Source organism: Flagellimonas sp. L-11 (genome assembly GCF_056857735.1).
In genome coordinates this window covers 1-53008 of record NZ_JBSXNR010000025.1, presented here as the reverse complement: position 1 = coordinate 53008, position 53008 = coordinate 1, and the positions used below count along the sequence as shown (strand labels likewise).

At 37.4% G+C, this 53008-nt stretch carries 57 protein-coding genes; 29 read left to right on the top strand and 28 right to left on the bottom strand.

Features of this window, described 5'->3' with window-relative positions:
* Nucleotides 1–113: 113 nt before the first annotated feature.
* The 25 genes from AC13CC_RS02075 to AC13CC_RS01955 form a co-directional block, all read right to left on the bottom strand.
* Nucleotides 114–854: a M90 family metallopeptidase gene (locus AC13CC_RS02075; protein WP_482876235.1), complete on the bottom strand. Its 741-nt coding sequence runs from the start codon at nucleotides 852–854 to the stop codon at nucleotides 114–116.
* Nucleotides 855–866: 12 nt separating this feature from the next.
* Nucleotides 867–1079, bottom strand: coding sequence for a heavy-metal-associated domain-containing protein (locus AC13CC_RS02070; RefSeq protein WP_008616468.1), 213 nt, complete (start codon nucleotides 1077–1079; stop codon nucleotides 867–869).
* Between the two features lie 20 nt (nucleotides 1080–1099).
* Nucleotides 1100–3358, bottom strand: coding sequence for a heavy metal translocating P-type ATPase (locus AC13CC_RS02065; protein ID WP_127137391.1), 2259 nt, complete (start codon nucleotides 3356–3358; stop codon nucleotides 1100–1102).
* 158 nt (nucleotides 3359–3516) lie between these two features.
* Complete coding sequence (gene merTP / locus AC13CC_RS02060; RefSeq protein WP_127137392.1) at nucleotides 3517–4131, bottom strand: mercuric transport protein MerTP; 615 nt, start codon at nucleotides 4129–4131, stop codon at nucleotides 3517–3519.
* 2 nt (nucleotides 4132–4133) lie between these two features.
* Nucleotides 4134–4403, bottom strand: a complete 270-nt coding sequence (locus AC13CC_RS02055) for a thioredoxin family protein (protein ID WP_127137393.1) — start codon at nucleotides 4401–4403, stop codon at nucleotides 4134–4136.
* Nucleotides 4404–4472: 69 nt separating this feature from the next.
* Nucleotides 4473–4859 (bottom strand): metal-sensing transcriptional repressor, encoded by a 387-nt coding sequence (locus tag AC13CC_RS02050; RefSeq protein WP_127137394.1) that lies wholly within the window; start codon nucleotides 4857–4859, stop codon nucleotides 4473–4475.
* Nucleotides 4860–4868: 9 nt separating this feature from the next.
* Nucleotides 4869–6575 carry a mercury(II) reductase gene (gene merA, locus AC13CC_RS02045; protein ID WP_205780334.1) on the bottom strand — a complete coding sequence of 569 codons (1707 nt, stop codon included), beginning with the start codon at nucleotides 6573–6575 and terminating at the stop codon, nucleotides 4869–4871.
* Nucleotides 6576–6604: 29 nt separating this feature from the next.
* The gene (locus tag AC13CC_RS02040; protein ID WP_099543538.1) at nucleotides 6605–6946 is read right to left on the bottom strand and encodes a heavy-metal-associated domain-containing protein; all 342 of its coding nucleotides are present in this window, start codon (nucleotides 6944–6946) and stop codon (nucleotides 6605–6607) included.
* A 17-nt stretch (nucleotides 6947–6963) separates the two neighbouring features.
* Nucleotides 6964–7578 carry a mercuric transport protein MerTP gene (merTP, locus tag AC13CC_RS02035; protein ID WP_127137395.1) on the bottom strand — a complete coding sequence of 205 codons (615 nt, stop codon included), beginning with the start codon at nucleotides 7576–7578 and terminating at the stop codon, nucleotides 6964–6966.
* Nucleotides 7575–7949, bottom strand: coding sequence for an ArsR/SmtB family transcription factor (locus AC13CC_RS02030; protein WP_008992796.1), 375 nt, complete (start codon nucleotides 7947–7949; stop codon nucleotides 7575–7577). Before AC13CC_RS02030 ends, merTP (AC13CC_RS02035) begins: the two co-directional genes overlap by 4 nt.
* 142 nt (nucleotides 7950–8091) lie before the next feature.
* Nucleotides 8092–8739 carry a class I SAM-dependent methyltransferase gene (locus AC13CC_RS02025; RefSeq protein ID WP_008992797.1) on the bottom strand — a complete coding sequence of 216 codons (648 nt, stop codon included), beginning with the start codon at nucleotides 8737–8739 and terminating at the stop codon, nucleotides 8092–8094.
* An 82-nt stretch (nucleotides 8740–8821) separates the two neighbouring features.
* On the bottom strand, nucleotides 8822–9388 hold the full coding sequence (locus AC13CC_RS02020) for a helix-turn-helix domain-containing protein (protein WP_127137396.1): 567 nt from the start codon (nucleotides 9386–9388) through the stop codon (nucleotides 8822–8824).
* 243 nt (nucleotides 9389–9631) lie between these two features.
* A complete protein-coding gene (locus AC13CC_RS02015) occupies nucleotides 9632–11434 on the bottom strand; it encodes an efflux RND transporter periplasmic adaptor subunit (protein ID WP_220114875.1) in 1803 nt (600 codons plus the stop codon).
* Nucleotides 11435–11439: 5 nt separating this feature from the next.
* Nucleotides 11440–12150: a PepSY domain-containing protein gene (locus AC13CC_RS02010; RefSeq protein ID WP_127137398.1), complete on the bottom strand. Its 711-nt coding sequence runs from the start codon at nucleotides 12148–12150 to the stop codon at nucleotides 11440–11442.
* Between the two features lies 1 nt (nucleotide 12151).
* Nucleotides 12152–12736, bottom strand: a complete 585-nt coding sequence (locus AC13CC_RS02005) for a DUF2911 domain-containing protein (RefSeq protein ID WP_127137399.1) — start codon at nucleotides 12734–12736, stop codon at nucleotides 12152–12154.
* A gap of 6 nt (nucleotides 12737–12742) precedes the next feature.
* The gene (locus tag AC13CC_RS02000; RefSeq protein ID WP_127137400.1) at nucleotides 12743–13225 is read right to left on the bottom strand and encodes a YybH family protein; all 483 of its coding nucleotides are present in this window, start codon (nucleotides 13223–13225) and stop codon (nucleotides 12743–12745) included.
* A gap of 20 nt (nucleotides 13226–13245) precedes the next feature.
* Complete coding sequence (locus AC13CC_RS01995; protein ID WP_220114876.1) at nucleotides 13246–13803, bottom strand: potassium channel family protein; 558 nt, start codon at nucleotides 13801–13803, stop codon at nucleotides 13246–13248.
* Nucleotides 13804–14356: 553 nt separating this feature from the next.
* Entirely contained in the window at nucleotides 14357–14911 is a 555-nt protein-coding gene (locus AC13CC_RS01990; RefSeq protein WP_127137402.1) for a DUF3347 domain-containing protein, read from the bottom strand.
* Nucleotides 14912–14936: 25 nt separating this feature from the next.
* Nucleotides 14937–15389: a heme-binding domain-containing protein gene (locus tag AC13CC_RS01985; protein ID WP_127137403.1), complete on the bottom strand. Its 453-nt coding sequence runs from the start codon at nucleotides 15387–15389 to the stop codon at nucleotides 14937–14939.
* Entirely contained in the window at nucleotides 15390–16025 is a 636-nt protein-coding gene (locus AC13CC_RS01980) for a DUF3347 domain-containing protein (protein WP_127137404.1), read from the bottom strand.
* A 51-nt stretch (nucleotides 16026–16076) separates the two neighbouring features.
* Nucleotides 16077–16463: a DUF302 domain-containing protein gene (locus AC13CC_RS01975; RefSeq protein WP_127137405.1), complete on the bottom strand. Its 387-nt coding sequence runs from the start codon at nucleotides 16461–16463 to the stop codon at nucleotides 16077–16079.
* Nucleotides 16464–16484: 21 nt separating this feature from the next.
* Nucleotides 16485–18782 carry a multicopper oxidase domain-containing protein gene (locus tag AC13CC_RS01970; RefSeq protein WP_127137406.1) on the bottom strand — a complete coding sequence of 766 codons (2298 nt, stop codon included), beginning with the start codon at nucleotides 18780–18782 and terminating at the stop codon, nucleotides 16485–16487.
* Between the two features lie 2 nt (nucleotides 18783–18784).
* Nucleotides 18785–20002 (bottom strand): TolC family protein, encoded by a 1218-nt coding sequence (locus AC13CC_RS01965; protein ID WP_127137407.1) that lies wholly within the window; start codon nucleotides 20000–20002, stop codon nucleotides 18785–18787.
* Nucleotides 19999–23739, bottom strand: a complete 3741-nt coding sequence (locus AC13CC_RS01960) for an efflux RND transporter permease subunit (RefSeq protein WP_482876232.1) — start codon at nucleotides 23737–23739, stop codon at nucleotides 19999–20001. Before AC13CC_RS01960 ends, AC13CC_RS01965 begins: the two co-directional genes overlap by 4 nt.
* A 135-nt stretch (nucleotides 23740–23874) precedes the next feature.
* Entirely contained in the window at nucleotides 23875–24291 is a 417-nt protein-coding gene (locus AC13CC_RS01955; RefSeq protein WP_008616438.1) for an HYC_CC_PP family protein, read from the bottom strand.
* Between the two features lie 280 nt (nucleotides 24292–24571).
* On the opposite strand from AC13CC_RS01955, the gene AC13CC_RS01950 reads away from it, so the two are divergent.
* The 29 genes from AC13CC_RS01950 to AC13CC_RS01810 all read left to right on the top strand — a co-directional run bounded on the left by AC13CC_RS01950 (nucleotide 24572) and on the right by AC13CC_RS01810 (nucleotide 49645).
* Nucleotides 24572–24994: an HYC_CC_PP family protein gene (locus AC13CC_RS01950; protein ID WP_482876231.1), complete on the top strand. Its 423-nt coding sequence runs from the start codon at nucleotides 24572–24574 to the stop codon at nucleotides 24992–24994.
* A 169-nt stretch (nucleotides 24995–25163) separates the two neighbouring features.
* Entirely contained in the window at nucleotides 25164–25745 is a 582-nt protein-coding gene (locus AC13CC_RS01945; protein ID WP_293164626.1) for a helix-turn-helix domain-containing protein, read from the top strand.
* A 69-nt stretch (nucleotides 25746–25814) separates the two neighbouring features.
* Nucleotides 25815–26414 carry a WG repeat-containing protein gene (locus AC13CC_RS01940; RefSeq protein WP_008991348.1) on the top strand — a complete coding sequence of 200 codons (600 nt, stop codon included), beginning with the start codon at nucleotides 25815–25817 and terminating at the stop codon, nucleotides 26412–26414.
* A 165-nt stretch (nucleotides 26415–26579) separates the two neighbouring features.
* Nucleotides 26580–27059: a hypothetical protein gene (locus AC13CC_RS01935; protein WP_008616430.1), complete on the top strand. Its 480-nt coding sequence runs from the start codon at nucleotides 26580–26582 to the stop codon at nucleotides 27057–27059.
* Between the two features lie 24 nt (nucleotides 27060–27083).
* On the top strand, nucleotides 27084–27353 hold the full coding sequence (locus tag AC13CC_RS01930) for a hypothetical protein (RefSeq protein ID WP_008616429.1): 270 nt from the start codon (nucleotides 27084–27086) through the stop codon (nucleotides 27351–27353).
* A gap of 7 nt (nucleotides 27354–27360) precedes the next feature.
* Complete coding sequence (locus AC13CC_RS01925; RefSeq protein WP_008616428.1) at nucleotides 27361–27579, top strand: heavy-metal-associated domain-containing protein; 219 nt, start codon at nucleotides 27361–27363, stop codon at nucleotides 27577–27579.
* 22 nt (nucleotides 27580–27601) lie between these two features.
* Nucleotides 27602–27820, top strand: a complete 219-nt coding sequence (locus tag AC13CC_RS01920) for an SHOCT domain-containing protein (protein ID WP_127137409.1) — start codon at nucleotides 27602–27604, stop codon at nucleotides 27818–27820.
* Nucleotides 27821–27837: 17 nt separating this feature from the next.
* Nucleotides 27838–28116 (top strand): DUF5676 family membrane protein, encoded by a 279-nt coding sequence (locus AC13CC_RS01915; protein WP_008616426.1) that lies wholly within the window; start codon nucleotides 27838–27840, stop codon nucleotides 28114–28116.
* Nucleotides 28117–28230: 114 nt separating this feature from the next.
* Complete coding sequence (locus tag AC13CC_RS01910; RefSeq protein ID WP_228122685.1) at nucleotides 28231–28845, top strand: lycopene cyclase domain-containing protein; 615 nt, start codon at nucleotides 28231–28233, stop codon at nucleotides 28843–28845.
* A gap of 12 nt (nucleotides 28846–28857) precedes the next feature.
* The gene (locus tag AC13CC_RS01905; RefSeq protein WP_127137410.1) at nucleotides 28858–29319 is read left to right on the top strand and encodes a universal stress protein; all 462 of its coding nucleotides are present in this window, start codon (nucleotides 28858–28860) and stop codon (nucleotides 29317–29319) included.
* Nucleotides 29316–30671, top strand: a complete 1356-nt coding sequence (locus tag AC13CC_RS01900; protein WP_127137411.1) for an NAD(P)/FAD-dependent oxidoreductase — start codon at nucleotides 29316–29318, stop codon at nucleotides 30669–30671. The genes AC13CC_RS01905 and AC13CC_RS01900 overlap by 4 nt, the downstream gene beginning before the upstream one ends.
* A gap of 7 nt (nucleotides 30672–30678) precedes the next feature.
* Nucleotides 30679–32034 carry an APC family permease gene (locus AC13CC_RS01895; protein ID WP_127137412.1) on the top strand — a complete coding sequence of 452 codons (1356 nt, stop codon included), beginning with the start codon at nucleotides 30679–30681 and terminating at the stop codon, nucleotides 32032–32034.
* A gap of 19 nt (nucleotides 32035–32053) precedes the next feature.
* Nucleotides 32054–33067: a type II glyceraldehyde-3-phosphate dehydrogenase gene (locus tag AC13CC_RS01890; protein ID WP_127137413.1), complete on the top strand. Its 1014-nt coding sequence runs from the start codon at nucleotides 32054–32056 to the stop codon at nucleotides 33065–33067.
* Nucleotides 33068–33078: 11 nt separating this feature from the next.
* Nucleotides 33079–34140 carry a class I fructose-bisphosphate aldolase gene (locus AC13CC_RS01885; protein WP_127137414.1) on the top strand — a complete coding sequence of 354 codons (1062 nt, stop codon included), beginning with the start codon at nucleotides 33079–33081 and terminating at the stop codon, nucleotides 34138–34140.
* An 8-nt stretch (nucleotides 34141–34148) separates the two neighbouring features.
* Nucleotides 34149–35489 (top strand): dicarboxylate/amino acid:cation symporter, encoded by a 1341-nt coding sequence (locus AC13CC_RS01880; RefSeq protein ID WP_220114877.1) that lies wholly within the window; start codon nucleotides 34149–34151, stop codon nucleotides 35487–35489.
* Nucleotides 35490–35491: 2 nt separating this feature from the next.
* Nucleotides 35492–36463: an ATP-dependent 6-phosphofructokinase gene (locus tag AC13CC_RS01875; protein ID WP_482876229.1), complete on the top strand. Its 972-nt coding sequence runs from the start codon at nucleotides 35492–35494 to the stop codon at nucleotides 36461–36463.
* Nucleotides 36464–36466: 3 nt separating this feature from the next.
* Complete coding sequence (locus AC13CC_RS01870; protein ID WP_127137417.1) at nucleotides 36467–37735, top strand: MgtC/SapB family protein; 1269 nt, start codon at nucleotides 36467–36469, stop codon at nucleotides 37733–37735.
* A 10-nt stretch (nucleotides 37736–37745) separates the two neighbouring features.
* Complete coding sequence (locus tag AC13CC_RS01865) at nucleotides 37746–38735, top strand: 2-hydroxyacid dehydrogenase (RefSeq protein ID WP_009778886.1); 990 nt, start codon at nucleotides 37746–37748, stop codon at nucleotides 38733–38735.
* A gap of 42 nt (nucleotides 38736–38777) precedes the next feature.
* Entirely contained in the window at nucleotides 38778–39551 is a 774-nt protein-coding gene (locus AC13CC_RS01860) for an SDR family oxidoreductase (protein WP_009778885.1), read from the top strand.
* Nucleotides 39552–39573: 22 nt separating this feature from the next.
* Nucleotides 39574–40410, top strand: coding sequence for a universal stress protein (locus AC13CC_RS01855; protein ID WP_117159490.1), 837 nt, complete (start codon nucleotides 39574–39576; stop codon nucleotides 40408–40410).
* Nucleotides 40407–41249 (top strand): ATP cone domain-containing protein, encoded by an 843-nt coding sequence (locus AC13CC_RS01850; protein ID WP_127137418.1) that lies wholly within the window; start codon nucleotides 40407–40409, stop codon nucleotides 41247–41249. Before AC13CC_RS01855 ends, AC13CC_RS01850 begins: the two co-directional genes overlap by 4 nt.
* A gap of 38 nt (nucleotides 41250–41287) precedes the next feature.
* The gene (locus AC13CC_RS01845; protein ID WP_009778882.1) at nucleotides 41288–41542 is read left to right on the top strand and encodes a hypothetical protein; all 255 of its coding nucleotides are present in this window, start codon (nucleotides 41288–41290) and stop codon (nucleotides 41540–41542) included.
* Nucleotides 41543–41556: 14 nt separating this feature from the next.
* Nucleotides 41557–42933 (top strand): MBL fold metallo-hydrolase RNA specificity domain-containing protein, encoded by a 1377-nt coding sequence (locus tag AC13CC_RS01840; RefSeq protein ID WP_127137419.1) that lies wholly within the window; start codon nucleotides 41557–41559, stop codon nucleotides 42931–42933.
* A 28-nt stretch (nucleotides 42934–42961) separates the two neighbouring features.
* Nucleotides 42962–44464, top strand: coding sequence for a thymidine phosphorylase family protein (locus tag AC13CC_RS01835; protein ID WP_008616398.1), 1503 nt, complete (start codon nucleotides 42962–42964; stop codon nucleotides 44462–44464).
* 10 nt (nucleotides 44465–44474) lie between these two features.
* Nucleotides 44475–45368, top strand: coding sequence for a ribose-phosphate pyrophosphokinase (locus AC13CC_RS01830; protein WP_008616396.1), 894 nt, complete (start codon nucleotides 44475–44477; stop codon nucleotides 45366–45368).
* Nucleotides 45365–46009 carry a hypothetical protein gene (locus AC13CC_RS01825; protein WP_482876228.1) on the top strand — a complete coding sequence of 215 codons (645 nt, stop codon included), beginning with the start codon at nucleotides 45365–45367 and terminating at the stop codon, nucleotides 46007–46009. Before AC13CC_RS01830 ends, AC13CC_RS01825 begins: the two co-directional genes overlap by 4 nt.
* Before the next feature lie 6 nt (nucleotides 46010–46015).
* Nucleotides 46016–46309 carry a hypothetical protein gene (locus AC13CC_RS01820; RefSeq protein ID WP_009778877.1) on the top strand — a complete coding sequence of 98 codons (294 nt, stop codon included), beginning with the start codon at nucleotides 46016–46018 and terminating at the stop codon, nucleotides 46307–46309.
* Nucleotides 46310–46327: 18 nt separating this feature from the next.
* On the top strand, nucleotides 46328–48430 hold the full coding sequence (locus tag AC13CC_RS01815; protein ID WP_127137421.1) for a copper-translocating P-type ATPase: 2103 nt from the start codon (nucleotides 46328–46330) through the stop codon (nucleotides 48428–48430).
* On the top strand, nucleotides 48431–49645 hold the full coding sequence (locus tag AC13CC_RS01810) for an MFS transporter (protein WP_127137422.1): 1215 nt from the start codon (nucleotides 48431–48433) through the stop codon (nucleotides 49643–49645). It abuts the gene before it with no gap.
* Nucleotides 49646–49671: 26 nt separating this feature from the next.
* Here AC13CC_RS01810 and AC13CC_RS01805 read toward each other — a convergent pair whose 3' ends face one another.
* From AC13CC_RS01805 to AC13CC_RS01795, 3 genes are all read right to left on the bottom strand, one after another.
* The gene (locus AC13CC_RS01805) at nucleotides 49672–50958 is read right to left on the bottom strand and encodes a site-specific integrase (protein ID WP_293164696.1); all 1287 of its coding nucleotides are present in this window, start codon (nucleotides 50956–50958) and stop codon (nucleotides 49672–49674) included.
* A gap of 220 nt (nucleotides 50959–51178) precedes the next feature.
* Nucleotides 51179–52582 (bottom strand): group II intron reverse transcriptase/maturase, encoded by a 1404-nt coding sequence (gene ltrA, locus AC13CC_RS01800; protein ID WP_482876227.1) that lies wholly within the window; start codon nucleotides 52580–52582, stop codon nucleotides 51179–51181.
* A 234-nt stretch (nucleotides 52583–52816) separates the two neighbouring features.
* The gene (locus AC13CC_RS01795; protein WP_482876226.1) at nucleotides 52817–52963 is read right to left on the bottom strand and encodes a hypothetical protein; all 147 of its coding nucleotides are present in this window, start codon (nucleotides 52961–52963) and stop codon (nucleotides 52817–52819) included.
* Nucleotides 52964–53008 lie beyond the last annotated feature (45 nt).

Here is a 53008-nt window from a genome sequence, read left to right as displayed (position 1 = left end):
TCCCGATTTGAACTGCTTCAGGAAATCGTCGTTGAACAATTCTTCTTTCTTCATAATGTGCAAATATTTAAAATTAGACAAAAAATTAGCGGGGGCATGCCCCCGCTAATTTTCTATTTACACACTTTATGAGATAGTCCTCTTTTTAGTAAATCCGCTCGTTCAAAAAAATACTCTGAAGCAACCGCAAAGAATTCAGCTTGATTTGTTCCACCATATTTACGAATATCTGAATGGTTATCGTTAATCGCTTCCATTTCTTTATGGATTAAGTTTAACCAAGGTATGGCATATTGATGTTCCATTAGCCGCTCTGGCACACCGTCTGTTCTATCGTCCAACTTATCTATAAGGTGCACAAATTCGTGTATGCCAGTATTGCTTTTATCGGTTGTATTTTTAAAGCCGTGGTACAATGCTTTCTTGGAAAGTATCATCTGTTTCTCGAACCTTCCATTTCCAACTATTCCACCAATATTCCGTGAGTTATCCTTACTGCTAAATTGCATATCCTCATTAAAATTATCAGGATATAAAAGGATGCCACTTAAATTTGTGTAGTGCCATTCCTTGAAGCCAAAAACTGGAATGACGGCACTTGCTGCAATTAAAACCTTATCCAACTCTTCCAGTTCAAACTGCACAGCATCGATATAGACCTCACTTAAAAATAGCATCATTTTTTGCTGAAAAATTAGCTGTGCGTCTTTTGATAGATTTCTATAAAACAGCACATTATCCGTCAATAATTTATGCCAATGTTCTGGAAATGGCTTTACACTATGACGTTTTGCTTTTCTATAAAAATGAACAGCAAAAAGAACAATCACAACCGAAATAAAAATATAAGCCATATTAAAAACGTATTAATCTACAGGTTCGGCCTTAAATCCCACTTTTTGCAAAGTCGCCTTTACATCTTCTTCGGTTACACCATCGCTTTCAATGGTTAGGATTTTATCAGGATTAGAGGTATCTACTTCCCAACTTTCTACACCTTCTTGTTTGTTTAAAAAAGGGGTGACTTTTGATACGCACCCACCACAATTGATATTTGTTTTAAATTTTAAAGTTTTCATAGTATTGAATTTATTTATTATTAAAGTTTTACTCGTTTAAGTCTTAAGCTATTTGCAACTACGGATACACTACTGAATGCCATTGCTGCACCTGCAATCATCGGATCCAACAAAAACCCATTTACAGGATAAAGAACTCCCGCTGCAATTGGAATGCCAATAATGTTGTAAATAAATGCCCAGAATAAGTTCTGACGTATGCCCAACACGGTTCTTTTTGATAGTTCCAATGCTTTTGGGATAGATTGTAAATCTGATGTTATCAAGGTCATTTTTGCTACATCCATTGCGATATCCGAACCTTTGCCCATAGCAATACTCACATTGGCTTGCGCCAGGGCGTGCGAATCGTTGATACCATCGCCCACCATTGCTACTATCTTTCCGTCCGCCTGTAATTTTTCGACAAAAGCCGCTTTGTCCGAAGGCATCACTTCTCCTTGGTAATTTGTTATTCCTACTTGTTTTGCGACAGCAGATGCGGTTTTATTGTTATCTCCAGTAAGCATATAGACCTCAATGCCTCGTTCTTGAAGTGTTGCTATGGCCATTTTTGAAGTTTCCTTAATCTTGTCTGCAATGGCGAGTATCGCCAGCACTTGTTTTTCATTGCCAAAGAAAATGACGGTTTTCGCTTGCTCTTCGAGACTTTCTGCTGTTTGCATCAAGGAAGCATCGATTTGAATATTTTTCTCAAGCATTAGTTTATGGTTTCCAACATAGTATGGTGAACCATTTTCTGTTTGAGCTTTCACACCTTTTCCTGTAATACTTTCAAAAGAAGCAATTTCAGCTTTTTCAATATTTTCATCTTTTAAGTGATTGACTACAGCTTCCGCCAAAGGGTGTTCTGATTGTGCTTCAATAGCTAGAAGAACTTTTTTGTATTCGTTGATATCTTCGAGTTTATCCTTCCAAAATATATCAGTTACTAAAGGTTTTCCTTCTGTAATTGTACCTGTTTTATCAAGAATGACAGCATTCACTTTATGACCGAGTTCTAAACTTTCGGCATCCTTTATAAGGATATTATTTTCTGCGCCTTTACCAATTCCCACCATAATGGCGGTAGGTGTTGCCAATCCCAAAGCACAAGGACAGGCGATTACCAATACTGCTACAGAGGTCAATAAGGCTTGTGAAAAGGCATTATCGCCTCCTAAAGACATCCAGACAATGAAGGTTACAATGGAAATACCCAATACCACAGGAACGAAAATACCGGCAATCTTATCGACCAGTTTTTGAACGGGTGCCTTACTCCCTTGCGCTTGCTGAACCATTTTAATGATTTGGGAAAGCAGGGTTTCTCCACCTACTTTTTCAGCGGTAAATTGAAAACTTCCTTTTTGATTAACGGTACCAGCGAATACCTTTTCCCCTTGGGATTTCTGAACTGGAACGGGTTCTCCAGTAATCATACTTTCATCTACATATGAGCTTCCCTTGGAAACTTCGCCATCCACGGGAATCTTTTCTCCGGGACGCACCAAAATGGTCTGACCAACCTGTACGGATGAAATAGGGATTTCCCTCTCTTCCCCATTCTCAATAATTTTAAGGGTTTTAGGCTGAAGCCCCATTAGTTTTTTAATGGCTGAAGATGTATTTGATTTTGCCTTTTCTTCCAATAGTTTCCCCAAGGAAATAAAGGTGATAATCACGGTAGCCGCTTCGTAATATACGTGAGGCTCGATGCCACGACTTAACCAAAATTCAGGAAAAAAGGTATTGAATACACTAAAGAGGAAGGCGATTCCGGTACTCAACGCCACCAAGGTATCCATATTTGCTTTACCGTGTTTGGCCTGCTTGAAGGCATTGATGAAAAAACTGCGCCCAAACCAAAAAAGAATTGGAAAGGCCAATACCAATGAAATCCATTTGCCTGGTTCCCATTGCATATAGAACATTCCCAACACAAAAATGGGTAGCGTAAGTATCGCCGACCAGATGGTTCGGTTTTTTATGTCCTGATAATGCTTTTGCTGAAGTTCTTGCTGTACTTCCGAAGGGTCTTCGGCATCAATTATAATATCGTAACCGACCTCACGAAGCGCGTTTTGAAGTTGATTTGGACTCAACTCCTTGTCATATTCCACAAGAACGGAACTATTGGCAAAATTAACACTTGCATCAAACACACCTTCTGTGTGTTTTAATACAGATTCAACACTCGCTGCACAAGAGGCACAGGTCATTCCCGTAACTGGAAATGATTCTTTCACACCCTGTTTATGATTCTTCTTTTTGGTTTCAAATATGTTGATTGTCTCCATAAATCCGTTCTTATTTGTATGTTACAAATTTCAGGATTAAAAGACTGTAATGTGTTACGTTATATGCTGAATGATTTGTAGAATTTACTCTTCACGAATTATTACATACTACCCAATTGGAATAATTTATGTCTCTTATAATCATAATGGGGACGTGTCTATCGGTCTTTAGTATTTGTAATCAAATACCCTTTTGATTGGATGACCTTTTTTATCTCATCGATATTCGTTTTAGTGGTATCAAATTCAATAATTGAAGTCCCTTCTTCAAAAGACGTAGATACATTTGTAACCCCGTCAATTTTATTTACAGAATGGTTGATATTTTCTTCACAACCAGAGCATACCATCCCTTCAATATTCAACTTTACAGTTTGAATATCGGTATTGTTTGTTGCAACAATTCCTACTTTCTCCGTTGAATGAAATACTTGTGGATAATAAGAAACCAATGTCATTACAACAACAAACACTGTAACCAACCACAAATAGAATTTCGACTTAAAAAATGATGGCTTAGCCATATCACAGTTACCACAATCGTCCACCTTCTTTTTTTTATAAACCTGATAAAAGGCCAGTCCCAATGACAAAAATGCTATAACCAACAGATAAGGTTTCAAGGCAATAAGCCAAGAAAAATACACCGAGCTTCCACCAATACCAGCTACACTTGTAAGTAGCAAAGGACCCCAGCAGCATAGTTTAAGGGAAACTGCTGAAAATACAGCAGTCCCCATAGATGCCTTTTTGTTCAATTTATTAATTGCCATACCTAACAGTTTCCTATTCCAGCATTTACCAAATCATCTTTTGTGATTTCGATGTTGGTGCAGCAATTCAGAAGTTTTCCGTTAACAGCAATGGCAGGAACTCTTGTAACCCCATATTCCTTCATTTTTGAAACACAGATTTTACTTTCGCATTGCTCGGACAGATTATGAAGTGTGATTTCGCAGTCCTTTCCTGCTGTCTCCTTTACTAATTGTACCACAGGCTCGCATACCGGGCAACCTGCTGTAAAAATCTCAATTTGTCGTTTCATCTTATGTTATGTTTAAATTAATAATGGAACAAAGATGAGAACGTTAGGTAGGGGGTCACCAAACTTTTTTTAACCTTTTTTTTCGTTGTAGTTTTTTAATCGAGTTTCAATGGCTTGAATTTCTTTTAACTTGTTAGTTAAATCGGATAATTCTAAGTTTGGGAATTCACTTTTTAAATATTCAATTTTATCTTCATTGCCACAATTGCCTGGGCAAGAGTCCACGGCCTTTACAATTCCAATAGCAAGTGCTTTTCGATAGACTTCATCCAGCAGTAAGTAATGTGCTTTTTGAATCCCCTTATCAATGGATTTGAACTGTATGTTTATTTGTTCGGGGTCCTTTCCTTCATCAAGCATTTTAACAATGCCGTTTAATTGACCACTCAAAGTTTTTAATCTGGATTTAATATCCAAGATTAAATCAGTAGGTAATTTGTACTGTTCTCCTTTCATAACTCAAACTTAACTCGCGCAGCAACTTAATTTGGAAACATCTTTCCCAAAGGTAATCGCTGCCAGTTTAACAGATTCTCCTAAAGTTAAATATGGATAAAAGCTTTCTGCTAAATCTTTTACAGTGATTCCAAATTTAATAGCCATACTCAATTGTTGTATCAGTTCACCACCTTCAGGTGCAACTACTCTTGCGCCTATTAATTTATCGGTTTCAGTGTTGCGTATCAGTTTTATGAACCCTCTGGTATCTTGAGCTGCCAAGGCTCTTGGAACGTGAATTAAATCAAGTTTACTGACTTCAAAAGGAATTTCCTTTTTTTCTGCTTCAATTTCATCTATACCTGCTCCTGCGATTTGAGGGTCTGTAAATACTACCCAAGGTAATGATGAATAATCAATACTTGTTTTTGTTGATGAAAACGCATTGTGCACTGCTGTACTACCTTCGGTTGCTGCTGTATAAACAAATGCCGGTGTAATGGTGACATCTCCTGCTGCATAAATATTGGAAATATTGGTTTCCATTTTTTCATTTACAATAATATGGCCGCTTACTGTTAACTTTAGGCCGATATTCTCAAGCCCTAATTTAGAGGTGTTAGGCTTCGTCCCTGTAGCCACCACAATATGTCCTTTTTCAACAATTTGAGTTGTGGAACCATCAGGACAATTACAATGAATAATTGTATCGTTACCTTTCTTTTCAAATTTAAACGCTCTAAAGTTTGGAAGGATTTCAATCCCTTCACTTTTCATTTGTTCTACCAAAACATCTGTAATATCTTTTGTTTGACTGCGTAATGGCCTGTCGGTAAATTCAATGATACGTACTTTTACACCCAATCTGTTGTAAGCCATCGCAATTTCCAAACCAATATAACCAGCTCCCATAATGGTCAAACTTTCAGGTTTTTCCTCTAAATCGAACAAGGTCACATTGGTTAAATAACCAACCTCATTCAGTCCTTCAATATTTGGAATATTGGTAGTTGCTCCTGTTGCCATTAGAATGTTGGTTGCTGTGTAGGTGTCTTTTCCATCCACAAGGATTGTTTTATTATCAACAAGTTCAGCCCAACCTGTACGCATTATCAGGTTTTCAAAATCACTTACCACATCCATATATTTTTGTTGCTGAAGTGAAGCAACCAATGCTTTTTTATCTTTTATGGTTTGTGTAAAATCAATGTCTGCTCCTTTAGGTTTTATACCCTTAAAATTGGAATGCGTAGCGAGACGTACCGTTTCGGCAGCCCGAATAAGGTTTTTAGACGGTACACAACCCACATTTACGCAAGTGCCACCAAAATCTAATCCTGCATTTACCATAAGTGTTGTGAGCCCTAAACCTTCAGCTTTAATGGCTGCTGAAAATGCAGCTGAACCACCACCAATAATTATTAAATCGAATTGATTTTGGCCTTTGGAATTTACAGCGGAAACCTCTTCCTCGTCGACATTATTTACAACCGAATAATCACCAACGCTGTTTATAGCATCTATTACATTTGCCTTACTCATCTTATCAGCATCAAAATTAAATTCGCCTTTTCCGGTTTCGTGGTTAACTGTGGAACTTAAAACTCCTTCAGTTGCGTTCATATCCTTTTCGATATGTGTTGCACAACCTTCACAGGTCATACCCTCAATTTCCAATGTAATGGTTTCTCTATTTTGAGGCATTTTGATTTTCATTTTAGCTGTATTTTTCATTGAAATCGGTACTGTTTACTTATTAAAAATTAGACCTTCCCTTTAATTACTTCGGCCTTAAACCCTTTCTTTTCTATGATAAGTTTTAGGGCTTTGATACTTGTTTTTGAACCATCAAACTCAATAACAGCAATATCTCCAGGGTATTCAACCGAATGTTCCAAAACACCATCTACTTCCTTTAATGCATTATAAATAGCATTGGAACAACCAGCACAAGTAATGCCTGTAATTTTAAATTTCACCGTGGTTGCATTGTGTTTCTTTGAAGCTACTTCCACAACTTGATTTGTAACCTCCTTGCTTTGTGATTTGGCCTGAAAAGAAAACAGCATTAAAGCCAAAATAGGCACTATTGATAGTTTTTTCATAATGGGTAATTTTGCGTTTATTTATCTTTTATAACTTTGTATCCTGTTGAATTAATTGCCTTTTCAATAGCTACTTTAGAGGTTTTAGACTTATCAAACTCTACGATGGCATTTCCCTTTTCATACGAAGGGGTTACATTTATAATACCGTCCAATTCATTTACAGCGTGTTTTATGCTTTCTTCACAGCCAGCACAAGTCATTCCTTGAACATTAAAGTTTACAGTTTGAATATTTGATTGGTTTACAATGACCACTTCTTTTTTATTATCCGGATAAAAAATGGATGAATAATATGGAAATGCCAGCATTATAATTGCAAATGCTGTTACTATTCCCAAAAAGGTTTTTGACTGTATAAATTTTGATTTTCCTTCCTTACCGGCAGGCAGGTCGTCCGTATCGCATTCACAATCGATTTCTTTTTGAGGTTTTAGTTTTTGATACCAAGCAAAGCCGAGCACTAAAATTGTTAGCCCGATTAGATAAGGTCTAAAAGGCTCAAGCCAAGAAAATGTTGAGGCAATTCCACTTGTTCCCGCGATTAAAGCCAAAACGGGTGTAATACAACATAAAGAGGCTGTAATTGCAGTTAACAAACCTGCACCAATTAATTTGTTTTCACTTTTCATATCGTTTCTAAAACTTTGTTTTTATCGAGTATTTCAAAAAACGGATTTAATAATGTTGAATATTCAGGGGTTAGTGAGTAAAAAATCGTTTGAGCATCTCTTTCGGTTTCCAATAAATTTCTGTCCTTCATTTTTCTCAAATGTTGAGAGATAGCAGAAATATTCATTTCGAGAATATCACTTAAGTCGCAAACGCAAAGTCGTTTCTCCTCAAAGAGTAGGTAAAGAATTTTTAGCCGAACATTATTTCCGACTAAAGAAAGTCCATTTGCCAAATAGTCAAACGATTCATTTAATTCTGAAACTGTCTTTTTACAACGGTTTATCTGTTCAATATCTGCCTGTTGTCTAATGCAAGAATTATTTTTCATAAGGCAAAGTTACAATTATTTCTTATTTAAGCAAATACTTAAATACAAAAAAGAATGATATGTAAATTTTGATCATTATGTTCCTTTTGTTTTGATTTGTGTTTTGCAAAAACTAAAACTACCGAAATGTACATCTGTTCTTTTAGCTTGTAGGTGAAGGTATTGCTGGCTTTACAGTTAATTGTCTTTTAAAACTACAAAACAGAAAATTCTGTATGGTGTTGAATGGTGTTGTGTGGTCCTCTGATACACAGCGAATTTTGTCAAATCCTTTTTTTAATTCCGATGTTAATTCCTCTTCATTGTATTGTTTTATTTCAAGTCCGCTACATTTTTTTGGTCCGTTTTGTGAAAAGGTTCCTATTATTAAATAACCTCTTACAAATATTGTCGCTATGTTAGTATATTTTTTAATCTGGTCATCTGTTGTAAGAAAATGAAAAGTTGCTCTGTCGTGCCAAACATCGAAAGATGTATCTGGTTCAAATTCGGTAATGTCGCTTACAATCCAATTTACTTTACTTGCCTTTTCTCCCAGTCTTTTTTTAGCTTTCGCAATTGCTTTTTCTGAAATATCAAGTACAGTAATGTTATTATACCCTTCCTTAAGTAAATAGTCAACAAGTTTACTGTCGCCACCACCAATGTCTATAATTTTTGCCTTTTTATTTAGTTTGAACGAACGTATAAACTTCAGTGAAGTTTTTGGTATTTCTTGCGTCCAACTTACCTGGTCTGGATTTTTAGTTTCGTGAACTGTTTCCCAATGTTTCTTTCTGTCTAATTTCATTTTGATATCTAAATTCGGTTCATTGGTAAATCAATATATCATCTATTGATTTAAATATCCCTTTAATAGTGGTAAACACACCTTAAATCTCATCCAAGGATTTTCGGTTTTTGTCTACAGATTTCTTGAACTGCGTAGGTGTCATTCCAGTTACTTTTTTGAATTGATTGCTTAAGTACGCAACGCTACTATAATGTAATTGAAAAGCTATCTCACTCAAGGTTAATTCATCATAGACAATAAGTTCTTTTACACGTTCAATTTTTTGGTTGATGATGTATTGCTCGAACGTGATGCTTTCTACCGACGAGAATAGGGAACTTAAATATTTATAATCCAAGTTAAGTTCGCCAGTAACAATATCTGCCCATTTTAATTCGGTCTTTTCATTGGAATAATGTATTTTCTCAATTACCAAATTTTTCATTTGCTCGATAAGCAGACTTTTACGGTCGTCAATCAAACTAAATCCTGCATTTTGTAGCTTTTTTTGCAAAGATTTTTTTTCGAATTCATTGAGCATCGAAACCAATTCTACTTCTCCTAACTTGACAGCTTTGTAATCAATGTTCAATCCTACCAAAATTTGGGAAACTGCCGATATACATCTCGGACAGACCATATTTTTTATGTGGATGGTATTATTCATAGGTTGAACAAATGCCTAATAAAATCTAAATTTAGATATATGATTAGTATTACAGCAGCAATAAATAATCCTATCATCGCTGAAATTCCGATAACCTTATCTTTTTTTGTAATCGGATTTTTCTGTTTATATGTATTTTTCTTGTTTTTTCTTCTATTTCTTCTACTTTCACTCATCATCTTTCTCCTCTTTAAAATATTAAAGGCTGAAGAATCCGCTTTTACCAATTAACTCTAACCCTGATTATTTTAACGTATCTCTAACCTCACCACAGGTTAACATTGCTTCGCCATAATATGGGTTACGGACTTCTTCCTCTAAACTTATCCAGTACGCTCCCTTATTATTGTCTGCCATTGGACAAAACTGGATATAAACATTTTCATTGACCCCAAAGAGCTGTACACTACTTATCATATGCGCAGACAAATGCTTAAAATGCCCTCTTTGTTTTGAAATATCCGTATTACTTGAAATAGCATTTGCCGAAGTATTTAATTCCTTCTGAATGGTCATCCAATGGTTATGTGCTTTTTCATCAGACAACAACTTCATATCTACATTTTTCAGGGATTGTATTATTTGCATTCCTGCTTGTTGTGCATTTTTGGCATCATCATTAACCAAAGCATCTTTCAAAAGAATATAATCCTCAAACACCTGTTTTAACTGGCCTTGAAATTTGTTTGAAACAGCTATCCTTTCTTTCATTTCTGAATGGTCAGTATTCCCCTTACTATCATCAGAATTGTTTCCTTGCATACCTAAATGCCCTTCGTGACCGGTCATTGTTTTGCCACCAGCAGTGTTCATCATAGATTTTTTGCCTTGTAATTGTGCAGCAGCATCTACTGTAAACGTGCCATTAGTTACCACTTCATCACCATTTTGAAGACCTTCAATTATGGTATAGGTGTCTCCATTGGCATTACCGAGTAAGACCTCTCTCATTTCAAAAACAGCTTCGTTAGGATTAGTTTTAATATAAACTACAGAACGTTCACCAGTCCACATCACAGCTGTAGCAGGAACTGTTATTTTACTTGAAGTGCTTTCTTGAGCACCTTCAATTTTACCTTCGACAAACATACCTGGTTTAAATAGGTCGTTCTTATTATTAAGTACTGCTCTAACTACGACGGTACGTGTAGAAGAATTTAATAAAGGGTCAATAAATGAAACTTTTGCATCAAATACTTCATTGCGATACGCATTGGTAGTCACTTTAATGGTTTGACCAACTTTCAAGGAAGCAATCTGATTCTCATAGGCATCAAATTCTGCCCAAACCGTATTGAGGTTGGCTATTTTATATAAGGGCTGTCCTTGTTTTACATAGTCACCTTCTTCTACCATTTTATGGGTCACTGTTCCTGAAACTGTAGCAAAAACCGGAAAATATTCTTGCACTTTTCCAGCAGCTTCTATGGCATTAATTTGCTTTTCTGAAAGTTTCCATAATTTAAGCTTGTTTTTTACAGCCTTATACAATTCTGGTTGCGATTCTTTTATAGATGAGGCTGTAAGTAACTCTTGCTGAGCTGCAACTAAATCTGGTGAATATATGGTGGCCAAGCGTTGACCTGCACCAACACGTTCTCCAGTAGAATTAACATATAATTGTTCTATTCTACCACCAAAATAGGTTACTTGTACAGCATTGGATTCTTCATTGGCTTTTATCTTTCCAGATAACTTTAGAAAATTATTCCCGATTTCACCCTCACCAACAATGGATGTTTGAATGTTGGCCAATGCCATTGCATTATCTGTCATTTTAAACTGATCTGCCATAAGACCATCTGCTCCTGCTTCAGCAGGTATTAAATCCATTCCACAAATTGGGCAGTCACCAGGTTCTGGTTGCATAATCTGTGGATGCATAGAGCAAGTCCACATTTGATTAGAAGCAATTTCTTCTGAATGATTGTGATTCTCCGTAACCTCATTTGTTGCACTATCAGCAGAATCTCCACCAAAAATTAGAAAGCCACCCAATAGGCCAACAATCAACGCAACACCTATGTAAATGATGTTTTTATTCATAATATTTATTTTTTATTTTTTTTACTAATTTTTCTAATGGTCGGTGATGACGTATACCAGAGCAAAAATCCACTCAAAACAGTAATTAAGCCCAAAAGTGAAAATGCTCTTAAAACAATGGTGTTAAAGTTGTCCCTGCCTTCATAATCCATTGTATGTGTCATCCATAAAAAGTCAAACCAGCGCCACGCCCTGTGCCTCACCGTTTGGAATTTTGCATCTGTTATTGAAACGTAGGCTTTCAACGCTTCATCCGTATCATAAGAGATAACATAGGCTGGCAACAATTTTTCACGATATTCGTGATGGTCACCCACTTCACTTATCCGTTGGATATTGGCCACTTTTAAATTCTCCATCATCTGGTTTTTAGCAATGTACAAGGCTTCATCTTGAGAAATAGTCTTTTTCGCTTCGCCAGTTCTCGCATTATACAATTGCTGATTGTTAATCCAATAGTACGGTTCGTTATTGATATCCCTGATTTCTATATCACGAATGCCTTCATTACCTTTAATAAGTGAAGGACTAATAAGGTTGTCAAAGGTTTTTGGCGCATATTCCATATTACGGAATTGGTCGCCGTGAATGTCATCAATGTTTGTCCAACTGAAGTACATCCCGCTAATCGTCCATATCAAGAACTGAATACCTAAGAAAATACCTAAATAGCGATGAACTCTTCTTATTTTTAATGCTGTATGTCTATTTACCATATTACTGATTTACCTTAAAGTTGAATTTTATAGAGACCTTCTCCCAACTCAATGAAATTGCACCTTCATTGTCATTAATCTTGTTCACTTGATATTCCAAGTGTTCGGTAACTTCATCTGAAATGATGGGTTTAACTTTGAAGCGCAAGACATCATCCTTCTCCTCATACTCGTCCTTGCCATGTTGGTCCCAATTTGAATTAAAAATTATGGTCCATTCTTCTTTTGATGGAATAGTAAAAAACCCATATTTACCGGCAGGTAACATTTTACCATCAATAATTAAATCCTTATTAGTTTCTATCCAGGTAGCCATATGTGCACCCGCTTGCCACAACTGGTCATAAGCCAACAACCCACCAAAAATGATTCTATTTCTTACGCCTGGCGACGAATAATCGATATGAATATGGGCATCGCCTATCATTGCCATCGTTGATGTATGTGGGCTCAAAGGTTTCTTTTTATCTGGTTCTGCAGAAGTTTCTGTGGCTTTTTCCTCAACAACTACCTTTTTCACATCTTGTTTGCAAGAGACGATTAGCAAAACGATTAGTAATACAGAAAGGTGGATATTTTTTTTCATAAGATTTTACTTTGTATTTCTTGACGAAGAATGTGTTTTAATAATCTTCCATTTACCATCCATCTTTTTTAAGATTGACGTTGCCACTCCTTTTTTCTTTATCGTTCTACTTTCGCCTTTTTCATCTGGATTGAGCACGATAGTGTAGATGTAGGTTTCAGTAGTAAATGCATAAGGCAAATCTACTTCCGCATCAATTTCATAATCTGAAAATTCAAATTTCTTAAAATGCCCTAATTCTGGTCCTAAATGATGTTCTATGTAGTTTGCATAGGTACCCTCTATACCACCTGATTCAAATACTTCGGAATCCTTGGCAAATAACTCGAACGTACCTTCTGTCGTTAGGTTTTGCAGGGCATCTTTGTATGATTTCATTACTTTTAGAACAGCTTCTTTCTCTGTTCCTGAATCTGCGTTTTGGCTAAACAGTTGGCCTGTGGCAAACATAATTAGCATTAGGATTGTTGTTAGTTTTAGTGTTTTCATAATTTTGGTTTTATAATGTTTTATTTATTGACGTGTATTCTATTTATGTTGGCTATACCAAATACGAGTACCAAAAAGCTTAAAAAAACTTCCATCATCACTAAAAGTTTTCCCGAAATAGTTAATGGTACTACATCACCAAACCCAACCGATGAAAAAGTAATTAAGCTGAAATATATAAACTCGAAAAATTGAGGTATAAATGATCTGTTGAGTGATGTAGTTGATTTAAAATTTTCCGAACTTAAAATATATAATGCTTGGTAGTCTGCTGAAAACGAAAGAACAATCAAAATAATTAACACAGCAAATAATGTTAGAACGTGTGTAAGTTGATGACTTTCGCCTATTATTTTACTTAGCTGTATAAAAGTGAGCCTGACAATAAAAACCGTTTTCACCAAAGCCATACCAACAATTATAAGCGCAAGAAACTGGTTATCAGAATCTAAATCTGCCCATAAAGTATAACTTAATGATAGTGCAGTGATTACACTTGCAGTAAACAATACCTTTTTAAATAGTTGTTTGTAAAACCCTGTACTTTCAGATATTTCTATTATGTTTTCTTCAGCCATTTTTATTTATTTGCTTAACTAAATAATTGAAGTGCCAATGCACCACTAACTATTATAATAAGTATTGTATAGACTATATAATTAATCCATTTATTAGCAACCGATTTTTCAGTTGTTTGTTTGCAACCATCTTTGCAACAATCTTTCATCGTTTTTTTAAATTAAATTTTTATTTCTTCTTTAAATAGCACTTGACAATGAGAGTTAGACTCTATCCATCAATCAAAAAATTGGCCTCCCTCCCATAATCAAGCACTTTTTTATTAGCCTCTCTTTTTCATTTTCCATTTTTACCTGACTAAGGAAGAGAAGTGCTGTTAATCAATTATTAGGGAGAATTTAGTTCCCTTCCTTCTTCAGGCTGCTATTAATTATATCAAATCTTGCTTTTTAAAATTTGTTGTGCCTGACAAGGGAAGGAGTTAACACTAACCATCAACATTTTTTTCCTTCCCGTGACAGGACTTAATGACTATTAATATTTCCTTAAGACTGGAACCGTTCTGTTAACTAATAAACCAGAAAGATTCCAAAACTTAAGGAAGGGGATTATCTAATTAATAGTCTTTTTTACTTTACCACATTTAAGCATCTTACTGCCATAATATGGGTTTCTCACTTGGTCACTGCTACTCAACCAAGAGCTACCACCATCATACATTGGGCAAAACTGCTCGTACAGCGTGTTTTTTGTACCTGTAATTGCTATCAAATCTGACATATCCTTACTTAAGGTTTTAAAATGCTCTCTTTGATGGCCCATATCACTTTTTGCAATATGTTCGGCGTGCTCTGTGGCATCTTCAATTATGTCAGCTAATTCTTTTTGTTCTTCTGCCGTATACTTTGAAGCATCAAAGGCTTTTAGTGAAGCGGCCAATTTAGAGCCTTCTTGGGCTGCCTTTTTGGTATCATCTGCAACCAAGGCATCCTTTAGGTTGAAGTAATCATTTAATATTGCTTCAGCCTTTGTATCACTATTCATATTCATCATTTTACTATGGTCCATTTTACTATGGTCCATTTTCATTTTTTCCTTTTCCTGTGCATTGGTAAAAGAAACTGCTAACAATAGCATTGTTGCGATACTCATTTTTAAATTTTTCATTTTTATTGTTTTTAATTGTTATTGTTTATATACTATCTTTTAATTGTTCTATCCAACGGATTAGTTCCTGTTTTTCAGCTTCAGAAAAGCTTGCGTCTTTATGAATCAAAGTGTAAGAATATAAAGGCATTTCGTCACTTTCAATCTGTTTGATGATTGACCTTAACTTGCTCTTTTTTCTTCTGTTTGATAACGAATCCCATTCATTAAAATTCAATTCAGCCTTGCCTTCTTTTATATGGTCTTCCAGAAACCAAGCAACAGGCTGAACTTGGTTATACCAAGGGTATTGCGTATTATTGCTGTGACAATCATAGCAGGATACCTGTAACTTTTTTTGAATATTCTCTGGCACATTATTGACCAACATAAAATCGGTGGAAGGAACAGAATCACTTTGGTTGCGCGTTGTGGGCATAAATTGAATCCCCACAAACGCTACCAATAACACAATCGCTATGATTTTTACTACTTTCATTTAGTTAATTTCTCGCTGTACTTTACCGCATTTCAACATTTTGTCACCGAAATAAGGGTTTCTAATTTCTTCGTTCATACTAAGCCAAGCACCACCCTTATTGTTATCATACATTGGGCAAAATTGCTCGTATATTTTCATCTCTGTTCCAGTAATGGCAACCATATCTGTTACATCCTTACTTAAAATTTTAAAGTGCTCTCGTTGGTGTGCTATATCACTTTCTGCAATATGTTCTGCGTGTTCTACAGCATCCTCAACAATGTCCTTTAAATCAGATTGCTGGGCATCGGTATATTTTGAAATGTCAAGCTTGCCTAAGGATGTTGCGAGGATTGCACCCAACTCTTTGGCTTTAGCATTATCATCTGCAACCAACGCATTTTTAAGATTAAAGTAGTCCTTTAATACAGCTTGTGAATTACCATCGCCACTCATTGCCATTTCCTTCTTATCTCCATCGTGGTGTTCATCACTATTATCGTGATTCATTTTTGAATGGTCTTCATCAGCACTCATTTCAGAATGGTTCCCATCTGCATTATTTTGTTCATTTTTGTTGTCTTTGCAAGACATTGCTGTTAAGGTTATAAATGCTATTGCAACTATACCTAATGTTGATTTTAATTTGCTCATTTTGTTTTAATTTATGTTTGTGTTTATTTGTATTACTTTTTGAAATGTATTTTATAGTTTTTCAATTACGTTTTCTAGCATTGCAGTTATTTCATTGGCAACCTCATTCAACTTCTCATTCTCCACTGCCTGCATCGATGCCATTGGGTTTACTGCTGCTACTTCAATGGTGCCTGCTTCAATTTCCTGAACTATGACATTGCAAGGCAACATCGTTCCAATTTTATCTTCTGCTTGCAAAGCTTTGTGAGCATAGGGAGGATTGCAAGCCCCTAGAATCCTATACTTTTTGAAGTTTATATCCAGTTTGTTTTTTAAGGTCTCTTTGACGTCAATTTCTGTGAGTATGCCAAAACCTTCGTCTTTCAATCCTTGTGTCACTTTCTCTATGACCTCTTCGAAGGTTCCATTGATTGTTTTATTAAAATAATAGTTCATCTTTTTTTAATTTTTAGTTGTTTAAAATCTTGCTAATAGTCCACCACCCAATCCATATCGGTTATTGTAGTTAGCTTGGATTGAAAAATTGCGCGAAAGAATGTATGCAACCCCTACCAACCATTGTGTTTCGCTTTCAAATGATTTATTATTCTCTAAATCATTGACCCATCCAAAATCTGCTCTGTATTCGTATTCGCCTTCCAAAAAAATTCTTGGAAAAATCAATAATTCTCTGTCCAAACGTATTCTTGGGCGTAGCTGATGGTCCATACTCACATCTACATTAAATCTATAAGGCGTAAAATACTTTACACCAACCAATCCTACGGTATTAAATGTATCGTAAGAATCTGGTGTTGACGTTTCGGTATTTACTCCTGCATAAACACGTACCCAATCGTTCAGATACCTATTATAACTTATTTCGGCTTCAAGGTTTTGGTCGTAATCGAACTCTGCCCTTAATCCAAATTCGTTACGGATATTGCTCGATGTTAATAAGAGTTCATTAAAGTTTGAACCTATACGAGCCAATCCCCACGAATAATAATGGTCTGTCTCATCAACTAGTTTTTGAACCGGATAATCTGCCATTCTTTTGTCCCTTGGTGTGTCATAACTAAATACGCGTGCCATACCACCCATCATATGATACAGTATGTGACAGTGGAAGAACCAATCGCCATACTCTTCGTTATAAAATTCGATAACAACTTTTTGCATAGGCGGCACATTAACAGTATGTTTCAACGGGGAACGTTCTCCATTTTCGTTAATCACCCTAAAGTAATGCCCGTGAAGGTGCATTGGGTGGTGCATCATTGTCAGGTTATTGAGGGTAATTCTTGTTACCTCGCCACCCTTGATTTTTATTTTATCCGTTTCCGATAAGGGTACACCGTTCATACTCCAGACGTAACGCTGCATATTTCCAGTTAGGTTCAATAAAATGTCATTTACCGGTAAATCTGCTTTATATGTGGTGTTTTCTTTTGCCTTTAAAAAATCATAGTTGAAATAGGTCTTTCGGGTGTTGTAATCAAACGAAGAAGTGTCTTTTTGCATCATTTGGTCATTATGGTTCATATGGTCATCCATATTCATTTTATCATTCATTGCGCCATCCTTCGTAGAACTATTATCGTTCATATTCATTTGCCCATCTTTCATATCCATCTTCATCCCGTACTTCTGCATCAAAACTTCGGGTGTGTTTTTCTTTTTGTTGCCTACCATAGAGGGAGCTCCCATTTTCATATCCATTTTAGCCATTTGCTTCATCATTTCCACTTTATCTGGTCTGTCAATTCTTTCTGCGGGATAAAGTGTTCCTTGTCCTATACGTAAAGAGGTGTCCCCAGAACCATCCTGTGCCGTGGCAGTAATTTCTACTGTACCTTCTGGAATGGTGACAATTACATCATAGGTTTCAGCAATACCAAAAAGGAAGCGACTTTTTGATATAGGTTCCACATCTATACCATCACTTGAAACAACCATTGGGTTACCTCCTCCGAAATCCATCCAATAATAAGTAGATGCCGATGCATTGATAAAACGAAGCCTTACTTTTTCACCTGGTAGAAATTCTGGATAGTCTGCTTGTTTTTTACCATTTGTTAAAAATGCAGGGTAGTAGATATCTGCAATATCTGCGCCTTCCATACGGTCTCGCCAAAATTTGAACTGTGCTCCCAGAGCACCTTCTTTAATTACCCTACTCAACGGTACTGCTGTACCCTTTTTAACTTGATACCACTCGTTACCCCTCTTTAAGTTACGTAGTACATTCATTGGTTTTTCATTGGTCCAATCAGACAATACCACTACCAAATCTTTATCATAATCCAATGTTTTTTCTTTAGGCTGAATGATTATGGAGCCATACACACCCTTTTGCTCTTGTAACATTGTGTGTGAATGATACCAATAGGTTCCAGACTGATTGATTGGAATTCTGTATTGGAATGTCTCCCCTGGTTCAATAGGTGGTGTTGTTAAATATGGAACACCGTCATAGAAATTTGGAAGTATTAATCCGTGCCAATGCACTGATGTTTCCTCATCCATTTTATTAGTCACATTGATTATGGCAAGGTCTCCCTCGGTAAATTCCAAGACTGGACCAGGAATTTGGCCGTTTATGGTCATTGCATTGGCCGTTACGCCTCCAAGGGTCATCTCCTTTTGTTCTAGGGTAAGGTTATACTCTTTGACGGGTCGTCCTTCTTCTTTCCTGTCATCACCATTTGTGCCTACCTGGGCAAAAGTGAATGAGGTAAATAATAATAAGGTGATTGTTTTTAGTGTCTTCATAATTAATTACTTAAGTAGTTTATTATTGCTGACTGGATATAATAACTTTTGACCGATTCAATAAGGTTTATTTGAAACTTCAATTGTAATTCTTGTACGTCTAACACGTCATTAAAATTGATAGTACCTGTCTCATAATTTTTTATCAATATTTCTTCGGCATCATTTGCCTGTTTTAAATTATCGGTTTGTACATTAAATTTAATCCTCGTAGCATTTCTGTTATGTTGGGCTTGTGCCAAAAGCGTTTCAAGTTTGTTCAACCTGTCTTCCTTTTGAGATTTAATTTCCAATTGTCTTAATTCATTTTGCTTTGTGACAGATTTATACTTGTTATTAAATATTGGAATTGAGATAGATACCATCGGCATTACAATGTCTTTTCCGTTGTCAACAAAATTCATATCAGGACGTTCAGAAACTGGCACATAATCCAAACCAAAACCTATATTAGGTGCACTTTCTTTTTGGTTTAACAACTCCGATTGTTCAACCGATTCAAATAGCTTATCATACTTTATGAGTTCTGGGTTTAACTGAAGGTTTTCAGTTAAGATTAAAGCATCCTCATCTGGAATAAACATCTCTTCAACTACGGTTACTGCAATATCCTCATCCCGATTTAAAAGATTGTTGAAAGCTGTTTGTTCTGCCAAATAATCTTGCTCCAATACTTCTTTTTGCTGTACAAGTTCATTTTGCCTTATTTGCAGGCGAAGAACATCTACAGCAGATGCCTTACCAACTTCTACTGAAGTTAACGCCAAACGCTCATAGGTTTCTAAAAGCTCAATGTTCTTATCAAGCACTAATTGTTTTGCTCTGATGGCGTATAGCTCGTAATAAGATTGAGAAACTGCAAGTGCAAGTTTTCGCTTTGCAATCGCAATATCTACATATTGAGTTTCTGCCATTGAACTGGCATAATTTTCCCTTGCGGTAATAGTTCCAAACCAAGGCAGCATTTGTGATACCGAAAAGCGAGCACGTTGTGCACCTGTTCGGGTTTCGGGTTCGCTTACAAAATAACCTACTCCCACAACGGTATTTGGCAACCAATCTGCTTCATTAACTTTTTCTTCAGCTATATTATACCGCAATTCAAAAGCTTGAATCTCTGGATTATTCTTCTCAGCTTCCTGAATGTACGTTGTCAAATCTTGTGCATTCGTTTTGGCTAAAGCAAAAAAAGCAAGTACTATTACAATTACATATCTCATTTTGTAGCTCTTTTTAATTGAAATTCGTGTTTCCAGCTAAATAATACTGGTACAACAAATAGGGTTATAAGCGCAATTAACATTCCTCCAAAGGATGGAATTGCCATCGGAATCATAATATCACTACCTCGACCTGTTGATGTGAGTACAGGTAGTAAAGCAAGAATCGTGGTTGCCGTTGTCATTAAACAAGGTCGAATACGTTTTTCTCCTGCTTCGACTACGGATGCTCTAACCCCAGTTTTATCTGTTGGTTTGTTTTTATCAAATGTTTGAGTGAGATAAGTTGCCATTACCACACCATCATCTGTTGCAATACCAAACAGGGCAATAAAGCCCACCCACACAGCTACACTTAAATTTATAGTGTGCATTTGGAACAGGTCTCGCAGGTTTTCTCCGAAAAAACTAAAATTCAGGAACCAATCCTGTCCATAACCCCAAATCATTAAGAACCCACCTGCAAAGGCTACGGCAATACCAGTAAATACCATTAGCGATGTACTTACCGAACGAAACTGAAAATAAAGAATTAGGAATATGATAATGAGAGCTAATGGTACTACAACACTTAAAGTTTTTTCAGCCCTTAATTGGTTCTCATACGTTCCTGTAAATCGGTAGTTGATTCCTTTTGGCACAATTAACTCGCCGTCATCAATCTTTTGCTGAATTAGGGCTTGGGCATTCTCCACTACATCAACCTCTGCATAACCGTCCAGCTTATCAAAAAGCACATAGCCAACTAAAAAAGTGTCCTCACTTTTAATGACCTGAGGCCCTTGTTCGTATCTTATAGTAGCCAACTCACTTAACGGAACTGGACTTCCTTTTTCTACAGGCACATAAATATCTTTTAAATCGTTTGGATTTGCGCGTAATTCCCTTGGGTAGCGTACACGTATACCATAGCGCTCCCTACCTTCTACTGTTTGTGAAAGCACCATACCACCAACAGAAACCTGTATAACTTGCTGTACTTGCTCTATGGTTATGCCATAGCGCGCAAGTCGTTCTCTGTCAATATCTATAAGTAGGTATGGCTTCCCCACAATACGGTCGGCAAAAACTGCTTCATCCTTTACACCCTCTGCTTGTTTTAAGATATCTTCCAATTGTACCCCAAACGCCTCAATTTCTTTTAAATCCTGTCCTTTCACCTTAATGCCCATAGGTGCTCGCATACCAGTCTGTAGCATCACCAAGCGTGTTTCTATGGGTTGTAGCTTTGGTGCTGAAGTAACACCTGGAAGCTTTGTAACCCTTACGATTTCTTTCCAAATATCGTCTGGCGATTCAATTTCAGGTCGCCAATTTCTAAAGTACTCTCCATCGTCATCTGGAATGAGCTGTGAACTTGTCACAGAGAATGGGTCTGTAATTTTTGAGGCTTTATAGTCATCATCTTCTACTTCAATTTCGCTATTAGGGTTGGTTACTAAACTGCCATCCTTTAAAACAAATAAGCCGTCTTCGTTTACCTTAAAGCGTTGTCTTTTGCGATTTTCATTTAAAATATATTCAGATTTATATTGAATAACATTCTCATACATCGATAACGGTGCAGGGTCTAATGCTGATTCTGTACGCCCAGATTTACCGACTACGGTTTCAATTTCTGGAATGCTCGCAACGGCCATATCGAGTTGCTGTAGGACGCGTTTATTTTCCTCCACACCTGCGTGTGGCATTGAAGTGGGCATTAACAGGAATGAACCCTCATTGAGTGAAGGCATAAACTCTTTACCAGTATTACGCATAATCATCACTCCAAAAATTACAATGGCAGTTGGTATCGAAAGAAATAACAGCTTATTGCGCAATGCCCAATTTAAAATTCGAACATAATAATTTCTAAAAAGTGTAAATACACCCAAAAGACCAAAACAGATAAGACCAACGAAGATTAAGTTTATAAGGATACTTCTATCTACTCCCAGTGGTCTCCAATATTCCGCCAATAGGAATATGATAGCAAAAGCCGAAACAAATATATTGATGATGTTGGCGCGTTTTGACGTAATCTTTTCCTTTAGTGAAAGGAAGCCAACAACGCCAAATGCAACTAATATTAATCCAAGCGGATAGCCTAAAATTAAAGATAAAACGCCAAAAACAATCAATGCTCCATTTAGCATATAACTAAAAGAAGTTTTTAAATTTCTCTTTTTAAATAAATAGGCCGCAAATGGTGGAATTAAAAATAGGGCAACAATAAGAGATGCGGTGAGTGCTGCCGTTTTTGTAAATGCCAATGGCCTAAACAATTTCCCTTCTGCACCAATCATAGTAAATACAGGAATGAAACTAATAATAGTGGTCATTACTGCCGTTAAGATGGCGCCAGAAACTTCGGCAGTCGCATTATAAACTACCGTATTCATAGGTAGCTTTTCTTCATTTTCATCAATATGCCGCAAGACATTTTCCGAAAGGATAACGCCCACATCGACCATAGTTCCAATAGCAATTGCAATACCAGATAAGGCGACAATATTTGCATCTACATTGAACAGTTTCATAGAAATAAAGACCATCAAAACCGCAACAGGCAATAATCCGGAAATCAATACGGAAGCCCTTAAATTGAAGACCATTATGATAATCACAAAAATGGTTATCAATATCTCTAAAGTTAGCGCTTCATCAAGTGTGCCCAAGGTTTCTTGGATTAGTTCTGTTCTGTCATAAAAGGGTACGATGGTTAATTGCGAAGTCCTCCCATCGCTTAATGTTTTTGATGGAAGCCCAGAACTTAACTCGTTTATTTTTTCTTTAACATTGTTGATGACTTCCATAGGATTGGCCCCATAACGAGCCACTACAACACCACCAACAACCTCGGCTCCTTCCTTGTCCAATAAGCCTCTTCTTGTAGCAGGACCGTGTGTTACTTTCGCAATATCCTTTATACGGATGGATGTAAAATCTTTTGAAGTAACTACCGCGTTTTCTAAATCAGATAGTTTCTTAATATAACCCAATCCTCTTATAAGGTATTCAGCTTGGTTGATTTCAAGCGTTTGTGCACCAACATCTTTGTTGCTTTGTTTTACTGCTTTTACAACCTCACTCAAGCCTATGTTGTATTGCCGCATTAATTCGGGATTAACATCCACTTGATATTCCAAAACATATCCGCCGATGGAAGCCACTTCGGAAACACCACTCGCCGAAGACAGTGCGTATTTTACGTAGAAATCCTGAATGCTTCGTAATTCCTGTAAATCCCATCCACCTGTAACATTACCATCTTTATCACGTCCCTCAAGGGTGTACCAATATATTTGCCCTAATCCTGTGGCATCGGGACCTAGAGCTGGATTAACGCCTTCTGGTAGAAGTCCGGCTGGTAATGAGTTTAATTTTTCAAGTATTCGGCTTCTGCTCCAATAAAATTCAATATCTTCTTCGAAAATGATATAAATGCTCGAAAACCCGAACATAGATGAACTACGTATTGTTTTAACCCCTGGAATACCAAGAAGCGATGTGGTTAGAGGATAAGTAATTTGATCCTCAATATCTTGAGGGGAACGACCATCCCATTTAGTAAATACAATTTGTTGGTTTTCGCCAATATCTGGTATGGCATCTACGGCAACAGGGTCTCGAGGAAGTGAGCCTGTATTCCATTCAAACGGGGCGTTTACGACTCCCCAAGCAATAAAAAGTGCAAGTAGTAGAACGGCTACTAGCTTGTTCTCGATTAAAAATTTGATGCTTTTATTCAGCATGTGTATTGATTGTTAAACAGTTAAACATTGAATAAGATTCTGATGCAATCAGAAAATTAAACACAACGAAATGACCCCAGAATGGTTATAACCATTAGGATAATCTTTCCGATAGTTATCGGAAACTGTTTAAAATCAAATTAAATACGTCTCGTGCAGTTTTTGTATATCCCGTATGAGAAAGGGAACCGCATAATCTCTAAATGGTACAATGTGTGAATCAAGAGTCTCAAAGAGATTGATATAAGAATGTACAAAAGAGACAACAAAGACTTGTTGCTCAAAATTTAAGGTGTTAAAAGACATCTTCAGGTCGTCCTGACCTTCAACAACTAATTGCTTATCTGAACAGCAGGAATCATCCTGAACTTCACTTTGACAATCATTTTTGGATAGTTGCTTATCCATTCCGCAAGTTTCAACGTGCCCAAATAAAGAAGAATCCACTAAAGTATCGCCACAGTAATGACTATCAATAGTAAAAGAAACTGTTGACAATAGCACGATAAGTGCCAAACAAACGGATGATATTTTATGAAAAACTTTTTTCATTAATGTTGCAAATTTATAAAAAATTTATCTCAATTTGTTTATTTAACAATTTTTTTTTAAATGTTTATTTTGCACGAAACCGCTTAAATATTATTTGCAAATAAAATTCTTTTGCAGCTTCCTTTATATGATATAAATCATAGTTCTGTTGAACTTTTAGAATTATATTTGTACTGATTAATTTTGTTGTTTTTTTGTAAAAAATTGATAATGAAATAATTGAACAGTTGAATTTTATTTTCCAAAATCCTTTAATGTTAATCAAAATTTATTAATTTTTGTGAAATCTTTTTTTACTAAAATACTGTCCTTCTTTTTAGCAGTTTTTATACTGTTTTCCACCACATCCTTTACGGTAAATATGCACTTTTGCTGTAATAAAATGGTGGATTTGGCTTTTTTTAGTAAAGCAGAATCTTGTATGGAGACTGCACAGAAAAAAGATAATAATTCCAAGCAATGTACTACAATACAAGAGAAAGACTGTTGCGATAATAAGACCATCTTGAAAGAAGGAGATGACACCTTCAAGAAGGCCAATACAATTTCAGAGATTGAAACTTTAGTTTTCTTAAACAACTTCGTCTATTCTTATATCAACCTTTTTGAAGGTTTAGAGAAAAACAAAGTTTCTTTTAAGGCTTATAGGCCACCTTTGCTATCCACAGACCTTGTAATCCTCAACGAGTCCTTTTTAATTTGATTTTCTACTTCGCAGGTTAAAATTAATCTGCATTGCCTCTATAGCCAATATTTCACTTCTGGCTAACATTTGTTGTACCCTATTCTCAACAACGCTACACAATATTAATCCTGTTAGGCTAAACCTATCAGACCATTGAGCTAAACTCAATGACAATACATTATATACTATGAACAAACCAAAAGAATTTTGGATTAAGAATATGGTCTGTAACCGCTGCTTAAAAGTAATTAAACAAGAATTACAAGAACTTGAAGTTACAGTGCTTTCCTTGGAATTAGGAAGGTTGCTGGTAGAAGCACAAAAAAAAACGAACAATGAAATTATCGATACCGTTACAAGTGTACTTCACGCCAATAATTTTGAAATTGTTCAGAATGAAGAAGAAATGCTCACAGAAAGAATCAAGATTATTCTAATAGAACAATTGCAAGAGCTACCGTTACATATTAAGGTAAAAACATCTGAACTATTGGCTTCAAGACTTCATAAAGATTACAAGATATTGAGCAGATTGTTTTCAGCAAATCAACAGACAACCATTGAAAAGTACTTTATCAAATTAAAAATAGAAAAAGTCAAAGAGCTCATTCAGCTTAAACAACATTCCTTTTCAGATATAGGATATTTATTGGACTACAGTAGTGTCAACCACCTGTCTAGACAGTTTAAGGAAGTGGTGGGAATGAGTATGACCGATTACAAAAACACAGGAAATTGGAAACGGAATTTCTATGATGAAATTATATAGATATCAACGAAAGTTATGCAGACAAAAGCTTAAGGCAATGGTTAATTTCATCAAATTAAATTAAACAAAATGAAAAAACTACTTATCACATTAGTATTAATTCCCTTTATAGGAATTGCACAAACCTTTGAAAATTTAGACTACATCTCGCCTTTTAGCAATGGCGTCGCTGCCATTAAAAAAGGGAACGAATGGGGTTTTATTGACCCAGAAGGAAATTTAATCGTTGATTTTCGAAATGATTTGGTGGCAACCAAAACAGACAATGCAAGCTACCCTATATTCAGTAACGGAAAATGCCTGATTGCAAACCAAAAAGATGGCGTGCTCTATTATGGCTATATCGATAAAACTGGAAAAACTGTCATCACTCCACAATTCCTCAATGCCAACAACTTTCAATATGGCAAAGCCTTGGTGTTAAAAGTTGAAAAAGAAACCATTGGCTATAATGACATTTTCAAAAAAGACGTGGTAAACTACCATTATTTTGAGCTTGTTATAGATGAGAATGGTAATACCATTGACCATTTAACGCAATTGGCCATTCACGTCTCGCCAAAAGATAAGAATGATAAAAATCCACCTGCCATCACATCAAAATTGATTTCGGAAAATTTGGTGGCAGTTAAAGGTAATAATAAGAAGTGGCGTATAAAAAAAATCTAATAATATTGAAAATACACATAACATATAAGAAATTCAAAAAGATTATAACCTTTTTAAAATCTGCGAATTAATAGTTGATAATCCATTCCCTCAACTATAAACATTTAGATTGTTGGGAATGGGTTTATAAAAATTAAAATAAATGTTTAACTCAAAAAATAAATTATGAAAACACTACTAATTGTTTTATCGGCAGTTGGGCTTTTAAGCTTAAACAGTTGCAAACAAGAAACAAACACTCAGGCACTAATGGAAAACCCTGAAACTCGCACAGAAGTTTTTAATGCCATTTCCAAAAATCACGACTATATGACCGAATTTATGGAAAGTATGCACGACAACCAACACGCAATGCAAATGATGCAGGGCAACAAAAAAATGATGAGCTCAATGATGCAAGGAGAAGGAATGCAAATGATGATGAAAGACAGTACAATGATGCACTCAATGATGGACGGAATGATGAATGACGGCAAAATGATGGGCACTATGATGAAAATGATGCACGAAAAAGGGATGATGAGCGAAGACTGTATGGAATCCTGCTCAAAGATGATGGGCGAAAAAGGAATGGATATGCAGGGTATGGACAAGATGGACGATATGGATAGTCCAACCAAAGGTGAGCATACCGAGCATCATTAATTTTAACTTTTAAAATAAACAACAATGAAAAATAATCACTGGATATGGATGGTCATCGGTTGTGGATTACCATTACTGTTTATCTTTTTTGCACCATCATTAGGTATAGGAAGCAGTTCGTCTCTATTCATCTTCATCCTCTTTATGTTTGCTTGTCACTTATTTATGCCTCACGGTTCACATCGCCACGGTGGGCACAATCATTCACAGAATAGACAAAGAGAAAACGAACACGGTAAAGATGTTTCAAAAACAGAACCAAAAGATGAACACAAAGGGCATCATCACCATTAAATACTAAATGATGAAACAAAAATTTCAAATAAGCGGAATCAGCTGCGGTGGATGTGTATCAAGAGTAAAAAAGACTTTAGAAGAACATCCCAATATAGAAAAAGCAGAGATCTTTTTGGCACCAAAAGGTGCTGCACTTATCACGATGAATGAAGCACTTTCTGTTGCCGAATTACAAAAGCAACTTGATGGGCTCAATGGTTATACAATTACAGAATTAAATTAACAACAACTTAAAACCAAAAATTATGCATTTTTACGAAGGACATTTTGGAGGTATGCACCTAATATGGTGGATTATATGGATTATTTTATTGGCTTGGATATTCTTTAACCCAGCAGATATCCCTTATCAAAAAACAAAGAAGGACAGCCCACTGGATATTCTTAAAAACCGCTTTGCAAAAGGCGAAATATCCAAGGAAGAATTTGAGGAATCAAAAAAGATATTAAAATCAGACAACTAACTCAAAACTTTAAAATTATGTATCGATTAAACGTAAAAAAACTCGGATTTGCTTTCGGTCTTACGGGGGCACTAATTTACTTAGGCTGTATGATAGTTATGTCAACAGCAGGTCGAGAAGCCACTATCGATTTTTTCAACAGCCTATTGCACGGTTTAGATACCACAAGCATTATCAGGATGGATGTGCCACTATGGGAAGCTGGTTTGGGAATAGTACAGATATTCATTTTAGGATGGCTAATAGGTGCCTGTATTGCGGCTTTTTATAATGCGCAAATAAAAGTCAAAAAATAAGAGAGTAAAATAAAATTTATGCAATATGTCTGGTTCATATGGTCTCTTATAATTCTTGCTCTTTGGGCAATAATCTATTTGTCAAAAAAGGGGTATAGAAAAGAAATGCTCAAAATGAGCCTTATTACGATGCCCTTTGGTTTAACAGAACCATTATTTGTACCAGAATATTGGATGCCACCTTCCTTATTCCATTTAGCGGAAAGAACAGGTTTTGATATTGAGAGCCTTATCTTCTCTTTTGCCATTGGCGGAATAGGGACGGTATTGTATAATCTGATATTCAAAAAAGGCTATATAGATATGCCTCATACCGAACGGAGCCACCAAAGACATAAGCTACATATTTATATACTTTTTGTTCCAGCCATTGTATTCGTCATATTTAGTCTTTTCACCACGCTTAACCACATCTATTGTGGCATCATTGCAATGTTTTTTGGTGGTTTGGCAACATTGTACTGTCGCCCAGATTTAAAAGGAAAGATATGGGTTGGAGGAATCTTGTTTACCATACTGTACTTCATTTATTTCGGAAGCATCCTTCCGTTTTATCCGCAATATGTGGAGCTGTACTGGAATCTGGACAACCTGACCCATATTCTTGTTTTGGGAATCCCAATTGAAGAGTTACTGTTCGCTTTCACCTTTGGTATGTATTGGTCTGGATTATATGAACACTTGTATTGGAGAAAACTTATAAAATCGAAAGAAATGTCAACCAACTAAAACATTCAAATTATGAAAATATTATTGGCCATAGATGGTTCAGATTTCAGTAAAGTAGCCATTCACGAACTTATAAAAATGACCCTATCCTCAAATAGTGAAATTCATATTATAAATGTTTATGAAGTTCCGAAAACAACCGGCCTGGGATTGCATACTATGGGCGGCAGGATAGGAAATTACATAGAAGAAATTAGAAGTAACGCTCAAAAATTGGGAAACAAAATCGTTTCAGAAGCTTTCGATAAAATCAAGGCCGAAAACAAGGCACTTTCCATAACCACAAGTGTTGTTAGTGGCCTGCCCAAAAGTACTATTTATGAAAAAGCAGAAGATTGGGGTGCAGATTTAATCGTAGTAGGCTCTCAGGGTCACGGTGCACTTTCACGCTTAGTATTGGGCTCTGTATCCCAATATTTGACCACAAATGCCAAATGTTCAGTACTCATTGCAAGAGATAGAAATAAAAAATGAAAGAAAAGCAAACACATAGCATTCCGTTGGAATCCACCTGTAAGATAACAGATGAAATCTGTCTTCCAGATACTAAATTACCTCGTGTGGTTATCGTTGGTGGAGGATTTGCAGGTTTGGCATTGGTTGAAAAACTGAAACACAAAGAAGTTCAAGTGGTTTTACTCGATAAAAATAACTTCCATCAATTTCAACCTTTATTATATCAAGTGGCAACGAGTGCGTTGGAACCTGATAGCATAGTATTTCCATTTAGAAAACAATTCAATGGTTACAAAAATGTAGTATTTCGTTTGGTCGAAGTAGAAGAAATTCAGCCCTCATTAAACACATTAATAACTTCTAAAGGAAAAGTTCACTATGACTATCTGGTAATTGCTTCAGGTACAACCACCAATTTTTTTGGGATGGATAAAGTAGCAGAAAACAGCTTGGGAATGAAGGATATCCGAGATTCCCTGAACATTCGCCATATGATGTTGCAAAATTTAGAACAGGCTGCCATTACCTGTGATGATGATGAACGGGATGCCCTAACAAATTTTGTAATTGTAGGTGGTGGTCCTGCCGGTGTAGAGATGGCAGGAGCATTGGCTGAATTCTGTAAATACATTCTACCCAAAGATTATCCAGAGTATCCTGCTTCCATTATGAACATTTATTTAATAGAAGCCATTGATGAGTTGTTAAGTACAATGTCTGATAAAGCATCTTCGAAAACCCTCAAATATTTAGAGGATTTAAATGTAAAGGTATTATTAAATGAAGCTGTAAGCAATTATGATGGAAAGGAAGTCACTACCAAAAGTGATAAGACCATATTGGCTAAAAACCTTATCTGGACGGCTGGCGTAAAAGGACAATTCCCAAATGGTATTGATGGAAAACACGTAGTCAGAGGCAACCGTATTAAAACCAATGCCAATTTAAAAGTAGAAGGCTACGAAAATATTTTTGCCATAGGTGATATCGCAGCACTCATTTCCAAAGAAACCCCAAAAGGACATCCACAAGTAGCACAGACCGCTATTCAACAAGGTAAATACCTGGGCGATTCGATATTAAATATCATAAATAACAAATCCATAAAACCTTTCAAATATAAAGATAAAGGTTCCTTAGCAACCGTAGGTAAACGCAAGGCAGTTGCCGATTTGGGCAAATTTAAATTTGCAGGCTATTTCGCCTGGTTGCTGTGGTCCGTTGTTCACTTGATGTCCATAAGTGGATTTAGAAATAGATTGATGGTTGGTTTTAATTGGGCGGTAAGTTATTTCACTTATGAAAAGAGCAACCGCCTGATTATTAGAAACTTTAAACCGAAATCTTCGATTAAAAACAGGGAAAAATAATTTTGAAATGAAAAACACCACAGATAAAAATAATAAGCTTTCCTTATTAGGTTCCATATCTCTTGGTACAGGCGTAATGATTGGTGCTGGCATATTTGTCCTTATGGGGCAAATAGCAGAGTTGGTGGGTGATCTATTTCCCATTGCATTTATTGCAGGTGCTGTTGTGGTGGGTTTTAGCTCATATTCCTATGTCAAGTTTTCAAATGCTTTTCCATCGTCTGGAGGTGTGGTTAAATTCCTTAACAAATCCTATGGACCTGGAACAACAACAGGGTTTTATTCTTTGCTGATGTACGTATCAATGGTAGTTTCCGAAAGTCTGGTGGCGGGCACTTTTGGAGCATATACGTTGAGACTATTTCCCGAGTCCTATGCAGGTTATGCCTCTACCCTGGGTGTTGGGCTAATTGTTGTTGCTTATATAGTGAACATCCTGGGCAATAAGGTTATTGGTGCCACCGCGACATTTACCGCTATTATAAAGGTAGTGGGAATAGCAATTTTAGCTATTGCCGGCCTTGCAATTTCAGGTTTTGCCGATATTACGGGAAACTATATTCCCAAAAATACTGAGACATTACCACAAGGCTTCGGATTTGTGGCCGCTTTGGCGTTATCTATCCTTGCTTATAAAGGCTTTACCACTATCACGAACCAAGGGGACGATATTAAAAACCCGCATAAAAATCTTGGTAGGTCTATCGTGTTTTCCATACTTATCTGCACACTGATATATGTAGCCTTGGCATTAGCTGTTGCGGGAGGTTTAAGCATTCCTGAAATAATCGAAGCTAAAGATTATGCCCTTGCAGCCGCCGCAAAACCTGTTTTTGGGGAATGGGGTTCCTGGATTACCATTGGCATTGCCATTATTGCCACGGTTTCTGGGGTCATTGCCAGTATCTTTTCCTCTTCACGCTTGTTGGCAATGCTCAGCAATATGAAACAGGTGCCTTCTTTAACCAAACTTGGTAGCTTAAAAAATCCAGCACTCATATTTACCGTTTCCCTTGCCATTTTATTGACAATCCTGTTTGATTTAACAAGAATTGCATCCATTGGGGCTATATTTTACCTCGTTATGGATATCGCAATTCATTGGGGGCTTTTCCGCAATCTTAGAAAAGAAGTGGATTTTAAACCAATTATCCCCGTGATTGCCATTATACTGGATGTTGCAGTACTCTCGGCCTTTATTTATATAAAATATCTGAACGATCCTTTGGTTCTTATTGTCGCGGCAATTGGGATTGTTCTAATACTTGTGGCGGAACGCCTTTTTATGATTTCACATACAGACGATGAAGGTAATATGCCGATGGGAATGAAGAATACAAGTGACAAAAACAATAAAACATAATTAATTAAAAACAATTTATATGAAAAATGTAGCAGTTATAGGTTACGGAGTCATTGGAAAAAGAGTGGCCGATGCCATCAACTTACAAGACGATATGAAGCTTTCAGGTGTTTGCGATATCATCAGCGATTGGCGTATTCAAAATGCAGTAAGAAAGAATTACAACATATACGCAGCAACTCAAGATGCAGCTGATAATATGAAATCTGAAGGGATTTCTGTTAAAGGCAATATGCAGGAACTTTTAAAGAAATCAGACCTTGTTGTGGACTGTACGCCTAAAAAGATTGCTGCTCAAAATGTAGCGATTTATAAAGAACAGAATATAAAGTTTATTTTGCACGGTGGCGAAAAACACGAAACCACAGGGCATTCCTTTAGTGCAGAAAATAATTACAAATCCGCTCTAAACTTGAATGCGACAAGAGTAGTTTCGTGTAATACTACGTCTATTTTAAGAACCTTGACCGCTTTAAAAAGAGCCGATTTATTGGATTATGCCAGAGGTACACTTTTAAGAAGAGCTACAGACCCTTGGGAAAGTCATTTAGGTGGTATTATGAATACGATGGTTCCCGAAAAAGATATCCCAAGCCATCAAGGTCCAGATGCTAAAAGTGTTGACCCAGAATTGGATGTCATCACCGCAGCGGTAAAAGTACCCGAAACATTGAGCCATATGCACTACTGGAATGTGAAATTGAAAAAGCAGGCGACAAAGGAAGAAGTGCTAAATGCTTTCAAAACTTCAAGTCGTATTAAACTAATTCGGTATGACCAAGGCTTGGTTTCTAACAACACCATTAAGGAAATGTTTCTGGATATGGGAAGACCTTGGGGCGATATGTATGAAGTTGCTCTTTGGGAAGATATGCTGAAAGTAGATGGCGACGAACTTTTCTATGCTTATATAGTCGATAATCAAGCTATTGTAATCCCGGAAACAATTGATGCTATTAGGGCATTAACTGGAATTGAAACAGATGGTACAAAATCCATAGCCAAAACAAATGAAAGTTTAGGAATCCATTAAATACTATCAAGATGAAAACAGACAAGAATATAGTAGAACTTTTAGGAGAAAAAGCAGACTTCTATTTAGAACACGTTTGTGAAAAAATAACAAAAGATGAGTTACAAACACCAAGCACAAATAGTATAGACAAGGTGTTTGGCAATAGCAACAGAAATTCACAGGTACTTCGTAGCCTTTCCCAATTATACAATCACGGAAATCTGGCAGGAACTGGTTATTTAAGTATCCTTCCTGTTGACCAAGGTATTGAGCATAGCGCGGCCTTTTCATTCTATAAAAACCCAGATTATTTCGACCCAGAGAACATTATAAAACTCGCCCTTGAGGCCGGTTGTAATGGGGTGGCTTCCACGTTTGGGGTTTTGGGTTTGAATGCCCGAAAATATGCCCATAAAATCCCTTTTATCGTTAAGATTAACCACAATGAACTGCTTACCTACCCGAACAAATATGACCAAACACTCTTTGGTAAGGTAAAAACCGCTTGGGATATGGGAGCAATTGCCGTAGGAGCTACGATTTATTTTGGTTCAGCGGAAAGTAACAGACAACTCAAAGAAATAGCAGAGGCTTTTGAAGAAGCTCATAATCTTGGTATGGCTACCATTTTATGGTGCTATACACGAAATGAAGCTTTTAAAACCGATAAAGAAGATTATCACGCATCGGCCGATGTAACCGGACAAGCCAATCATATTGGAGTAACGATACAGGCAGACATCATCAAACAAAAATTACCTACCAATAATTTTGGTTTCAAAGAGATAGGATTTGGAAAATATGATGATGAAATGTATAAAACCCTTACCACAGACCACCCTATTGACCTTTGCAGGTTGCAAGTAGCCAATTGCTATATGGGTAAAATAGGGCTGATTAATTCAGGTGGTGGTTCCAAAGGCAAATCAGATTTGTCCGAAGCTGTAACAACTGCCGTTATCAATAAAAGGGCTGGTGGTTCTGGGCTGATAATGGGAAGAAAAGCATTTCAAAAACCCTTTAGCGAAGGCGTAAGAGTATTACAATCCGTTCAGGAAGTGTATCTGGATAATAAAATTAATATAGCATAATCAACAGAATGTTTGACACAGAGATAAAATCATTAAAATCACTTAACCACTACCTCCTTAAACTGGTAGAAAGCCGTCTATGGCTTAAAGTAATCATTGCCTTGTTTTTAGGTGTTGGATTTGGTCTGCTATTGAGCCCACAAAATGGATGGATTTCTAAAGAAACAGCAGATATCGCGGGGAATTGGCTGGCATTGCCTGGTGTCCTGTTTCTGAAACTGGTTCAAATGATTATGATTCCGTTGATTGTGGCTTCCATCATTACTGGAATAGCAAGTAATGATAAGGACAATCTAAAAAAATTAGGTGGTGGGGTTTTGTTATATTTTCTAGGTACTACGATAGTTTCGGTAAGTTTGGGTGTCATACTATCTCAACTTTTTAGACCTGGTCGCTTTTTACATCAACAGGCTCTAGCTGAACATAATGAAATTACAGCTGTTCCAACGGAAAATCCAGAGCTTTCCTTCGGAATTGAAACGATTCCTGATGCCATCTCAAACTTACTTCCCGAAAACCCGTTGGCATCTATGGTAAGTGGTGAAATGTTAAGCATTGTAATTTTCACAATCATTATTGGTGTAGCTGTGCTATCACTTGAAAATGCCTTACTGCGCCCAGTGAAGCTGCTTCTAAGTGCCATTCAGGAAGTCTGTATGACAGTAGTAAAATGGTCAATGCTTCTTGTGCCTATTGCTGTTTTCGGACTTATGGCGCAGCTCACCTCTAGCGTTGGTTTGAGTTCTCTATCTGGCCTCACCTACTATGTGGGTGTCGTCTTGCTCGGTCTGTTATTCTTAGTGATTTTCTATTTAGGGCTAATTGTGCTTCTTGGAAAATCAAACCCTATGCATTTCCTGAAAAAAATAAGGGATGTTCAGCTATTGGCTTTTTCAACCACAAGCTCTGCCGCTGTGATGCCACTTTCTCTTCAAACAGCCGAAGAAAAACTAAAGGTGGACAAGACCATTAGCAATTTTATCATTCCCATTGGCGCAACCGTCAATATGGATGGTACTGCACTCTATCAAACGATAACAACCCTTTTTATAGCCCAAGCCTATGGACTGGAAATGAGTTTGCTCAATATTATTGTGGTCATTGTAACTATCGTTGCTGCTTCAATCGGCACACCTGCCATTCCCGGAGGTGGTGTGGTGATACTCGCTTCTGTTTTGGGAAGTGTCGGTATTCCAGCCGAAGGCATCATCATTATCATTGGTGTAGAAAGATTGTTGGGAATGTTCAGGACTGCTGTAAACGTAACGGGTGACCTTACAGCTTGTATGGTTTTTAATAGGTTGTATGGTATAAAAAATACTGAAATTCTTAAAAAAGAAGCTTTATAACTATGGATAGTACTATAAAACATATAGGTGTATTTACCTCTGGAGGTGATAGTCCAGGGATGAATGCAGCCTTGTACGCCATTACAAAAACGGCTGAAGTAAATGGTATAAACGTAAGCGGCTTTCGAAAAGGATATGAAGGATTGATAGACGGTGACTTGGTTCAATTAAAATCACACGAATTACAAAAACTGACCCAAAAGGGTGGCACTATCCTTAAGACAGCCCGAAGCAAACGTTTTCTCGAACTGGAAGGTCGAAAAAAAGCCTTGCAAACTCTAAATGTAAACAAAATAGACGCTTTAATTGCCATTGGTGGTGATGGTACATTTAAAGGATTACTTGCTTTTTCAGAGATATGCGATATCCCATTCATAGGGATTCCCGGAACTATTGATAACGATATTTCGGGTACGGATTACACCCTTGGTTTTGATTCCGCAGTTAACACAGCCATTGAAAATATTGATAAAATAAGGGATACTGCCGAATCCCATAACCGTGTGTTCATTGTTGAAGTAATGGGAAGGGATTCGGGTTACATCGGTATTCATTCTGGATTGATGGTTGGCGCTGATGCCATACTCATCCCAGAGAGCGATACCGACTTTATTAACCTTTTAGATAAAGTGAAAAATTACGATAGCGAAGATGCTTTTCTTGTCGTGGTTTCAGAAGGCGATGAAATAGGTGCCGAACTTGTTTCTTCAAAAATAAAGGAAGTCAACCCCAATGTCGATTTACGGATTACGAAGCTTGGGCACGTCCAGCGAGGTGGAAATCCGTCAGCTTTAGATAGAATGTTAGGCATTAGACTTGGAGTGGCGGCTGTGAAAACACTTTTACAAGGTAAAAAAAATGTAATGGTAGGAGTCTTAAATAATCAATTGCATCTAACCCCTTTTGAAGTGGTGGTCAAGCAACATCAAGTAGATAATGAATTGTATGAACTTTTAGAATTATTTGGAAAGTAAGAAATGATAGAAGCCTTTAAAAATATCAACCCTTTCATCCTTGGATTGCTCATCAGTCTGGGCATTGGCCTTATTCTTGGGCTGGAACGTGAATATGATAAATTGAAGGAAGAACAAGGCTTTGCAGGTATAAGAACCTTCCCAATTGTTGCCATTATTGGTTTTATATTGGGAAATCTTTCCCCAACCTATACACCTTGGTTGGTCATTATCATTGCGGCAGCATTTCTTTTGTTTCTGTCTTTGAGTCATCTTTCCATAGTACAAAAGCATATTATGACTGGTATTACCACCAATATGGCCTTGTTCGCTACGCTAATTTTGGGTGTTATGGTTGCCAATCATTTGCATAAGGAAGCAGTTGCGACCGCAGTAGTCGTGGTTACGCTGTTATCATTGAAAACGACCTTTAATACATTCATTAAGAATATTACTTCTGAAGAGCTCTTTGCTTTTATTAAGTTTTCAATTATTGCGCTTCTTATTTTGCCTTTCTTACCAAATCAAGATTATGGTCCAGAGGGATTACTTAACCCTTTTGAGATTGGAGCGATAATAGTGATAGTGTCATTTCTGAATTTCATTGGTTACTTTCTTGTAAAATATGTAGGTTCTAAACGTGGTATTCTGCTCACTGCTATTTTAGGCGGATTGATTTCAAGTACCGCAGTAGCTTGGATATATGCTTCGCGAAGTAAGGAATCGCCAGAACTTTCAAAAGAATATGCTGCGGGTATCATTATAGCTTCCGCAATTATGTTTCCCAGACTTGCGATTCTGGCCTATATTTTCAATAGTGCCATACTTTTAAATTTAGTCATTCCATTTACTATTCTTACCCTTATCTGCTTGATAAGCGCACTCTTATTCATCAAAAAGAATACAGATGTCACAAAAACAGCTATCAATCTGGGTAATCCGCTCAATATTTGGAACGCCCTTGGGTTTGGTGGTATTTATGTGGTCATCCTGTTTGCAGTTTTTTATGGAAATCAATTTTTTGGCGAAAGCGGTTTATACTATTCAGCCCTAATTGCAGGATTGGCAGATACGGATGCAATAACTATTAGTATGGCAAAATTTGGGTCATTGGAAGAAAAACTCACGCTGGCCACCAATGTCATTATAACAGCAACCATAAGCAATATGATTGTAAAACTTGGTATTACCTATTTCAAAGGTTCTAAAAAGACCGGGAAACTCGTGATGCTAATTTTTGGAACTGTTGTCATCGTAGGGTTAGTATATATTTTAATACAGTTAGGAAATTAAAAAAAGTGAAATGAAAACAACAGTATTCAGCACGCATAAGTTTGAAGAGCCGTATCTCGTAAAAGCGAATGATGGCAAGCATCAATTAAAGCTGCTTGAGAGTCGTTTAACTCAAGAAACTGCTATTCTCGCAACGGGTTCTAAAGCAGTAAGTCTATTTACGGGCGATGATGCCTCGGCACACATTCTTGAAAAATTCAATGCTTTTGGCATAAAATATATTGCTCTGCGTTCAGCAGGATTCAATCACGTGGATTTAGCAAAAGCAGCTGAACTGGATATGAAGGTGGCACGTGTTCCAGCCTATTCCCCTTATGCCATTGCAGAGCATACAATGGCGCTCATACTTGCATTAAACCGAAAATTGATTAAAGCACACAACAGGGTTCGTGACCAGAATTTCTCATTGAACGGTCTTACCGGTTTCGACCTCAATGGAAAAACCGTCGGCGTTATCGGGACTGGAAAAATTGGGTCTGTATTGGTAAAAATACTACACGGTTTTGGTTGTAAAATACTTGTTCAGGATGTCATTGAGGATGAAAATTTAATCAAGTTTTACAATGTAATCTATACCAATTGTGAAACTATTTGTAAGCAGTCCGATATCATAAGCTTACACGTACCACTAACGTCTTCAACGAAACACTTGATTGATGCAAAACATATTTCATTAATGAAGCAAGGCGTAATGCTTATCAATACAAGTCGTGGTGGATTGGTCGATACCAAAGCTGTTATCGAAGGATTGAAAACTAAAAAAATTGGGTATTTCGGAATAGATGTGTATGAGGAAGAAGAAGGATTGTTCTTTGAAGACCATTCCGATGACATTTTGCAAGACGATGTCATTGCACGCTTAATGACTTTTAATAATGTTTTAATTACCAGTCATCAGGCCTTTTTAACCGAAACTGCATTGACAAATATTGCTGAAACCACAATATATAATCTGGATTGTTTTGAAAAAGGCAAAGTTTCAGGAAACGAAGTTTCTTGATTAAGAAGCAAAAAATAGTAGTAACACTTAAATCTTAAAATTATGAAACGAGTAAAAAATAAAGTAGCCATTGTCACAGGAGGAGCATCTGGTTTGGGAAAATCAAGTGCTAAACTATTGGCACGAGAAGGAGCAAAAATAGTCGTGTCCGATATAGACGAAGAAGGTGGTAAAAAAGTAGTTCAACAAATAAAAGAAGACGGTGGTGAGGCCATATTCATTAAACAAGATGTTGCCAAAGAAGATGAATGGAAAAACGTTATTGAAACTACCCTTGAAACTTATGGGAAATTACACATTTTAGCAAATTCTGCTGGAATAGGGCTCGGAGGAACAGTTGAAGATGTAACCCTTGAAGATTGGAAAAACCTTATAGATATAAACCTAAATGGCACTTTTTTAGGCACCAAATATGGTATAAAAGGTATGAGGAAAACAGATGAAGGTGGTTCCATCATTAACTTCTCTTCCATTGAAGGACTTATCGGTGACCCCAATTTACCTGCGTATAACGCAAGTAAAGGCGGTGTTACCATTTTCACTAAATCTGCCGCCCTACATTGTGCTAAACAAGGCTATGGCATCCGTATCAATTCTATCCATCCTGCTTATATCTGGACCCCAATGGTAGAGAATTTTCTCAAGGCTCAAGGTGACGTAGAAGAAGGCAAAAAACAATTGGAAAGTTTACATCCAATTGGTCATTTGGGAGAACCTGACGATATAGGGTACGGAGTTGTATATCTGGCCTCTGATGAATCCAAATTTATGACCGGTTCCGAACTGGTTATCGATGGTGGCTATACCGCCCAATAAGAAAAACAATAAAACTAAAATTATGAAAAACATACTCGTACCTACCGATTTCTCGAAAAACTGCACTAAAGCAGCAAATCTTGGTATCGAAATAGCCAAACTATACGATGCAGAGATACACTTTTTACATCAAATGACTACCCCTGTTGATTGGGTAAAACTGGATAAACAAAAAGAAAAAAGGTATCCCGAAACTTTAAAGGAAATTGGAGTCGTTAAATCAAAATTGCGGGAACTGGAAAAAAAGGCTGAGCACGAAGGTCTTAAATGTCGAACTTTTCTTCAATTTGATTCGGGACAGAAAGATATTTTAGAACATTCTGGTCATTTCCATCACGATTTCATCGTTACCGGCAGCAGTGGAACCAAAGGTGTCATTAGAGAAATTACGGGTAGTAATGTTGAAAAAATAGTTCGAAAAGCCAATGCACCCATTATCGTTGTCAAAGAAGAGGATGTAACGTTTCCCTTCAAGGACATTCTATTTGTTTCTTCTTTTGAAGAGGATGTCACGCATCCATTTCAAGAAATCTTGTCAATAGCCAAAAAATGCGATGCTAAAATCCATTTGTTACGAGTAAACACAGAAACTGACTTTAATAGCATAGAGCTTGGCTTAAATCCTGTAAAGGAATTTCTTGAAAAATTCCCCAATCTGAAGAACTTCTCAATGAGCGTCCATAATGAGTCTTCCGTAGAGGCAGGCATCAATACATTTTTAAAACATCAGCCCGCAGATTTAATTGCAATGAGCACCCACGGAAAAACGGGATTTTTGAGCCTATTTTCAAAAAGTATTGCCGAAGGTGTTACAAACCATTCTTCTCTACCTGTAATGACCATACATATTAAAAAATGAAAAATCCAATCAACATAGTAAAGTATTCAGGTGATGTGGTAGCCTTTGATGTAGATAAGCTTATCAATTCCTTAAGGCGTTCACAAGCGAGCGAAGAATTAATTCAGCAAATAGTTGAACAAGTCGAAGGTCAACTCTATGATGGAATTACCACAAAAAAAATCTATCAGATGGCATTTAAAATGCTTAAGCGTAAATCTCGTGTAAGTGCCTCAAAATACAAGCTAAAAAAAGCGATAATGGAATTAGGGCCATCAGGATTTCCTTTTGAAAAATTTGTTGGTAAGATTTTAGAGATGGAAGGCTTTAGCACAAATGTGGGAGTTATTGTTCAAGGTAATTGTGTACAGCACGAAGTTGATGTTATCGCCCAAAAAGAAAACAAACACTATATGATTGAATGCAAATACCATAGCGACCAAGGCAGATTTTGTAATGTAAAAATCCCATTATATATCCATTCACGGTTTTTGGACGTAGAAAAGCAATGGGAACACCAAAAAGGTCACGAGGCTAAACTTCATAAAGGAGCTGTGTACACCAATACGCGTTTCACAACCGATGCCATTCAGTACGGGAAATGTGTTGGAATGCTTTTAAGCAGTTGGGATTATCCAAGAGGAAATGGTCTCAAGGACAGAATAGATAAATCTGGGCTACATCCCTTAACCGCTTTAACAACACTTACTAAAGCTGAAAAAACAAAATTATTAGATGAAGGCATCGTACTCTGTAAAGAGCTTCACGAAACCCCAAAAATTTTAGAACAAGTAGGAGTGCCAAAATCAAGACACAAAAAGGTTCTCGAAGATTCAAGAGAATTATGTGGAATTCATTAGAGCACTACTTAAATTTTTAATCTAAATAAATAGGACAAATGAAAACAGAAGAACTGAAAGAACAGAACCGTATAGATTTAGAGCCATTTTACCAAGCATTGGAAGATGATTCTAAACTACTTGAAGAAGCCCTCGAAATATTATTGGGTATGGTACACTTCGAGCCTAAATCCGTAAAGAAGTTGGCACTCGTAATAAAAGAGGATTCCCGCAATCTATATAACGAAATAGCGGAATTGAGCAAATCGAACCAAGACAAAGGAAATACGCCTTCCTGTTGTGGTGGACATTAATAAATACTATAACGATGAAAAACAAAAAAATAAACATCCACTTTTTGGGAGCGGCAGGCACCGTGACTGGCTCAAAATATTTGGTGGATACAGGAGATAGAAAGATACTTATAGACTGTGGCCTCTTCCAAGGGTTAAAGGAATTACGCCTTAAAAACTGGGAGTACCCACCTGTTAATGTAGGTGATATTGATGCTGTTTTGCTTACCCACGGTCATATGGACCATACAGGTTATTTACCCAGATTGGTAAAACAAGGCTTCAATGGTCCCATTTATGGTACGAATCCTACTTTGGACATTGCAAAAATCATTTTGAATGATAGTGCAAAAATACAGGAGCAAGAAGCCGAACGTGCCAATAAGGAAGGCTATTCCAAACATAGTCCCGCAGAACCATTATACGATTTAAAGGATGTAGAAAAAACTATCCCACACTTTAAAGGAATTCCACAATCACAATGGATTCCGTTATTTGATGGTATTAGGGCTCGCTTCCAATACAACGGACATATTCTGGGTGCAACCTATATTGAGTTGGATGTGCACGGAAAACGTTTTGTCTTTTCAGGAGACATTGGTAGAACCAATGATTTATTGCTCTATCCACCCCTTAAACCAAAAAAAGCGGATGTGCTTTTCATTGAATCCACTTATGGTGGAAGGTTTCATCCCGATGAAATAGAAGCACTTCCACATATTGAAAAATTAGTAAATGATACCATCAACAGAGATGGTAGCTTATTTGTCCCAAGCTTTTCGGTAGAACGTGCCCAGCTAATGATGCTCATCTTTTGGAAATTATTGAAAGAAAAGAAAATCCCCAGAGTACAAATGATTATGGACAGCCCGATGGGTGCCAACGTATTGGAACTGTTTCATAGAACTCGGGATTGGCACAGATTGGAAGACAACGAATGTGACGAAATGTGCTCACACTTTACAGTTGTTAGCAGTTATCGTGAAACAATGGAATTAAGAACAGATTACAAACCAAAAATCGTGATTGCAGGAAGCGGAATGCTCACAGGGGGAAGAATGCTAAACTATCTTGAAACACAGGCACAAAATCCAAATAACACCTTACTTTTTGTAGGCTATCAAGCTGAAGGCACTCGTGGCAGAAAATTATTGGAAGGTGAAAAAGAACTAAAAGTATATGGAAAATGGGTGCCGTTTAAAATGCAAGTAGTAGAAATTGAAGGGCTTTCGGCACACGCAGACCACGCAGAACTTATGGACTGGATGGATAAGATAAAAAACAAACCCGAACGTATTTTCATTGTACACGGTGAAAAAGAGAGTGCAGAAGCATTGCAAAAAGGCATCAAGGAAACCTATGGGTGGGATGCAGAAATTCCGCAATTATACACCATCGAAGAAATAGAATAAATCGAAAAATCACAACAACCAATAAAATATGGACACACACTCAAACATATTAAAATATAAACATCTCGGAATCTATACCCAAAACGAAAATGTAGTGTATATGCGCGAAGATTGCCACGTCTGTATTTCAGAAGGGTTTGAGGCACTTACCCGAATAAGAATATCCAATGCAAATACATCAATCGTAGCAAGTCTTAATGTCCTGAATTCTGATATTCTGTTGCCTAATGAAATCGGACTATCAGATGCTGCCGCGAAAAAACTCAATGTTTCCCCAAACGATACATTATATGTTTCCCATTTAGAGCCTATTGAATCCTTAAGCCACGTCAGGGCAAAAATCTATAACAAAAAACTGGATTATAAGGCCTATAACAACATCATAACCGATATCGTGGAAGGCGATTATTCCAACATCCACCTTTCGGCATTTATTACTGCCTGTGCTGGCGACCGAATGGATATTGATGAAATATCCGACCTAACGAAAGCAATGATTGCTTCCGGAAAGCAACTGAACTGGAACAAGGATATCGTGGTCGACAAACATTGTATTGGCGGATTGCCTGGCAATAGGACAACACCATTGGTAGTTGCCATTGTTGCCGCGTATGGGCTTACTATGCCAAAAACATCCTCACGGGCAATCACTTCGCCAGCAGGCACAGCAGATACAATGGAAGTACTGACCAATGTTACGCTCTCTTCCGAGGAAATAAAGACCGTAGTAGAAAAAGAAGGCGGATGTTTTGTTTGGGGCGGTACAGCGCAGTTAAGTCCTGCCGATGATGTGCTCATTAAAATTGAAAAAGCCTTGGATATTGATAGCGAAGGTCAGCTCATCGCTTCAGTACTCTCTAAAAAGGCAGCAGCTGGTTCTACTCACGTGGTCATTGATATTCCCGTGGGAGAAACCGCCAAGGTTCGCAGTACCGAAATGGCAGAAAAACTAAAAAATCATATGGAAACCGTTGGAACTGCTGTTGGGTTGAATGTAAAAGTTGTAGTTACGGATGGCACGCAGCCTGTTGGAAGGGGTATCGGTCCAACTTTAGAAGCCATAGATATATTAAAAGTTTTGAAAAATGAGGAAGATGCACCTAAAGACTTAACAGAAAGAGCATTGCTTTTAGCTACTGAACTATTAGAACTTTCTGGAAAAGTAGAAAAAGGAAAGGGACAGGAAACCGCACATAAAATTCTCAAATCTGGAAAAGCATATGAAAAATTCGTAGCCATTTGTAAGGCGCAAGGTCAATTTTCAAAACCAGTTTTAGCACCTTATAAAATTGAAATTAAAGCTGAAAAGTCAGGCGTTTTGCAACGAATTGATAACCGTAAAATTGCAAAACTTGCCAAGCTTTCTGGAGCACCACAATCTAAATCGGCAGGGATTCTTCTAAATGTGCATTTGGGAGAACAAATCGAAGAGAACCAACTGCTTTATACCATATATGCTGAATCCAAAGGTGAACTTAATTATGCCTTGGAATATGAAAACAACCATAACGACATCATAACTATAAATTAAAGAACATACTATGAAAACAATATTATTCAGTCTTCCCGGAAATGAAGAACTCACAGAACTAATGGCTACAAAAATGGATGCTGAAGTGGGTCAAGCCACATTAAGGAAATTCCCTGACGGGGAATCATACACGCGCATATTGTCTGATGTTAAAGATAAATGTGTGGTACTGGTATGCACCTTGCACGAACCGGACGAAAAACTGTTGTCACTATATTTTTTAAGCCACACAGCCAAATCATTAGGAGCTATGTGTACCTGTTTGGTAGCACCCTATTTGGCGTATATGCGGCAGGACAAAGTATTTAATGAAGGAGAAGGAGTGACTTCCGGTTTCTTCGGAAAATTGATTTCTGGTTTCGCCGATAGCATTACCACAGTTGACCCTCACTTGCACAGAATTAGTTCGTTGGGAGAAGTGTATCAAATTCCAAATAAAGTGATTCACGCTGCCGACGCAATTTCAGAATGGATTAAAGAAAATATCGAAAACCCGGTACTTATCGGACCTGATTCTGAAAGTGAACAATGGGTATCAGAAGTCGCCAAAAATGCAGGAGCACCATTTACGGTATTACAAAAGGTGCGTCACGGTGACCGTGATGTAGAAGTCTCTGTTCCCGATGTGGATATATATAAAGATGCTACACCCATTTTGGTAGATGATATTATTTCCACAGCCCGAACAATGATTGAAACCGTACAACATCTTAAAAAAGCAGGAATGAAACCACCTATTTGTGTAGGCATTCACGCCGTTTTTTCAGGAAACGCCTATCAAGATTTATTGGATTCCGGAGTAGAAAAAATAGTGACTTGTAATACCATCCCACACTCTTCAAATGGAATAGATTTAAGTGATATTATGGCAAAAGAGGTAAAAAAATTAATGCACCATATATGAGAAAACAAGGCTTAATAGTACTAATCACTTTATTCAGCATCACAATGACTGGACAAACTGAAATGCTCATTGGGCAGATTTCAGGCAGAGTTGTTATTCGGGAAAACTTTGATGAAAATGGTTCTTTTTTAAATAAACAAACTTTCAAAGCCAGTGAAACAATAAAGAAAAATGGATACTATGAAATTGAGGTAGTTACGGAATTGTTTGATAAAGACAAAAAATTGACCGATAAATACACCACAACCTATCGTTGCAAGCCTGATGAAGCAAGTATAATGGTAATGGCTTTCCCGTTTTCCAGCCCAAAATCAAAGGAGACCGAAATTAATACCACCTCTAAAAAATTTAAAGACCTCTATGATTTGGACAATCTTGAAGATATAGAATTAGAAATGAGTTTTGATTCGGGCTTGTTGAATTTTTTTGGCTCAAAAAGTACCATAAAAATTTACGACCGAAAATTTAATAATAGCGAAAATAATATTAATTCAAAAATTAACATTAAGGCCTATGCCTTGGGAATTCGCATTAAGCAACTCAATTATACTGTTAACGAGAAATTAAATGCACAAGGTCTATTGACCTTTCAAAAATTTACCGAAGAAGACAACAGTTATTTTACAATGACTTATAAATAAAAATAAATGAAAAATTATAACACCCTTTCAGAAGCTATTAACGATTTGCAGACAAACGAATACCCTTATGATTTCAACTTAAAACCTGAATGTCTGGAATGTGCTTCCCTGAAAATTGAGATTCGACCAGAAGATTTTAAAGTGGATAAAATATATCGCTTTGAAGGAATGAGCAGTACCGATGATAACAGCATTTTATATGCAATATCTTCCAAAAAAGAGCTTAAAGGTCTTTTAGTAGATGCTTATGGCGTCTATGCCGAAAACATATCGGAAGCAATGAGAAAAAAATTACGATAACACTTAAACAAGACAATAATGGAAAATCACGAACACCACAATCACGAAGAAATGGACCATTCAAAAATGGACCACTCTAAGAAAAAACAAAAAAAAGCAGACCATTCTAAAATGAATCATGGAGATGGAGACCATTCAGGTCACAATCCGGGACACGGTCAAATGGGTCACGACCATCATAAAATGATGATTGCAGACTTTAGAAAACGGTTTTGGGTAACACTTGTGCTTACCATTCCCATATTGTTTTTCTCGCCAATGATTCAGGAATTTTTTGGTTATGAATTTTTACTTCCAGGAAATCCATATATCCTTTTTGCACTTTCCACTGTTGTATATTTTTATGGTGGTTGGCCATTTTTAAAAGGGTTTTGGTCTGAAGTCAAAAAAGGTGCACCAGGAATGATGACTTTGATTTCTATGGCAATTTCTGTAGCATATTTTTATAGTACTGCTACCGTTTTTGGTTTAAGAGGTGAAGACTTTTTCTGGGAACTATCAACACTTATATCCATAATGTTGCTTGGCCATTGGATAGAAATGAAAAGTGTGTTAGGTGCGTCAAAAGCCTTACAGTTGTTGGTGAGTATGATGCCTGCAGAAGCGCATAGGGTAAAAGGCGACACCATAGAAGACATCCCTCTCGAAGATTTACTGAAGGATGATGTGATTTTGGTAAAACCAGGTGAAAAAGTTCCGGCTGACGGAATAATAGTAGACGGTTCCAGTTACCTAAATGAATCTATGCTCACAGGTGAATCTAAACCTGTAAAAAAAGATGAAAACGATAAGGTTATTGGTGGTTCGGTAAATGGCAATAGTACCTTAAAAGTAAAAGTTGAACATACTGGAAAGGATAGCTATCTCAACAAGGTTATCAAAATGGTTGAAGAAGCACAAAAAACCAAATCCAAGATGCAAAACCTTTCAGATAGGGCTGCAAAATGGTTAACCTATATCGCTTTGGCTATTGGTTTTGGAACATTAGCAGTATGGTTGATTTTAGGCTTTCCGTTTGTCTATGCTTTAGAAAGAATGGTTACCGTTATGGTTATTGCTTGTCCACACGCATTAGGGCTTGCTATTCCATTGGTGGTTGCGATTTCTACGGCAGTATCTGCTCAAAATGGATTGCTTATTCGAAATAGAACTGCGTTTGAAGAGTCCAGAAAAATTTCAGCTTTGCTTTTTGATAAAACAGGAACACTAACCAAAGGTGATTTTGGTGTCACTCGAATCGAGTCTGTTAACGAGACTTATTCAACAGAGGAAATTTTAAGACTTTCAAGTGCATTGGAACAAAGTTCTGAACATCCAATAGCTGTTGGGATTATTAAAAAAGTAAAAGAAGATAACATAACCATTCCAAAACCTGAAAACTTTAATGCAATTACAGGTAAGGGTGTAGAGGCAAATGTTGAAGGCAAAGAAGTTAAGGTAGTAAGTCCTGGCTATTTAAGAGATGAAAAAATAGACATCCCAAAAGACGCTTATAGTGATGCCGCTGAAACTGTCGTGTTTGTATTAATTGATGGGAAACTGGCAGGTTACATTGCGCTTGCTGATGAAATAAGACCGGAATCTGCCGAGGCAATCAAAATATTTAAAAAGAATAACATTAAAGTTCTAATGGCAACTGGCGATAATGAAAAAACCGCTAAGGCTGTGAGTGAAAAACTTGGATTGGATGGTTACTACGCCGAGGTATTGCCACATCAAAAAGTTGAAATTGTAGAAGAGTTACAGAACAAAGGTGATTTTGTAGCTATGACGGGTGATGGTGTTAATGATGCGCCCGCTCTCGCAAAAGCCGATGTAGGAATTGCAGTAGGCTCAGGTACAGATGTAGCAGCTGAAACTGCCGATATTATTCTGGTCAACAGTAATCCACAGGATATTGCCAATTTAATTCTCTTTGGGAAAGCCACCTACAATAAAATGATTCAGAATTTGATTTGGGCTACAGGATATAATGTCGTGGCTATTCCTTTAGCAGCCGGTGTATTATATTCTTCAGGTTTTGTTTTAGGTCCTGCGGTTGGTGCGGTATTTATGAGCTTAAGTACTATTATAGTAGCTATTAATGCGCAATTATTAAAGCGAAAAATCGGTAAAAAATAAATGGACAAAAAAGAAAAACTCAACAGGATATCTTTAATCCTGTTGAGTTTATTTGTAGTGATGTTGGGTTATGGTATTTTATTGCCAACCCTTCCCTACTATACCGAAAGATTAGCTTTAGGAGATAACCTAGATACTGATTCGATTAACTTTCATATTGGTTTTTTGACCAGTATTTATCCGCTCTTCCAGCTTCTTTTCGTTGTACTCTGGGGCAGGCTATCCGATAAATACGGCCGTAAACCCATTATCATTGTTGGGCTAATCGGCTTTGTAATTATGCAATTACTTACCGGTCTTGCTACATCATTGACGATGCTATATGTTGCTCGCATCTTTGGTGGTATTTTCACGTCATCAGTTATTCCAGTTAGCAACGCATATTTGAGCGACATTACTTCTGAAAAACGAAGAACAAAAATAATGGGTTGGTCGGGTGTTGCCATTAGCTCTGGTGTTATTTTTGGCCCTGTCATTGGTGGCTTTCTGTCTCAAACTGACCTTCATTTAAAATATACGATAGGTCTGCTGCATTTAGACCGATTTTCAGTACCCTTTTTGTTTGCCGCTCTTCTAGGACTTATAGTCTTATTTGTAGTAGCAAAATGGTTAAAAAACACCACTCGCGTACATACGTTCACAACACAAAAAGCGAGCTTGCGATTCACATTTACCAAATATTTTGTCGTATTACTGGGTCTGTCGTTTGTCATCCAATTTGTAGTAACGCTGTTTGAAACTGTCTTTTCAATATATGGGAAAGATGAATTAGGATTTAACAGTAACCAAATAGGTATTGGTTTTATGCTATGTGGTTCAATAATGGCTGTTTTACAACCTTTGTTCGCTACTTACGGAGAGAAGTTTTTATCCACAAAGAAACAAATTGCATTAGGGTTGTTTATATCTGGATTATCCTTAATTGTCTTTCCCTTTTTTAAGAATGAATACTTGGTATATGTGTTAATCGTTGTTTTCGCTGCTGGAGGTGCTATGGTAACCCCAAATTTACTTTCTGCGGTCTCATTAATATCAAAGCAAAATACTGGCAGGAACATTTCTATTCAGAGCTCTACTAATAGCGTTGGTCAAATTCTAGGGCCTGTTTTAGGGACTTGGTTACTCGCAGGTGGTTTTTACTACCCTTTTATAATTGCTGGCAGCATTGTCTTGGCTGTTATTGGTTTTTTATTCTTTTTCAAAAATCCACCATAAGAAAATAAGCACATAAGCTATTAAATTTATCTGACGATCCGTAGGTTGGCCAAAGGCTGCCCGCCATTTACAACTTCTTTCTTTTCGTTTGTTTCCAGAACAGATTTTAACTGGGCCATATCCTTGCTTATCTTCTTCTCCACTACCCTTGCATACTTTTGGGTCGTCGAAAGTTTGGTATGCCCCAATAGCTTGGATACCGTTTCCAAGGGGACATTGTTCATCAGGGTAATAGTGGTCGCAAAAGTGTGTCTGGCCACATGAAAGGTCAGGTGCTTTTTGATTCCGGCATTGCTTGCAATAATCTTTAGGTATTTGTTTACTTTTTGATTGGAATAGACCGGTAAAAGGGTATGCCCATTTTTGACATCGGGAAAATCCGAATACTTATCCAATATCCCCTTGGCCTGGGATAGAAGTGGAACCCTCACCGGGGTCTTGGTCTTTTTCCGTTTGACATTGATCCACTCCTCCCCATCGATACCCGTTACAATATCGCCCCGTTTGAGGAGCTTGACCTCAATATAGCTGAGACCTGTATAACATGCAAAAAGAAAAATATCCTTTACAATGCCCTTGCCGCTATCCCTGATTCCAACAGAAGCCAAGCGTTGAATTTCGGCCTCTTCCAGAAAATCACTGTCGTAATCCTCAAACTTCATGTTGTACTGGTTGAAGGGGTTTTGGGGGATGCACCTGAACTTAAAGGCTATGCCCACCAATTTCTTGAACCGCTCCATGTGCTTCATGATACCATTGTTGGTCAGTGGCTGAGCCTTATTGATCGGAGTACAATTTCTAAGGAAATTCTCAAATTCAACAACGAAGGTATAATCGATGAAGGACAGCCTGATGTCCTGTGAGTTGAACTTTTTCTTTACGAACCGTTTTAGGTAGGTTTCCGTTGCCCCATAATTCTTAGAAGTGCCGGGTTCAAGTTTTGGCATTTCCTTGTCACGGTGGTACTTGATAATATCTTCAAGAGTCCTTAATGTCCTATCCTCTCCGAGATAACGCAGTTTAATGGCGTTGGAGGTGATTACCATACCTTCGGAATACAGTTGCCTATGGCAGTCCAAAAGTTTGGCATAGACATCATCAAGGTACTTGTTGATACCATTGGCCCCCTTTACCCTTGGGTTCAATCTATTTGATTTAGGACACCAATGATCTTCCAAAGTGGTGCGCTTGATACTGAGGTCCGAGGGAATCCCATCGACCTTGATCCGGGCATAGATGGGAACAAGCCCGTTTTTCCTTTTGGCCGTTTTCTTGAGCCAAAATCTGATACTGAATGTTTTAGAGGTTTCCATGTGTTTCGCTTTTAGTGGAACAATCCGTTAAGCGAAAGTCAAATCACACGAAATATCGAATCATGAACGTCAATATACGAAATCCATTCCGATTAAAATAGGACACCCTATAGGACACCTTTCTCCCTGGTTTCAGATGGGATCGGATAGGAGGAACGGGATTACTTCCCGTTCCGACCTTCCACACCACCCAGCATACGGTTCCGTACTGGGCGGTTCCTTAATTTATGTGTTTTACTTTAGCATAGTACTCCAGTAGCGAGGGATATCCGGCCTTGGATAATCGCTGATTGGTAATAGTCCATCGAAGTATATCGGTATTAGCTATTCGCCAGTACTTCTTCCTCGTGTTAGCATATTGCCACGCTTGTTCCCTGTTAAGGCCGAGTTTAATTAACATTCTCCCTTTCGTTCGGATGCGTTTCCACTGTTTCCAGATACACATCCGCAAACGTCGACGGTACCACTTATCTATGTCCTTCAAAAGACCTCTCATGTCTGCCATTTTGAAATAGTTCACCCAACCTCTAACATACTGATTGAGAAATTCTTTTCTTCTGGTATTTCCCCATCCATTGCTCCTCGAGGTCAGCTCTTTTAATCGCTGTTTCATCTTTTGGATACTTGATGGATGAACTCGGAGTCTGCCTTTTCCCTTATATTGGTAAAAGCTGTATCCGAGGAACTTGGTCTTTCTGATATACGACATGTTGGTTTTCTCCTTGTTTACTTTTAGAAATAACTTTTCCTCGATATAAGGAATGATATTCCGTAGTGTTCTCTCTGCGCTCCGCTTGCTTTTGCAAAGGATAATACAATCGTCCGCGTAGCGGACAAACCGGTGCCCCCTTCTCTGGAGTTCCTTGTCCAACTCGTGGAGCATGATGTTGCCCAGAAGCGGACTGAGTGGTCCTCCCTGAGGCACCCCCAGTTTCGTTTCTTCAAATTTGTTCCCGGTGACCACTCCGGCACGAAGATATTTGTGAATGAGCGAGATTACCCGCCCATCCTTTACCGTTCTTGACAATACTTCCACAAGTTTGCTGTGGTTTACCGTGTCGAAGAACTGTTGTAGGTCCATATCGACGGCATAGGTATACCCGCCGGTAATGTAGTCCATGCATTTCTTCAGTGCCTGATGAGCGTTCTTTCCGGGTCTGAAGCCGTAGCTGTGTGGTGAGAACTGTTGTTCGTAAATAGGAGAGAGTACTTGAGTGATGGCTTGTTGGACTACCCGGTCTACCACAGTGGGTATGCCCAATGGTCGTTTCCTGCCATTCTCTTTAGGTATCTCTACCCGTCTGACTGGATTGGGACGGTACTTCCCGTCCCGGATGGATGCTAATAGATCATCCCTGTTTTCAACAAGATAGACCTTTAAGGCATCGACTTCCATCTTGTCCACTCCTCCTTTTCCTTTATTGCTCCGAACCCTCTTAAAGGCCCGGTTAAGGTTGAAAGGAGACAGGATCTGTTCTAATAATCCATCTTTTAAAGTAGTAACATCAGTAAGGTTGTTTTCAGTTATCCTCATGTAGGTCTGCCCTCCTGCATAGCTTTCGGGTTCCGCCCTATCCTTTTGCAGCCAGGTATCTTTCGATATTTTCTGCATTCTTCCCTTCATAAGGTAACAGTCATTGACTACTTACTTCTTAAGGTTCACCCCTTCCCGGCGTAGTCGATTTTCTCCGGTACTATGGGCTCGGCTGACTTCTCACAGTAAATCTTATTTCAACCACAGTTTCATACGCTGTTTCAATCTGTGTCCGTGAGACCTCCCGCGGTAAGACATATCACTTTCATTCCATATATCCGCATCATCTACACCCTGATATCCGTATAGCTTTAGGACTTCGTTTTAAGTGGCAAACTCATCCAGATCAGGTATGCCTTGTATGATGTTCGTGTTCCTCGGACCGGAACTTTGCCGCCGGCTTCCTTCAGATTCCACCTCGCGGTGGACACCCTTGCCCTTGGCTAATGATAGGTAGCTATCAACCCTCATAGCGGACTTTCACCGCCTAGTAATACGTCATGCACGGCGCACCAC

Bases quoted from the DNA above. Each gene is read 5' to 3' on its own strand.
- AC13CC_RS02075 (WP_482876235.1), bottom strand. From the start codon at position 854: ATGGCTTATATTTTTATTTCGGTTGTGATTGTTCTTTTTGCTGTTCAT.
- AC13CC_RS02070 (WP_008616468.1), bottom strand. From the start codon at position 1,079: ATGAAAACTTTAAAATTTAAAACAAATATCAATTGTGGTGGGTGCGTA.
- AC13CC_RS02065 (WP_127137391.1), bottom strand. From the start codon at position 3,358: ATGGAGACAATCAACATATTTGAAACCAAAAAGAAGAATCATAAACAG.
- merTP (WP_127137392.1), bottom strand. From the start codon at position 4,131: ATGGCAATTAATAAATTGAACAAAAAGGCATCTATGGGGACTGCTGTA.
- AC13CC_RS02055 (WP_127137393.1), bottom strand. From the start codon at position 4,403: ATGAAACGACAAATTGAGATTTTTACAGCAGGTTGCCCGGTATGCGAG.
- AC13CC_RS02050 (WP_127137394.1), bottom strand. From the start codon at position 4,859: ATGAAAGGAGAACAGTACAAATTACCTACTGATTTAATCTTGGATATT.
- merA (WP_205780334.1), bottom strand. From the start codon at position 6,575: ATGAAAAATACAGCTAAAATGAAAATCAAAATGCCTCAAAATAGAGAA.
- AC13CC_RS02040 (WP_099543538.1), bottom strand. From the start codon at position 6,946: ATGAAAAAACTATCAATAGTGCCTATTTTGGCTTTAATGCTGTTTTCT.
- merTP (WP_127137395.1), bottom strand. From the start codon at position 7,578: ATGAAAAGTGAAAACAAATTAATTGGTGCAGGTTTGTTAACTGCAATT.
- AC13CC_RS02030 (WP_008992796.1), bottom strand. From the start codon at position 7,949: ATGAAAAATAATTCTTGCATTAGACAACAGGCAGATATTGAACAGATA.
- AC13CC_RS02025 (WP_008992797.1), bottom strand. From the start codon at position 8,739: ATGAAATTAGACAGAAAGAAACATTGGGAAACAGTTCACGAAACTAAA.
- AC13CC_RS02020 (WP_127137396.1), bottom strand. From the start codon at position 9,388: ATGAATAATACCATCCACATAAAAAATATGGTCTGTCCGAGATGTATA.
- AC13CC_RS02015 (WP_220114875.1), bottom strand. From the start codon at position 11,434: ATGAATAAAAACATCATTTACATAGGTGTTGCGTTGATTGTTGGCCTA.
- AC13CC_RS02010 (WP_127137398.1), bottom strand. From the start codon at position 12,150: ATGGTAAATAGACATACAGCATTAAAAATAAGAAGAGTTCATCGCTAT.
- AC13CC_RS02005 (WP_127137399.1), bottom strand. From the start codon at position 12,736: ATGAAAAAAAATATCCACCTTTCTGTATTACTAATCGTTTTGCTAATC.
- AC13CC_RS02000 (WP_127137400.1), bottom strand. From the start codon at position 13,225: ATGAAAACACTAAAACTAACAACAATCCTAATGCTAATTATGTTTGCC.
- AC13CC_RS01995 (WP_220114876.1), bottom strand. From the start codon at position 13,803: ATGGCTGAAGAAAACATAATAGAAATATCTGAAAGTACAGGGTTTTAC.
- AC13CC_RS01990 (WP_127137402.1), bottom strand. From the start codon at position 14,911: ATGAAAAATTTAAAAATGAGTATCGCAACAATGCTATTGTTAGCAGTT.
- AC13CC_RS01985 (WP_127137403.1), bottom strand. From the start codon at position 15,389: ATGAAAGTAGTAAAAATCATAGCGATTGTGTTATTGGTAGCGTTTGTG.
- AC13CC_RS01980 (WP_127137404.1), bottom strand. From the start codon at position 16,025: ATGAGCAAATTAAAATCAACATTAGGTATAGTTGCAATAGCATTTATA.
- AC13CC_RS01975 (WP_127137405.1), bottom strand. From the start codon at position 16,463: ATGAACTATTATTTTAATAAAACAATCAATGGAACCTTCGAAGAGGTC.
- AC13CC_RS01970 (WP_127137406.1), bottom strand. From the start codon at position 18,782: ATGAAGACACTAAAAACAATCACCTTATTATTATTTACCTCATTCACT.
- AC13CC_RS01965 (WP_127137407.1), bottom strand. From the start codon at position 20,002: ATGAGATATGTAATTGTAATAGTACTTGCTTTTTTTGCTTTAGCCAAA.
- AC13CC_RS01960 (WP_482876232.1), bottom strand. From the start codon at position 23,739: ATGCTGAATAAAAGCATCAAATTTTTAATCGAGAACAAGCTAGTAGCC.
- AC13CC_RS01955 (WP_008616438.1), bottom strand. From the start codon at position 24,291: ATGAAAAAAGTTTTTCATAAAATATCATCCGTTTGTTTGGCACTTATC.
- AC13CC_RS01945 (WP_293164626.1), top strand. From the start codon at position 25,164: ATGAACAAACCAAAAGAATTTTGGATTAAGAATATGGTCTGTAACCGC.
- AC13CC_RS01940 (WP_008991348.1), top strand. From the start codon at position 25,815: ATGAAAAAACTACTTATCACATTAGTATTAATTCCCTTTATAGGAATT.
- AC13CC_RS01935 (WP_008616430.1), top strand. From the start codon at position 26,580: ATGAAAACACTACTAATTGTTTTATCGGCAGTTGGGCTTTTAAGCTTA.
- AC13CC_RS01930 (WP_008616429.1), top strand. From the start codon at position 27,084: ATGAAAAATAATCACTGGATATGGATGGTCATCGGTTGTGGATTACCA.
- AC13CC_RS01925 (WP_008616428.1), top strand. From the start codon at position 27,361: ATGATGAAACAAAAATTTCAAATAAGCGGAATCAGCTGCGGTGGATGT.
- AC13CC_RS01920 (WP_127137409.1), top strand. From the start codon at position 27,602: ATGCATTTTTACGAAGGACATTTTGGAGGTATGCACCTAATATGGTGG.
- AC13CC_RS01915 (WP_008616426.1), top strand. From the start codon at position 27,838: ATGTATCGATTAAACGTAAAAAAACTCGGATTTGCTTTCGGTCTTACG.
- AC13CC_RS01910 (WP_228122685.1), top strand. From the start codon at position 28,231: ATGAGCCTTATTACGATGCCCTTTGGTTTAACAGAACCATTATTTGTA.
- AC13CC_RS01905 (WP_127137410.1), top strand. From the start codon at position 28,858: ATGAAAATATTATTGGCCATAGATGGTTCAGATTTCAGTAAAGTAGCC.
- AC13CC_RS01900 (WP_127137411.1), top strand. From the start codon at position 29,316: ATGAAAGAAAAGCAAACACATAGCATTCCGTTGGAATCCACCTGTAAG.
- AC13CC_RS01895 (WP_127137412.1), top strand. From the start codon at position 30,679: ATGAAAAACACCACAGATAAAAATAATAAGCTTTCCTTATTAGGTTCC.
- AC13CC_RS01890 (WP_127137413.1), top strand. From the start codon at position 32,054: ATGAAAAATGTAGCAGTTATAGGTTACGGAGTCATTGGAAAAAGAGTG.
- AC13CC_RS01885 (WP_127137414.1), top strand. From the start codon at position 33,079: ATGAAAACAGACAAGAATATAGTAGAACTTTTAGGAGAAAAAGCAGAC.
- AC13CC_RS01880 (WP_220114877.1), top strand. From the start codon at position 34,149: ATGTTTGACACAGAGATAAAATCATTAAAATCACTTAACCACTACCTC.
- AC13CC_RS01875 (WP_482876229.1), top strand. From the start codon at position 35,492: ATGGATAGTACTATAAAACATATAGGTGTATTTACCTCTGGAGGTGAT.
- AC13CC_RS01870 (WP_127137417.1), top strand. From the start codon at position 36,467: ATGATAGAAGCCTTTAAAAATATCAACCCTTTCATCCTTGGATTGCTC.
- AC13CC_RS01865 (WP_009778886.1), top strand. From the start codon at position 37,746: ATGAAAACAACAGTATTCAGCACGCATAAGTTTGAAGAGCCGTATCTC.
- AC13CC_RS01860 (WP_009778885.1), top strand. From the start codon at position 38,778: ATGAAACGAGTAAAAAATAAAGTAGCCATTGTCACAGGAGGAGCATCT.
- AC13CC_RS01855 (WP_117159490.1), top strand. From the start codon at position 39,574: ATGAAAAACATACTCGTACCTACCGATTTCTCGAAAAACTGCACTAAA.
- AC13CC_RS01850 (WP_127137418.1), top strand. From the start codon at position 40,407: ATGAAAAATCCAATCAACATAGTAAAGTATTCAGGTGATGTGGTAGCC.
- AC13CC_RS01845 (WP_009778882.1), top strand. From the start codon at position 41,288: ATGAAAACAGAAGAACTGAAAGAACAGAACCGTATAGATTTAGAGCCA.
- AC13CC_RS01840 (WP_127137419.1), top strand. From the start codon at position 41,557: ATGAAAAACAAAAAAATAAACATCCACTTTTTGGGAGCGGCAGGCACC.
- AC13CC_RS01835 (WP_008616398.1), top strand. From the start codon at position 42,962: ATGGACACACACTCAAACATATTAAAATATAAACATCTCGGAATCTAT.
- AC13CC_RS01830 (WP_008616396.1), top strand. From the start codon at position 44,475: ATGAAAACAATATTATTCAGTCTTCCCGGAAATGAAGAACTCACAGAA.
- AC13CC_RS01825 (WP_482876228.1), top strand. From the start codon at position 45,365: ATGAGAAAACAAGGCTTAATAGTACTAATCACTTTATTCAGCATCACA.
- AC13CC_RS01820 (WP_009778877.1), top strand. From the start codon at position 46,016: ATGAAAAATTATAACACCCTTTCAGAAGCTATTAACGATTTGCAGACA.
- AC13CC_RS01815 (WP_127137421.1), top strand. From the start codon at position 46,328: ATGGAAAATCACGAACACCACAATCACGAAGAAATGGACCATTCAAAA.
- AC13CC_RS01810 (WP_127137422.1), top strand. From the start codon at position 48,431: ATGGACAAAAAAGAAAAACTCAACAGGATATCTTTAATCCTGTTGAGT.
- AC13CC_RS01805 (WP_293164696.1), bottom strand. From the start codon at position 50,958: ATGGAAACCTCTAAAACATTCAGTATCAGATTTTGGCTCAAGAAAACG.
- ltrA (WP_482876227.1), bottom strand. From the start codon at position 52,582: ATGAAGGGAAGAATGCAGAAAATATCGAAAGATACCTGGCTGCAAAAG.
- AC13CC_RS01795 (WP_482876226.1), bottom strand. From the start codon at position 52,963: ATGAGGGTTGATAGCTACCTATCATTAGCCAAGGGCAAGGGTGTCCAC.